We start from the raw sequence: 57671 nt of genomic DNA on the forward strand, positions 1-57671 counted from the left end.
TACCATGTTAACAGTGGCAAGCTTAACCAGTTTTTCATCTTCCTTACTTGCAGTTGAGGCGGTTCATTTTACTCAAGATGAAATAGATGCAAAAGAAACGGCATTGACAGACTTTCCTTTAATGCGAGCGGTTAAATCATCAATAGCTACTCGTGATAATCGTATTGTTGAGAGAGTAACGGCAGGAAATGTGAATAATCCTGCTAATGTCAAACGACTAGAATCGATTGTCAGTGAGGTACAATTTGAGTTTCTCTTTCCCGTAAGAGCCGATGAATATACCTACCAAGGTTTACTTAGAGCGGCGGCTAAATTTCCAGCTTTATGTGGTGACTATGATGAAGGAGATGCTGATGCCATCTGCCGGCAATCACTGGCAACCATGTTTGCGCATTTCGCGCAAGAAACAGGAGCCCATGATAAGTGGTTACCTGAGCCGCAATGGCGGCAGGGTTTGTATTGGGTTCGAGAGATGGGATGGGATGAAACTAAGCAAGGGGGGTACAACACTGAGTGTGATCCAGATAGTTGGCAGGGTGAAGTATGGCCCTGTGGTAAATTTGCCAATGGTGAATATAAGAGCTATTTCGGACGTGGTGCTAAACAGCTTTCTTATAATTACAACTACGGTCCCTTTTCTTATGCCATGTTTGGTGATGTGAGTCTTCTTTTGGACAATCCTGAAAGGGTTGCTGATACTTGGCTTAACCTCGCCAGTGCGGTGTTCTTTTTCACTTATCCTCAGCCGCCTAAACCGTCTATGTTGCATGTGATAGATGGTACTTGGCAACCTAATACACACGACCTTCAAAGCGGCTTAACTGCCGGATTTGGTATGACTACCCATGTTATTAATGGGGGAATTGAGTGCGGTGGAGGCAGTGAAAAACAGCAATCGATAAACCGAATAGAGTACTATCAGGCTCAAGCTCAGTATCTAGGAGTGGAAGTTAAAGACAGTGAAGTGCTTGGTTGTAAAGACATGAAACCGTTTGATGTTAAAGGTGCTGGAGCGATGATGATCTATTGGGAGCTGGATTGGTCTTATATCCCAGGTAATCCTAATGGTGGTAAAAGTTATGCCTGTAAGCTGGTGGGGTACCAGACTCGATACAGCGCATTTAAGCCTGGGGACTATCTGAACTGCTTAATGCACTTTTTTCCTGAAGTGGTTATTGATGACGACAGTGGGCCAACAGATCCTAACAATCAGGCTCCAACGGCTAAGATTTCAGGTGTTGTTGTAGGTGAGGGGGGCTCTGTGGTTGTATTGGATGCTTCTTCATCAAACGATCCTGAAGGTAAGCCATTAAATTATCTTTGGCGTTTACCCGTAGGTGCGCGCAGTGATAGTACAGATAATGTTGACATTACAGTCACCTTGCCAAATCTGAGTGAGGCAAAAGTCTTAAGCTTTAGTGTGACGGTGACAGATGAAGGTGGCTTAACGGATACCGTTCATCATGCTATTAGGGTTCATGGTGGCGATATTCCTGATAACCCTCCGGCTTATCAAGTTGGTTATGCTTACATTTCTGGTGATAAAGTCAGTCATGCTGGTGGTATTTATGAGTGTAAACCTTTCCCATACACCGCTTGGTGTGCTGGGGCTGCATGGGCTTATGAACCGGGTGTGGGGACATCTTGGCAAGATGCTTGGATAGCCCATAAATAGTTTGTTTAGGAGAACATGAAAACGCGCACAGCAGGCGCGTTTTTATTTTGAGGCTTAATCGATACTGAGCAGTTCTACATCAAAAATCAATACTGAGCCGCCGACAATTTTACCTGTACTGCTGCTTCCATAAGCTAACGTACTTGGAATATAGAAACGTGTCTTTTGGCCAACGACCATTAACTGTACTCCTTCTGTCCAACCTTTAATGACTCGATTTAACGGGAAAGCAATAGGTTCTCCCCGTTCAACAGAGCTATCAAATACAGTGCCGTCGATCAGGGTTCCATGATAATGAACGGTAACAGTATCAGTGGCTTTAGGGTGTATTGTTCCTTCGCCATGAGTTAATACCTTATATTGAAGCCCAGATAGTGTTTCAATAACACCCTCACTATGTTTATTCTCAGCCAAGAAAATAGCACCTAGTTTACTGTTTTCCTTAGCAGCTTTTTGATTGTTCATCGAAGTGAAAAAATAAAAGATAACACCAGCGATAAGGACAACGGCTAATAGCATTTTCATTATGTATATTCGTTTTAGGGAAAGTCGAGTGCTATGATATCGAATCCCTTAACGGGGGTAAATATGCTTATTTAACAAATATAGCATGGCCTTTGTTCAGCTTAGTGCTGACGTATTTGTAAGTTGATAGTTAGCGTTACATTAAACGGCTCTGTAATAACCAAGATTGACCGATTGTTGAAATTAACCAGATAAGTATTGTGCAATTTGCGAGTATCATCATCCAAAGGGTTAACCTAAAAGAGTGTTTTTGGGATTTATGCCTTAACCATTTTTGTGCAAGTAATGCCCCTGGCCATCCTCCCATGAAAGACAGTAGTTGTAGCGTGTTTTCACTCGTGCGCCATTCACCTTTACGTGCTGAGGATTTGTCTATAGCGTAGGCAATAAAGGTGATGCAGCTCATCAGCAGATAAATCCATATGAGGGTTTGAGGTAATAACTGTTGCCAAACACAGGTTCCTAAAAAACCAGCTAGACAGCATATAAGTAATAGGCTCAATTGTTCGTGTAATCTACTCTTCTTTTGCTGAATCATGTTATCTAACTGATAATATTAGTGTGATTTTGCTATCATAATTTTTTTTATCATCGATTGGAAGTGGTCACTAAACACGCGGGTACTTAGCTTCAATAAGTCGGTGATATTATATTTTTTTAGGTTTTTCTGAGATCCATAATTTTATTTCGCCTTTAACCACAACCACTCCATCAGTATCATAAGCGGTAACGGGGACCATGAGATCGCCAGGTACCCATTGCTCAGGGTTGACTTGGGCGACACAGCGTATATCGCTATTTGCTTTGGCGGTATAATCTAGACTCATGCCTTTTGGTATCCACCTTAAGTGATGGGGTATCGAAGCTTCGGCCATCACGCCCATCGCCATTTCGAGTCCATTGCATATGGCAATGACGTGTACGGTTTTAATATGATTATGTACAGCAGGGCGTTTTTTTATTAAACACTCGCAGCGATGAGGCCTAAGTTCAGTGATTAAAGGTTTAATGGTGCTGAAATAGGGCGCCATACGCGCCAATATAATTGAAAAGAGTTTATTGCCGCAAGGAAAACGGGTGAGCTTGTTATACAGTGACATTACTTTGGTTTTTGTATGTGTTGTCATCGCAATGCTGCCTAAATATGATTGGTCTGGTCGGATGAGTTAGGGTATAGCAAGAACAAGTAATTAACAATATCTCTTTTTCTCTCGGTTTAACGCCATTTATTAAGGATATTCATTAAGTATGTTGAAAATGAAGTAAACTTCATTTTCCTTTGGCTATCTTTAAACCGTATAATACCCCCTTTATATTTGTCTATATTAGAGGATGAAAATTGAATTTCCTGTTTACCTATTTAAAGGGCATGGCGATGGGGGCTGCCGATGTGGTTCCTGGTGTCTCAGGGGGGACGATAGCGTTTATTACTGGTATTTTAGACACGCTATTGGAGAGCATTCGTCGAATTAATCCTACATTAATTTCAGTCATAAGAAAGCAGGGAATTAAGCAGGCTTTTGAGTATATCAATGGCTCTTTTCTTATGTGTGTTTTCGGCGGAATATTAACCAGTATTTTTTCTTTATCAAAGCTGATCACTTACCTTTTAGCGACTCATCCAATCCCAGTGTGGTCATTTTTCTTCGGACTGATTGTTATCTCAGTGGTCCATATGTTGAAGCAAGTAAAGGGCTTTTCATGTGTTCGACTACTGTTATTTACGCTGGGTGTAGCTTTTGCTTGGGGGATCACTATGTTGAATCCTATCGCACTTGAGATGACGTACCTTAATGTTTTTATTGGCGGTAGTATCGCGATTTGCGCCATGCTGTTACCCGGTATATCAGGCAGTTTTATTTTGTTGTTATTGGGCTTGTATCCTTCTATATTGGCGGCGGCTAAGAATTTTGATATCACTGTATTAGCGATTTTCGCATCTGGTTGTATCTTTGGTTTATTGACATTTAGTCATTTACTCTCTGCTTTGTTACGTAAGTTTCACGATGCCACGCTTATCTTTTTGACTGGGCTAATGTTAGGAACATTAGGTAAAATCTGGCCATGGAAAGAAGTGCTGACTTGGCGGATGAATTCAGCGGGTGAACAGGTCCCTTTGCTGGAGAAAAATCTCTCACCCATGCAGTTTGAACAAGTTACCGGGCAAACGGCTAATATTGCTTGGGCTATAGCGGCATTTGTTTGTGGCATTGTGTTGGTGTGGGCAATGGAGAAATTTGCTGCACGCAGTAATCCGGTTAGCGATAACTTACTAAAAGAAGAAAAGAGTAAACAAAAATGAATTTGAGTCATGTACTACTGATCACCGCACTATTAGGTATTTCTGCTTGTGCAACGTCTGTTTACGACACGATAGAGATGAATGTTGAACAGGATACATCAACAGAGGTATTGGATAATACAACAGATCCTATGGTTGAACATAATGAGCGGCTTATTAAGGAAGGTCGTGAAGATATGTGGCAAAAAAATATTTAGAGAGTAAATATATCGCTGATTTTAGCGCTTAGTTTTAATCGGCTACTATGATGTATTCGTTCAATGATTTTTCTTTTTTGTTTGTAACATATTGTATAATAATATAAATTTTGGTATTCAATCAGAGTGGAGAATGGTAATGTTTAATTAAATTTCACCACATGAATTTAAAATAAAAAGGGTATTAAAGTGATTACTATTTTTATCGGTGGACACGGCCGTCAATCTCCTTTTGAGTATAAGCATTTACCTTTAAATGTATCTATAAAATGGTATGGTGAAATCGGTAAATCGGTATCTAAAATGTATGCCAAACAAGTCTTAAATGGCAGCTTAAATGAAATAGCTGAAACGAAATATGGCGGCATGTATGTAGAACATTATTTATGTGAAACACTCGATCTTGAAGCCAATTCACGTTTACAGGCATTTCAATTAGGACCATGGAATTCAAATACTTATATGATACAACCCAAACCTCCTTCCTGTATTAAACTTTCAGATTTTATCATATATGCTCAAAAAAGGTGGCCAAGTGAACAGTTAGATATAAGGTGGGCTGTATGCAGAACATCAACTTCTGGAGGTGCTTCTCTTACTCATGATTTTCAATCTAATGTTGGTGAGGTTTTTAAAATAAGTGATGGTAAACGTGCAGCCTCTCCAATAAATTCATTAACGTCAAATGTAAATAATGGAACGGTTTGGTTAACTCAATGGAAAAGCAGATTGGTCAAGGACTACTTTTCACCAATCCCCAGCTCTAGTTTTTGATCATTAACATGCTGGAAGGTTTTATGGGAAGAACAAGCATGATTTTTAACTAATTTATGCTCCATTCTTCCGCTATTAGTATATCAGCTGGCTTGCCTGCTATTGTCCACCTGTTTTTTATCGTAATACTCGAAAGGGAATGCATTACGAATTCTCTGAGTTACCTGTTCATTGACGTTAGAAGAGACATGTAGTCTTACTGTTCCCGATTTTTCACATGTTATTGTCCCGGTCAATTTTTCGGCTTTAGCGATGGTACGACACTCTTTTTGAAATTTATCAGGGAGCTTACCTTTGTGGGATGCTAGGCGGCCATCTTTGAAATGCATTTCGAAAATAGTGAGCCCTTTTTTACCACTAAATATCATTTTATAAACGATAAAAATGACAAAAATAATAAAAATGGCTTTCAGCACTGTCGGTGTCATACAGGTGTCCTTTTTGACGGAACATAAGATTAAGATACGCTCAGAATAGGCATTATCATACAAGATAAGAGGCTGCCACATCATATTTCGTTAAGCTCTATTTATACTTTATTGAAAATGGTTTTACTCAATATTATTAACATACTCGTTTATCTATTTCATTGATATCAAATATTGTTACCACTGAGATCCAGAATTTACCATTCATCGCATGTTTGTCCTGCTAAATACCCGATAATAAAGCGTTGTGTTAATTCTATAGAGAGTGTGCAGAATAAGCTGCACACCTGGGATTATGTCATTGTCGGCATTACAAATTCGGCTTTAGTTTGATTTGATTTTGGCCAGCGAGCGGTAATGGCTTTGCGTTTAGTGTAGAAACGTACGCCATCTGGCCCGTGCATATGTAGTGGACCAAAGAGTGAACGTTTCCAGCCACCGAAGCTGTGAAAAGCCATCGGCACTGGAATAGGCACGTTGACTCCAACCATCCCCACCTGAACATGATGACAAAAGTGTCGTGCAGCCTCACCACTTTGAGTAAAAATAGCAGTACCGTTACCAAACTGATGATCGTTAATAAGATTGAGCGCCTCGGTATAATCGTTAACACGGACAATGGCAAGAACAGGCCCGAAGATCTCTTCTTTATAGATCGTCATCTCTGGTGTGACATTATCAAATAAGCAACCACCGAGAAAGTACCCTTGCTGGTGATCCTCGACACTTAATTGGCGACCATCGATGAGCAAATCCGCACCTTCGGTAACCCCTTTCTCGATATACCCCCTGACTTTTTCAAGATGCTGTGCTGAGATAAGTGGCCCCATGTCCATGTCGGTAAACAAGCCATTTCCAACCCGTAAGGACTGAATTTGCGGTAACAGTTTTTCGACTAGAAGGTCGCCAGAGCCACCGACGGCTAATACCACCGAAATGGCCATGCAGCGCTCACCTGCGGAGCCAAATGCAGCGCCCATTAACGCGCTTACAGCTTGGTCGATATCGGCATCGGGCATCAGTAGCATGTGATTTTTAGCGCCTCCTAAAGCCTGAACTCGTTTGCCATGTTTCGAGGCCGTTTCATAAATGTACTCTGCAATAGGTGTTGAGCCGACAAAGCTTATGGCTTGCACATCTTTGTGAGTTAATAAGGTATCAACCGCTTCTTTATCACCGTTGATGACATTAAACACACCCTCAGGCAGACCTGCTTCAGTCAGTAGCTCTGCCAAACGCATGACAGAACTTGGATCTTTTTCTGAAGGCTTCATAATAAATGTGTTACCCGCTGCAATCGCAATAGGGAACATCCACATAGGCACCATGACAGGAAAGTTAAACGGCGCAATACCTGCGACCACGCCTAAGGATTGATTAACGCACCAAGCATCCACGCCGCCGCCAACTTGCTCAGTATGTTCACCTTTTAAGAGGTGTGGGATACCACAGGCAAACTCGACCACTTCAAGGCCTCGTATGATCTCACCTTTAGCGTCATCGAGCACCTTGCCATGTTCACCGGTGATGAGTTTTGCTAGCTCATCCATATTCTGTTCAACTAATGCCTTAAACTTAAATAACACCCGTGAGCGATTGAGTGGTGAAATTTGTGACCAGCTAACATGAGCTTTTTTGGCAAGTTCGATAGCATCGATGACTTCAGCCGCAGAGGCTAAAGATACATTGGCCTTTTGTTCGCCAGTCGCGGGGTCAAAAACAAGGCTAACGCGTTTGCTGGCATGGGTATAAGAGCCATTGATGTAGTGGTTTATCTGTTGCATATCCTATGTTCCTATAATAAAAATACATGTTATTTACTGATGTTTATTCGGTAGCTCTGATAGCATCACTTAAGGTATTGACTATTTGATCTATCTCTTGTTTATTGATAATAAGTGGCGGGGAGATAGCGATAATATCTGCCGTGGCTCGCACTAATGTTCCTTTGGCAAAGCAGTCTGCAAAAATACTAAATCCTCGTTTACCGATCCCTTCAGCACTGGGAGAAAATTGAATCCCAGCCACTAATCCTATATTGCGTATATCGATGATATTGGGTAGGTCTTTAAGGCTATGAACCGCCTCTTCGAAATAACTTTCTAACTCTTTACTGCGATCAAACAATTGCTCATTTTCATAAATATCTAAGGTAGCGATCGCAGCAGCTGCGGCGACAGGGTGCCCTGAGTAGGTGTACCCATGAAAGAGCTCAATCCCATCGGGGCCTTGCATGCAAGCATCGTATATTTGGTCATGAATCAGCACGGCTCCCATAGGAACTGCGCCGTTGTTTAGCGCTTTTGCCGCAGTGATCATATCTGGCGTTACGTTCCAGCGTTGGCTGGCAAAGGTATCACCAACTCGGCCAAAACCTGTGATCACTTCATCAAAAATAAGTAAGATCCCATGTTTTTTGGTGATCGCACGTAGACGTTGGAGATAACCCTCCGGAGGTAAAATAACGCCAGCAGAACCAGACATTGGTTCCACAATCACAGCGGCAATATTTTCAGAACCATGCAGTGCAATGAGTTGTTCAAGCACATCGGCTTTTTCTGCCCCGTGTTTAGGTATGCCGTGAGAGAAGGCATTTTCTTGCAGATCTAATGTGTGAGGCAGATGGTCGACACCTGGTAGTAGTTGCTGGCTGAATGTTTTACGATTATTCCCAATCCCACCGACAGATATTCCCCCGAAACCGACACCATGATAACCCAGTTCACGTCCGATAAACCGAGTACGGCTTGGTTCGCCATTTGCTCTGTGGTAATTGATTGCTATTTTAAGGGCGCTGTCGACAGATTCTGATCCTGAATTAGTAAAAAAAACCTTATTTAACTCTTTAGGAGCGATATTTGCTAAGCGTTCTGCAAGTTCGAAGGCGAGCGGGTGGCCCATTTGAAAAGAGGGAGCATAATCCAATTTTTGGAGCTGACGGTTAACGGCTTCGGAAATTTCTTTGCGTCCATGACCAGCATTGCAGCACCAAAGGCCTGCAGTACCATCAAGCACTGAATTGCCAGAAGCATCTTTGTAATACATACCTTTTGCTTCGGTGAGCATTCTTGGATTTGCTTTGAACTGCCTATTGGCGGTAAAAGGCATCCAATAGTTTTCAAGAGAGGGAGCGTTGTGACGGGAATGGCTCTGAATATCAGTCATATTATCTATCCTGAGTTTGTGTGATTATTGTTATTATGAACGATTGATATTTTTTATGTTATGTCAAATATAACGAACAAAAAAGTATTTTTTACATTTATATTTTACAAAAAAATATTTTTGTAAAATATATTAGGCATCCGATCTATTGTAGAGCGGATCTTGGAGTCTGTTTAAGGTTACTTATTGCACGAGTCAATAAGTGAAGAGTGTGTCGCTATGACATGTCATTATTCACTTGCTAAGGGTTTTTTATGAGTACACCGACTAATTGTCAGCAATGGCAGCATTTGGCCGAAACTATCATCACTGAAGGACGAATAAGGACTGAAGCATTTATCGAAGGTGAGTACCGAACAGCAGTATCGGGTGAGCGATTTGATTGCATTAGCCCAATCGATGGCCGAATCTTATGTCGGGTTGCCAGTTGTGATGTTGCAGATGCCAATATTGCTGTAAGCAGTGCGCGGGCAGCTTTCAATTCAGGTGTTTGGTCGGAACTGCCACCGGTTAAACGTAAACAAATCATGCTTCGTTTTGCTGATCTGCTTGAAGCGAATAGTGATGAACTGGCACTGCTTGAAACCTTAGATATGGGCAAGCCGATACGTTATTCATGCACTGTAGATGTCAAAGGTGCGGCCAGTGCACTTCGTTGGTCTGGTGAAGCGATTGATAAAATATATGATGAAATTGCCCCCACCGCTCATAATGAAATCGGTATGATAACCCGTGAGCCTGTTGGTGTTGTTGCCGCTATTGTGCCTTGGAATTTTCCTATTTTGATGGCATGTTGGAAGTTGGGGCCAGCATTAGCCACGGGTAACAGTGTGGTATTAAAGCCTTCTGAAAAATCACCGTTAACGGCGATTAGAATGGCGCAAATCGCCATTAAAGCGGGTATACCAAGCGGAGTCCTTAATGTACTTCCGGGGTTAGGTGATAAAGTGGGCAAGGCGCTTGCCTTGCATATGGATGTTGATACATTGGTATTTACTGGTTCGACTAAGGTCGCCAAACAGTTGATGATCTATGCGGGTGAATCGAATATGAAGCGTATTTGGTTAGAAGCTGGTGGTAAGAGTCCTAATATTGTTTTTAATGATGCGCCAGATCTTCAAAAAGCTGCCGAAGCCGCCGCCGCTGCTATTGCTTTTAATCAGGGGGAGGTGTGCACCGCAGGATCGCGTCTACTGGTGGAAGCTGAGGTTAAAGATGAGTTGCTGCGACTCATCATTAAAGAGATGGAGTTCTGGCAGCCTGGTCATCCACTCGATCCGGCCACAACCTGCGGTGCTGTGGTAGATAAACAGCAATTGGATACAGTGCTTAGCTATATCAGAGCTGGTGTTGCTGAAGGCGCAGAGCTGGTTATTGGTGGTGATCAGATCATGGCAGAAAGTGGCGGAATGTACATAGAACCTACGATTTTTTCAAATGTTAACAATAAGATGGTTATAGCTAAAGAGGAGATCTTTGGTCCAGTATTATCGGTTATTACTTTTGATGGTATGGATGAAGCGATCAGCATTGCTAATGATAGTATTTACGGGCTCGCTGCTGGAGTGTGGACAGCTAACCTCAGTAAGGCGCATAAAATGGCTAAGGCGTTGAGAAGTGGTATGGTGTGGATCAACCATTACGATGGTGGCGATATGACCGCCCCCTTCGGTGGTTATAAGCAATCAGGTAATGGTCGTGATAAGTCACTACATGCCTTTGATAAATACACAGAAATTAAAGCAACTTGGATAGCCTTAGATTAACGGTTAAGTCTACAATTAAGATAATTAACAGCTGAAGCTTATCTCGTATACCATAAGCTTCTGAATTGAATTTACTATTATCGCTGCCAATAATGGCTATCTTTTTCTAATCTGGGCTAGGTAAATAACTTTTTTGCTAAAGTTATTTACCTATTGATGCTTCTATAAATTGTGAAGGTCAATCCAAAGTGCTACTCTTCATTTCCATTAAATAGCTTCATATAATCCCAATGATATGGTTTGGGAGTGTCTACCAAGAGCCTTAAATTCTTGATTATGAAGTCTGTAACTTTATATGCACTACTCTAGTATTAAGCCTATATCGGCTGTTCATACTGGTATTCAATAAAGGTAGAGACTCATGAATTATCACGCATTGCCAAAAATCGATCTACATTGCCATTTAGATGGTAGTGTTCGCCCAAAGACCATGATCGAGTTGGCTAACCTACAAGATGTCACAATTCCAAGTCAGGATATTAATGAAATAAGTGCATTAATGACGGCTCCAGAGACCTGTCAAAACCTTGAAGAGTACTTGATGTGCTTCGATCTTCCTTTGTCAGTCATGCAAACGGAAGCGGGGATAGAGCGTATCTCGTTCGAACTATTTGAAGACGCCGCTAAAGAAAATGTTAAGTATTTTGAAGTACGTTTTGGCCCTCAGTTACATCAACAGCAGGGGTTAAGCTTAGACCAGATCATTGGCAGTGCTGTGAAAGGTATGCAGCGAGCCCAAGTTCAATATGGAATTAAGGGGAACTATATCCTCTCAATTTTAAGAACCATGGATAAAAGCAATATTCATGATGTGATTGATGTCGGTGCTGCTTATTTGAATAAAGGGGTCGTCGCTTTCGATTTAGCCGGTGCAGAGCTTGCTGGTTTTTGCAATGAGTTTATTCCCTATGTGGATCATGCCATCGAAAAAGGTTATCGGATCACCATTCATGCTGGAGAGCAAGGGATTGGACAAAACGTATTCGATGCGGTGACTTTGCTTAATGCAGAGCGTATTGGCCATGGCATTGATATTAAAGGTCATCAAAAGGCTTACGATGTAGTCAAAATGCGCTCGGTAGCACTGGAGAGCTGCCCAAGTAGCAATATTCAAACTAAAGCGGTCGACACCTTAAGTCAGCACCCGATTAAAGAATTCTATAAAGACGGTGTGTTGATCACGATCAATACCGACAATCGCACCGTATCTAATACAACGATGGTAAACGAAATACGTAAGGTGATGGAAGAGTTTCATCTCACTCGTGAAGATTATTTCGCGATTTACAAAGTGAGTGTTGCGCAGTCATTCGCATCAGATCAAGTTAAACAAGAGCTACTGAAGTTTATTGAGTAAAGCTGCGAATCATTAACTGTTATATGTTGTTACCCCCAAGTTATCTGAACGTGTTCATGCCAGATAGCAGGGGAGGTAAAGCTGTGAAAAATTGTACATAATCTGCCAAATGGCAGAACTAAGCTGGAGTCATGCAATAAGTCGAATATTGCTGAGATCTAGCCAGGACTCTGCATATTGAAGTGGTTTTGATATAAATAATCGGATTAGAACTCAAGAGAAATTATTTGATGGCTATATTTATGAAAAATTTATGATTTAGACGTTAATTTAATCCTTGTTTCGACCATCACGTTGAAATTATTTAAGAGTGGAAGTAAACTTTTTGTATGAATTAATATTTAAATTAGTTGTTTTTTGGATGTATTTCTTGAATCCAGAAGTAACTAAAATATTATACGGAGATAACTATGAATAAGGAAAATATAACCCCGCATGAAAATTAAGAGAAAAGTGTTTTTAAATCCAATTTGAATGAGAGGAGGCTAGTGTTAAAAGCCCCTGTATGGATAGCCACAATACTGTTGTATTTCCCAAGTTTATCACAGTTTAATCGTAATGATGTGATTTATGCATTTGACTTGTTTGAAAATGGTATAGCAAGCATTGAATTGGCACAAGTATCGATAGCAGGTGAAGTGATGGAGCGTGCACGGCATTTTTATAGTAATTACGCCAATGTTAATGGAGCCATTGTTGGCTTAGTTATTACGAGTTTTATTGAGTGGGTACAGGTACAATTTCCTGATATTAAGCAGTTGAAATTTGCGCATGTTGGGGCTGGTGCTATTGCGCTATGGACCGTCAATAATATAATGAATGAATATGACCGAAGGCTCCATGAACTGCGTGCTAAAGAACCTAGCCTATCTGAAAAAAGCGAATGTAATTAATATGATAAAAACCAAAAAAACACAACGTGAAAATTTAAGTAATAGTTAATATAAACATGAATTTATAGATTTTTCATGATGTGTTTTCCTATTTTGTTTGTGTTTATTTAACTGCGTTAGTGATGTATTCCAGTCGACTTATTATTACCCTTTTTAGTTCAAATTACTTCTTTATTACTTAATTAATACCTTTGTCATTAGGGTGAATTTTTGATGCCTCGAAGTTGTATTTATACCGCAATACTGTTGCGGTAGTGTTGTGTTTATGTTTAAATTCGCATGTTTTTTTTGTTGGCTAGTTTGTTGAGATTTGCGTGGGTTGTTTTTTTAGTCATTTTATTTTTCTGTTAGGTAGGTATTGATTATTTTATTTTTTATAACGTGTTTTTTGATTCTATTTACTAAAACCACGTTTTGGGTTTTAAGTGACTTTTGAAATAGATTATTTTTAGCAAATTTAAAGTTAAATATATATACGATCATGAGTGCATTTTTTATTGATGATTAATAATGATTTATAGAGGATTATATAATGTCTGGAAATATAGATAAAAACAATAAAACATCGAAGTGTTACGTATCAGACAATCAAATTTTTAAACTTCATCTTGCTCAAGAAGACATATATTATGATCAACTGCTAAATGAAGGTAACCCTAAAAATAATCTTGGGGGCTACACGACTATGCAAAATGTTGATCTTGCAATATTACAGCAAGTATGGGAATTACTTTATTTTCACTTGGATGCATTACACTTCACGATGACTACTAGTGAAGGTGGAACCCCCTTACAATTTATTCAATATGATAAAATACCAAGTGTGGTCGAATGTCATGATTTTTCAGTGTTAGCAGATGCAGAAAAAAAAGCATTAGATTGGATGCAAGATCAAATTGATAGTTTTGTGGGGTGTTTTAGTACTCATCTTAGTCGTATGGCCTTACTTAAAATTACCCCAAATTCATATTATGTGTTTTTTAAGTCTCATCATATCGCGATTGATGGTATAGGAATTTACCGACTATATGGATATATCCATCGCTTGTATCAAAATATTGTGCAAACTACAGCAACTGATTGGTTATTAGATATTCCTCAATTTAAAGACGTAATATTGCAATCTCATGAGTACCTAAATTCGGTAAAATACAATAAAGACAAAGTATATTGGCAACAATTTTTAAATAAGCAGCAAGTATCCCTTCTTCCTATTCGCTATTCATTACCTAAAAATGCTAACTGTACACGTATACTATCTGTTGAGCTAAGTGAACAATTACATCACTTCTGCAAAAATAATAAGTTGAATTTACTTGCCGTTTTTTCAAGTGCGGTGAGTCTGATTATTTCGAATATAGTTGGAAGTAATGAGGTTGTACTTAATACGCCTATACATGGTCGTAGAGGAAAGCAAGGAATGCACGTGGTGGGTATGCATGTTAATACCTGTTTATTCTCATCGGCTGTTCAGAGAGACATGAGTGTTGTTGAACAAATAAAAACAATAATGTCGTCGATCAAAAAGAGTTATGCTCATTGTCGCTTTCCTCGTTCCCATGTCAAACGTCTCGCAAGTCGTAGTAACATCTTATTACCTGACATTACCGTTTCCTATGATCTATTTAAACATGATTTGTTTAAAGATGAGCTGCTTAAACATGATTTACTTGAAAAACGGTTATATGAGAGTTTTCAAGTCGAGACGACTTTTGATGATAATCCTTTGTTGCTACGCTTAAAGGATTATGAAAGTAATCCATCCTTAGAAATTACAGCATCTTATGGACTGCAATATTTTAACCATTCAGAGATAACGCTCTTGCTTGAGCGACTTGAATATGTGCTGATGAGTTTTATTGAATCACCTACAACACACATTAGACAAATATCACAATTATTACCTCATGAGTGCAATACATTACTCTATGGCTTCAACGACAAGGATGCGCCATACCCACAAGATAAAACCTTGCATCAATTGTTTGCTGAGCAAGTGGCGAAAACCCCAAATAACATCGCTTTGGTATTTGAAGACACGCAGCTCACCTATAACGAACTCAATGACAAATCCAACCAGTTAGCGCACATTATCCGTCAAGAATACCTTGCTACCTGTGGCCATGAGCTAAAGGCTGACACACTTATTCCGCTGTATTTAGACCGCAGTCTTGAGATGGTGATAAGTATCTTAGCGGTACTCAAAGCGGGCGGTGCGTATGTGCCGATTTCCCCCGAGTATCCGGCAGAACGAACCCAGTTCATCTTAACTGATACGGCTGCCAAACTGGTGGTGACCCAGTCACAGTATCTTGGCAAGCTAAGCACACTAAGTGATGAGATAGGCCACCCTATTAGTTTACTGGCAGCAGACATATTATCGGTTGATATTGGTGTGCAGGTCATGATTCCTCCTGCGATGAGCAGCGTTAATGATTTAGCCTATGTGATTTACACCTCAGGCACCACAGGAAAACCGAAAGGAGTAATGGTAGAACATGGCAATGGGGTGCACCTTGTCGAGGCCTTAACCCAGCGCTTCAATGTGCAGGAGAGAGAAAAGGTATTACTGTTTTCATCTTATGTGTTTGATGTGTCGATATTTGAAATATTTGCAGGATTAAGTCAAGGCCTGACGGGGTACATGTGCAGTGAAAGCGAGCGAGATGTAGTGAGTGTGAGTGACATGCTGGCCAATGAGAGCATTGATATTACCTTGTTACCGCCAGTGATATTATCTCAGCTAACCCCAAGTGACTTTCCTGCACTGAAAACGGTGGTATCAGGTGGTGACTCACCTTCTTTGGGTTTATTGAACTCATTTAGTGAACATTGTCAGATATTTAATGCGTATGGCCCGACTGAAATTACCGTGTGTGCCACGGCCAACGAATATCTTGTAGGCGACAGCGCCAACAATATTGGCCGTGGTGTCAATAATACTAAGCTGTACGTTCTCGATGAATATTTGCAGCTAACGCCCTTGGGCGCCAGTGGTGAATTATACATCGGTGGTGCAGGTGTTGCCCGCGGTTACCTTAATCGTCCTGAGTTAACCCAAGCGTGTTTCATTGATAACCCGTTTGCGACAGAAGCTGACATAGCAAAAGGCTACACCCGTTTATACAAAACCGGGGATTTAGTGCGTTACTTACCTAATGGAAACGCTGATGGAAATACTGATGGCAATTTAGAATATTTAGGCCGTAATGACAGTCAGGTTAAAATTCGTGGTTACCGGATTGAATTGGGCGAAATAGAAACCGCACTATCAAGTCTTGATAGTGTCAAACAAGCGGTGGTGATAGACCGAGAGCGCGAGGGTAATAAATACTTAGCGGCGTATATTATTTCAAACGAATCACCTCTAGATGGGAAGAGCATAGAGACAGACAGCTTAATTGCATCTCTAACACAGGCCTTACCTGAATACATGGTGCCAGCGACCTTCACTGAAATTGATGCCATTCCGTTAACCATTAACGGCAAGTTAGACAGGCGTGCCTTGCCAGAGCCTGCGTGGGTGAGTGTTGATAACTACACTGCACCGCGTAATAACCTTGAGACTCAGCTGTGCCAGATTTGGCAGTCGGTATTGGGCCTTGAGCAGGTCGGCATACACGATAACTTTTTCCGCAGTGGCGGGGATTCAATTACCGCGATTAAATTGGTGGCCGCCATTCGTCGAGAGTTGAATGTTGATTTAGCCTTGAGTGCATTGTTTGAACAAAAGACCATCGCGGGTATCTCTTTGACGCTGAACGAGCAAATGTTGAATCAGGACGCTAGGGTGGTAATCCCTCATCTTAATTTGGGTGATAAGGCTCGCTACCCGGTGTCCTTTGCGCAAGCGCGTATGCTGTTTATCGAGCAATTTGAGCAAGGCAGCAGTGCTTATCACATTCCTTACTTGGCTCAGCTTGATGATAACGTGAATGTGTATTTACTGGAAAAAGCGATTAATGTGGTGAGTGGCCGTCATGCTGTGATGAATAGCGTGTATGGTTATAGTGAGTATGGTTATAGTGAGAATAACTATGATGATAGACATGTTGATAAGCATGGCTTTGATGAGTCAGGTATGGCTTATCAACAGGCATTAGACAGTCATTTAGCCTTTCGCTCACAGACTTGCCATGATGAGGTTGAATTGCTGGCTTTGGTTAAAGCTGATATCGCCCATCCTTTTGATTTGCAACACGAGCCCAGTTTGCGGCTTAACCATTACCAACTTGCTCAAAGCCAAAGCCAAAGCACAGAGCAAGGTCAATACATCTTACTCATGTGGCACCACATAGCGATGGATGGCTGGTCAACAGACATCTTTATCCGTGAGCTGGGTGAAGTGTATCAAGCATTAAAGGCGTCACGCGAAATAGACTTACTGGCATTGGACATTAATTACGGTGACTATGCGGTGTGGCAACGAGACTACTTGCAAGGTGAGGTGGGCACACAGCAGCTTGATTATTGGCGACAGACATTGTCAGGTTATGAGAACTTGGCATTGCCAACCGATAAGCCAAGGCCCGCGCAAATCGATTATCGCGGTCAAGACAGTGATTTTATCGTAGACACAGCATTGTCAGCTGAGCTTAGGGCATTAGCTAAGCAGCAAGAAACCACCCTGTACACAGTATTATTAAGTGCGTTTTACGTGAGTTTGGCCAAATTGACCGGACAAGAGGACATTATTGTTGGCTCGCCGTCAGATAATCGTCATCACGCCCAGACACAAAGCTTAATCGGCATGTTTGTTAACTCACTGGCACTGAGGACGCAAGTGTCAGGTGACAGCGACATCGCTGAATTTATCCAAACAGTGCATAAGGTGGTATCACAGGCTAAGTCGAATCAAGATATCCCGTTTGAGCAATTGGTGGATGGATTGGATGTCGAGCGTGATAGCTCACGTCACCCCATTTTCCAAGTGATGTTCAGCGTGCAGGACTTTGGTACAGACTTTGGCTCAGACTCTAGTCCAGACTCGGGTATGGGTGAAATGAGCGCGTGTCAGTTGCCGTTTAGCCCAGTCGTTTTAGAAGAGGCAGAAGAAGCACTGTACAGCCCTGCCAAGTTTGATTTGAGCTTGTTCCTTGCCAACAGCGAAGAAAATATCAGTGGTCAACTCAATTATGCCGTGGGTTTATTTGATGAAACCACCATTAGCCGTATATCAGCAATCTATACCCGGGTATTAACTGCCTTTGTTGCAGAGCCTACTCAAAAACTGGCAAATATCGATGTGCTTTCCACGCAAGAACGTAATACCTTACTCTATGATTTCAACGACACGGATGCGCCATACCCGCAAGATAAAACCTTGCATCAATTGTTTGCTGAGCAAGTGGCTAAAACCCCAGACAATATCGCTTTGGTGTTTGAAGACACGCAGCTCACCTATAACGAACTCAATGACAAATCCAACCAGCTTGCGCACATTATCCGTCAAGAATACCTTGCTACCTGTGGCCATGAGCTAAAGGCTGACACACTTATTCCGCTGTATTTAGACCGCAGTTTAGAGATGGTGATTAGCATCTTAGCGGTACTCAAAGCGGGCGGGGCCTATGTGCCGATTTCGCCTGAGTATCCGGCAGAGCGCACCGAGTTTATCTTAAGCGATACCGCCGCCAAACTAGTGGTGACCCAGTCTCAACACCTTGAAGCGCTAACAGCACTTAGTGACGATAAAACACATCAAATTAGCTTATTAGCGGCAAACATATTATCTACCTATGTTGATATGCCAACAGAGTCACCAAGCCCTATCAGCACCGCCACAGATTTAGCCTATGTGATTTACACCTCGGGTACCACGGGTCAACCTAAAGGGGTAATGATTGAGCACAAAAGTAGTGCCAGTCGAAATCAATATATGTCTTCTCGCGGGGAAACGGCTAAAAACACGTATTTGTTTAAAACCAGCTATGTATTTGATGTGTCTGTATCCGATTTGTTTAGCCACTTAAATGTGGGGGCTAAAATAGTGATGGCTCAGTCAAGTTTCGACATGGATGAAATCATGCATTTACTTGAATTTCATGATATCAATGCTTGCCATTTTGTTCCTTCTCAATTTTCAGCATTATTAGCATCGACTACCTTGCCTTGTGACTTCGAGCATATTTACTTCAGTGGTGAAAATCTAACACAAGAGCAGCTGGTTCATTTTGATTTTAATCTGACGAAAGTCATTAATTATTATGGGCCAACAGAAACGGGTGAAGCGACAAGTTATATGGTCAATTCGCTTAATGCTGCCAGTACCATTGGTCGTCCTTTCAATGATGTAAAAGTCTATGTGCTGCAAGGAATGGCATTAGCCCCTTTAGGGGCAATAGGTGAATTGTACATCGGTGGTGCAGGTGTTGCCCGCGGTTACCTTAATCGTCCTGAGTTAACCCAAGCGTGTTTCATTGATAACCCGTTTGCGACAGAAGCTGACATAGCAAAAGGCTACACCCGTTTATACAAAACCGGGGATTTAGTGCGTTACTTACCTAATGGAAACGCTGATGGAAATACTGATGGCAATTTAGAATATTTAGGCCGTAATGACAGTCAGGTTAAAATTCGTGGTTACCGGATTGAATTGGGCGAAATAGAAACCGCACTATCAAGTCTTGATAGTGTCAAACAAGCGGTGGTGATAGACCGAGAGCGCGAGGGTAATAAATACTTAGCGGCGTATATTATTTCAAACGAATCACCTCTAGATGGGAAGAGCATAGAGACAGACAGCTTAATTGCATCTCTAACACAGGCCTTACCTGAATACATGGTGCCAGCGACCTTCACTGAAATTGATGCCATTCCGTTAACCATTAACGGCAAGTTAGACAGGCGTGCCTTGCCAGAGCCTGCGTGGGTGAGTGTTGATAACTACACTGCACCGCGTAATAACCTTGAGACTCAGCTGTGCCAGATTTGGCAGTCGGTGTTGGGCCTTGAGCAGGTCGGCATACACGATAACTTTTTCCGCAGTGGCGGGGATTCAATTACCGCGATTAAATTGGTGGCCGCCATTCGTCGAGAGTTGAATGTTGATTTAGCCTTGAGTGCATTGTTTGAACAAAAGACCATCGCGGGTATCTCTTTGACGCTGAACGAGCAAATGTTGAATCAGGACGCTAGGGTGGTAATCCCTCATCTTAATTTGGGTGATAAGGCTCGCTACCCGGTGTCCTTTGCGCAAGCGCGTATGCTGTTTATCGAGCAATTTGAGCAAGGCAGCAGTGCTTATCATATGCCTTACTTGGCTCAGCTTGATGATAACGTGAATGTGTATTTACTGGAAAAAGCGATTAATGTGGTGAGTGGCCGTCATGCTGTGATGAATAGCGTGTATGGTTATAGTGAGTATGACCATGATGAGGCAGGTACGGCTTATCAGCAGGCATTAGACAGTCATTTAGCCTTTCGCTCACAGACTTGCCATGATGAGGCTGAATTACTGGCTTTGGTTAAAGCTGATATCGCTCACCCTTTTGATTTACAACACGAGCCAAGTTTGCGGCTTAACCATTATCAACTTGCTCAAAGCGAAAGCCAAGAGCAAGGTCAATACATCTTACTCATGTGGCACCACATTGCGATGGATGGCTGGTCAACAGACATCTTTATCCGTGAGCTGGGTGAAGTGTATCAAGCATTAAAGGCGTCACGTGAAATAGACTTACCGGCATTGGACATTAATTACGGTGACTATGCTGCGTGGCAACGTGACTACTTGCAAGGTGAGGTGGGCACACAGCAGCTTGATTATTGGCGACAGACATTGTCAGGTTATGAGACCTTGGCATTGCCAACCGATAAGCCAAGACCCGAGCAAGTCGATTATCGCGGTCAAGACAGTGCTTTTGTATTAGATACTCAATTGTCAACTGAACTCAGGGCGTTAGCTAAGCAGCAAGAAACCACCCTGTACACAGTATTATTAAGTGCGTTTTACGTGAGTTTGGCCAAATTGACCGGACAAGAGGACATTATTGTTGGCTCGCCTTCGGATAATCGTCATCACGCTCAGACACAAAGCTTAATCGGCATGTTTGTTAACTCACTGGCACTGAGGGCGCAAGTGTCAGGTGATAGCGACATTGCTGAATTTATCCAAACAGTGCATAAGGTGGTATCACAAGCTAAGTCGAATCAAGATATCCCGTTTGAGCAATTGGTGGATGGATTGGATGTCGAGCGTGATAGCTCGCGGCACCCCATTTTCCAAGTGATGTTCAGTGTGCAGGACTTTGGTGCAGGCTTTGGCTCAGACGCTAGTCCAGACTCGGGTATGGGTGAAATGAGCGCGTGTCAGTTGCCGTTTAGCCCAGTCGTTTTAGAAGAGGCAGAAGAAGCACTGTACAGCCCTGCCAAGTTTGATTTGAGCTTGTTCCTTGCCAACAGCGAAGAGAATATCAGTGGTCAACTCAATTATGCCGTGGGTTTATTTGATGAAACGACCATCACCCGTATATCAGCAATGTATACCCGAGTATTAACCGCTTTTGTTGCAGAGCCTGCTCAAAAACTGGCAAATATCGATGTGCTTTCCGCGCAAGAACGCAATACATTACTCTATGATTTCAACTACACGGATGCGCTGTACCCGCAAGATAAAACCTTGCATCAATTGTTTACTGAGCAAGTGGCGAAAACCCCAGACAATATCGCTTTGGTATTTGAAGACACGCAGCTCACCTATAACGAACTCAATGACAAATCCAACCAGTTAGCCCATGCTATTCGTCAAGAATACCTTGATACCTGTGGCCATGAGCTTATGGCTGACACACTCATTCCGCTGTATTTAGACCGCAGTCTGGAGATGGTGATAAGTATCTTAGCGGTACTCAAAGCGGGCGGGGCCTATGTGCCGATTTCCCCCGAGTATCCGGCAGAACGAACCCAGTTTATTTTAACCGATACGGCTGCCAAACTGGTGGTGACCCAGTCGCAGCATCTTGAAGCGCTAACAGCACTTAGTGACGATAAAACACATCAAATTAGCTTATTAGCGGCAAACATATTATCTACCTATGTTGATATGCCAAAAGAGTCACCAAGCCCTATCAGCACCGCCACTGATTTAGCCTATGTGATTTACACCTCAGGCACCACAGGAAAACCGAAAGGAGTAATGGTAGAACATGGCAATGGGGTGCACCTTGTCGAGGCCTTAACCCAGCGCTTCAATGTGCAGGAGAGAGAAAAGGTATTACTGTTTTCATCTTATGTGTTTGATGTGTCGATATTTGAAATATTTGCAGGATTAAGTCAAGGCCTGACGGGTTACATGTGCAGTGAAAGCGAGCGAGATGTAGTGAGTGTGAGTGATATGCTGGCCAATGAAAGCATTGATATTACCTTGTTACCGCCAGTGATATTATCTCAGCTAACCCCAAGTGACTTTCCTGCACTGAAAACGGTGGTATCAGGTGGTGACTCACCTTCTTTGGGTTTATTGAACTCATTTAGTGAACATTGTCAGATATTTAATGCGTATGGCCCGACTGAAATTACCGTGTGTGCCACGGCCAACGAATATCTTGTAGGCGACAGTGCCAACAATATTGGCCGTGGTGTTAATAATACTAAGCTGTACGTTCTCGATGAATATTTGCAGCTAACGCCCTTGGGCGCCAGTGGTGAATTATACATCGGTGGTGCGGGTGTGGCGCGCGGTTACCTTAATCGTCCTGAGTTAACCCAAGCGTGTTTCATTGATAACCCGTTTGCGACAGAAGCTGACATAGCAAAAGGCTACACCCGTTTATACAAAACCGGGGATTTAGTGCGTTACTTGCCTAATGGAAGCGCTGATGGAAATGCTAATACTAATGGAAATGCTGCTGGCAATTTAGAATATTTAGGCCGTAATGACAGCCAGGTTAAAATTCGTGGTTACCGGATTGAATTGGGCGAAATCGAAACGGCGTTATCCCTTATCGATAGTGTAAAGCAAGCGGTGGTGATAGACCGAGAGCGTGAGGGCAATAAATACTTAGCGGCGTATATTATTTCTAATGAACAGGTCTTAAATGAGCAGGCTCAGGATAGTCACGCCCTAGATACAGACAGCTTAATTGCCTCTTTGACGCAGGCCTTACCTGAATACATGGTGCCATCAACGTTCACCGTTATCGATGCCATCCCGTTAACCATTAACGGCAAGCTAGACAGGCGTGCCTTGCCAGAGCCTGCGTGGGTGAGTGTTGATAACTACACTGCACCGCGCAGCGCACTTGAGACTCAGCTGTGTGAGATTTGGCAGTCGGTGTTGGGCCTTGAGCAGGTGGGGATACACGATAACTTTTTCCGCAGTGGCGGTGATTCAATTATCAGTATTCAGCTGGTATCGAAATTACGTCAAGTGGGCTTTACTTTGCAGGTCAAAACGATTTTCGATGCACCGACCGTGGCGCAACTTACCAGCATGCTTGAAAAAGAAACTTCATCAGTTGACATCATCGCTGAGCAGGGGCGTCTGGAAGGTGAGTTTGCTTTACTGCCGATACAAGATTGGTTCTTTAATAAGGCGTGGGCGAGTGCGCATCACTGGAACCAAGCTTTTATGGTGCAGTTGCCAAGCGGTATTGACTTGCCAGCCATCGAGCTTGCGCTTGAGCGTTTAGCTGAGCGGCACGATATGCTCCGCGCTCGTTTTACTTTGTCAGAGCCGTTATCGACAGAGCAATTTTCATCAGAGCAGGCTTATTCAATCAAAAGGTATGGTCAGCGTTACGATGAACTCAGCACAATGTCACCTTTGGTGAGCTGTGATGTGAGTGCCCTGTCTGATGTTGAATTGCAGCAGCAATTAACCACGTGGCAGAGCCACTTTTCGCTTGATGTTGGCCCCTTATGGCAAGCTGCACATTTGAGCGGCTATATAGACGGTCGTTCGCGGATATTCTTTGCGTTTCATCACGTAATTATTGATGCGGTGTCATGGCGAATTATTGCTGAGGATATGCAATTGTTATTAACTGGGCAGAGCTTGCCAGCGAAAACCAGTAGCTATCGTCAGTGGGTGGCAGCGGTAGGTGATTATGCACAGCAGTCGGTCGATGAATGTGCATATTGGGAACAGGTAACCGCCGAGCTGAAGCCATTAATTGCACATGAAGCCAAACATCAACAAGTGATGATGTTATCAAATAAGCTAACTGACACCTTATTGCATGAGGCCAATGGCGGATATCACACCGACATTAATGATTTATTACTCAGTGCATTAGCCATCGCATTACAAGACACCTTGGGCGAGCCCGTTAATCATATTGTGTTAGAAGGTCATGGGCGAGAGTTCATTGATGACAGCTTGGATGTGTCACAGACGGTAGGTTGGTTTACCAGCATGTATCCGGTGAAATTAACCGCTGATGAGGATATTGCGGTTAATATTATTCAAACCAAAGAAATGCTCAGGGCGATGCCACACAAGGGCATTGGTTATGGCGCTTTGCGTCAGGCAGGAAAGCTCACTGGCCCACTGCCTAAGGTGAGTTTTAACTACCTCGGGCAATTGGGTGGAAAACGTGAAGGCGAAAATGAACGTGATTGGAGTCTCGTCACGGGTGATGCTGGGGTGCAAATGGCCTTGGATAATGAGGACGATTTAGCGCTCAATATTAACGGAGCTGTGCAGCAAGGGATGTTGTGTTTCAGTGTGGTATCACGCTTATTCTCTGTGCAAACAACCGCTTTTGTTGCCGCTTTTGAGGCAGGGCTTGGGGCGGTCATTAACACGGCTCAATGTCAAGCTCAAGCGGGTGGACTTAAAACGCCGAGTGATTATGGCGTTGAAAAGTTATCATTAACCACCTTGTCTCGATTACAACGTCAGCACGATATTGAAGCTATCTATCCTGCTACTAGTCTACAGCAAGGGTTTATTTACCATCATGTTAGTCAGCCTCAAGATGATGCTTACCGAGTGCAACTCTTGCTTGATTATCATCAAGAGATAAACCTTGAGGTATACCAGCAAGCCTGGCGTTTGGCGTCATTACGTTACCCTATTTTGCGCACCGCGTTTGATTGGCAAGAAGAAATGCTGCAAGTGGTAACGCGCGGAGCCAGTATTGATGAGTCTAATTTTCATTTTCATGATATTAGCCATTTATCAGAAAAAGAACGTGAGCTGGCTATTACGGATATTCAGCAGCAAGACCGTTTACTTGGGTTTGATTTAACCCAGCCAGGCTTAATCCGCTTGACCTTAATTAAGCAGGCTGACAACTTAACCACGGTACTAAAAAGTGAGCACCACAGTATTGCTGACGGTTGGAGCTTACCCGTGTTAATGCAGGCCGTGCACGGCAACTACGACCAACTTATGGCCGGTGAGACGCCCATTCTCGAGGTTGATAAGGCGTACTTGGCCACGCAACAATACTATCTCGATACCAAAGCTGAAACAGATACTTATTGGTCAGACATAAAAGACACCTATCAGGGCACGACTGATTTATCCAATTTGTTAAGTCAAAAAGTGGATTTGGCGCAAGTTAAGGCTATTGAAAAGCCAGCGGAGCAAGTGCTCACTATACAAGGTCAAGCGTACGAGAAATTAAAAAGCATGTGCAAAACCCAAGGAGTCACCTTGAATGTGGCGTTGCAGTTTGCTTGGCATAAATTATTGCAAACCTACAGTGGTGATAGCCAAACGATAGTGGGCACCACGGTCTCGGGCCGAGATGTACCGGTTGAGGGCATTGAGTCGAGTGTGGGTTTGTACATTAACACCTTGCCCTTGATGGTTAACTGGGAGCAAGCGGCATTAACGGTTGCTGAAGTGTTACAGGCCATTCAGCGTGATATTGCGGCATTAAACAGCCACAGCGCAGTATCACTGGCGAGCCTGCAACAAGACGGTGAGCGCTTATTTCACAGCTTGTTTGTGTTTGAAAACTACCCTATGGAAGCGATTAACGAACAGAGGAACGGCGTTGTAAGTGGCTTGGTATTTCGTCAGTCGGTAGAAAAGCTTGATTATCCCTTGTCGGTGACGGCATTTGAGCATGAGCAAAGTGTGGTGGTTAAATTAGGCTTCAGTGAGGCTTGGTTGAGTTTGCAAGATGTCACTCGTTTGCTCAATCAACTTGAAAGCATATTAGCTTCAATTGCCGCAGAGCCGGAGCAGTTATGTCGGTCCTTGTCTGTTATCAGTGAAGAGGAGCGCAATATTTTACTCTATAGCTTCAACGACACGGATGCGCCATACCCACAAGATAAAACCTTGCATCAATTGTTTGCTGATCAAGTGGCGAAAACCCCAAATAACATCGCTTTGGTGTTTGAAGACACGCAGCTCACTTATAACGAACTCAATGACAAATCCAACCAGTTAGCGCACATTATCCGTCAAGAATACCTTGCTATCTGTGGCCATGAGCTAAAGGCTGACACACTTATTCCGCTGTATTTAGACCGCAGTCTTGAGATGGTGATAAGTATCTTAGCGGTACTCAAAGCGGGCGGTGCGTATGTGCCGATTTCACCTGAGTATCCGGCTGAACGAACCCAGTTCATCTTAACTGATACGGCTGCCAAACTGGTGGTGACCCAGTCACAGTATCTTGGCAAGCTAAGCACACTAAGTGATGAGATAGGCCACCCTATTAGTTTACTGGCAGCAGACATATTATCGGTTGATATTGGTGTGCAGGTCATGATTCCTCCTGCGATGAGCAGCGTTAATGATTTAGCCTATGTGATTTACACCTCAGGCACCACAGGAAAACCGAAAGGAGTAATGGTAGAACATGGCAATGGGGTGCACCTTGTCGAGGCCTTAACCCAGCGCTTCAATGTGCAGGAGAGAGAAAAGGTATTACTGTTTTCATCTTATGTGTTTGATGTGTCGATATTTGAAATATTTGCAGGATTAAGTCAAGGCCTGACGGGGTACATGTGCAGTGAAAGCGAGCGAGATGTAGTGAGTGTGAGTGACATGCTGGCCAATGAGAGCATTGATATTACCTTGTTACCGCCAGTGATATTATCTCAGCTAACCCCAAGTGACTTTCCTGCACTGAAAACGGTGGTATCAGGTGGTGACTCACCTTCTTTGGGTTTATTGAACTCATTTAGTGAACATTGTCAGATATTTAATGCGTATGGCCCGACTGAAATTACCGTGTGTGCCACGGCCAACGAATATCTTGTAGGCGACAGCGCCAACAATATTGGCCGTGGTGTCAATAATACTAAGCTGTACGTTCTCGATGAATATTTGCAGCTAACGCCCTTGGGCGCCAGTGGTGAATTATACATCGGTGGTGCAGGTGTTGCCCGCGGTTACCTTAATCGTCCTGAGTTAACCCAAGCGTGTTTCATTGATAACCCGTTTGCGACAGAAGCTGACATAGCAAAAGGCTACACCCGTTTATACAAAACCGGGGATTTAGTGCGTTACTTACCTAATGGAAACGCTGATGGAAATACTGATGGCAATTTAGAATATTTAGGCCGTAATGACAGTCAGGTTAAAATTCGTGGTTACCGGATTGAATTGGGCGAAATAGAAACCGCACTATCAAGTCTTGATAGTGTCAAACAAGCGGTGGTGATAGACCGAGAGCGCGAGGGTAATAAATACTTAGCGGCGTATATTATTTCAAACGAATCACCTCTAGATGGGAAGAGCATAGAGACAGACAGCTTAATTGCATCTCTAACACAGGCCTTACCTGAATACATGGTGCCAGCGACCTTCACTGAAATTGATGCCATTCCGTTAACCATTAACGGCAAGTTAGACAGGCGTGCCTTGCCAGAGCCTGCGTGGGTGAGTGTTGATAACTACACTGCACCGCGCAATAACCTTGAGACTCAGCTGTGCCAGATTTGGCAGTCGGTGTTGGGCCTTGAGCAGGTGGGGATACACGATAACTTTTTCCGTAGTGGCGGTGATTCGATTTCGGCGATTAAGTTGACTGCAATGATCCGAGCTCAGTTAAGTATCGATATACCACTTAGTATATTTTTTAGTCATGCGACTATTTCTTCTTTATGTGAATGGTTTTATAACGATAGATATCAAGATCATTTACTGCAACATTTAACCCCTGAGTCTAGTGCATTGAATAAGTTGTTTATGATCCATGGTGCAGGCTCTGGCAGTGAAGTCTATGTACCGCTAGCATTAGCGTTGGCTGATAAATTTAATTGTATCGGTATCGATAATTATAACCATAGCTCGACAGTTAACATATCGTCTTTACAGCAAATGGCGGCAATGTATGTTGACCTGATACTTGCTCATACTTCAATTTCTGAATCAATTCATCTTTTAGGGTGGTCGTTAGGCGGTCAATTAGCCTTGGAAATGGCCTATCTACTGGAGTCTCGTGGTGCGAAAGATATTAAGGTGTTCTTACTTGATTCAGTCATGAACTCTGAGTCTATTAATAGGTTAAGGCGGCAACAGGATATACCATCATCCCAGCTAAAAATAAGAGCTAGGTTGCATGAGTCAGGTAACATTGATTTAAATTATATTGAAACAATACTGCAAGCTTATCCGTTTGAAGTCGAGATGGCTCAGTGCGAACAAAGTGGTAAGTTACACTATGCAGAGGTGACTCTGTTTAAGGCCGGTTTAGTCGATGATAGCATTGAGAACGATGATGATATTCCATATCAATTGAGCCAGCTAACTTCTCAATTACCAGATAACAACGTGACTCAGTGGGCAGACAAACCGATTTCGGTGATATTAATTAGTGACAAAAACCATATAAATATCATTGAATCTATTGAGAAGATAAGAGCGGAGATATTGAAGGATAAGGTATTAGATGCAGCTGTTGAATTGATCTAGCTATTTTTTAATACACTGGATAGTCGATAAAGTGGATCATGATGGCAGATAAACTGTGAGGGTACCTGTCATCAGCGATAAATGTACCTTGCTAAAAGGGTGAGTCATTGTGCTACTTACTAGTAAATAGCGCTTAATTGTTTCTCATTATGACTCACTGAACGTTCATTCACGGGTGACTTGGTTTGTATTTAATGATTTTATAGAGTCTGAAAGTAAGTGTTCTCTAGAGTATGTAAGGCATTCAGCATAACAAAAACTAGCAAAATCCATGCATTGAAAATGCTAAAATCAGCTAGTATTTAAGCAAGCTCTAGGCTGTTTTTCTGTTTACTCGCTAAAAATGATGACTTGATAGTTTCACTCACTTTAATACCAGTAAAACAAATGACGAGTCTGAATGGGGATGAAAATGTCAACTGAACATGATTTGTTAGCCAGCCTTTTAAATAAATTAAAAAATGATGAGTTAGTATTACCGACTTTACCTGAAGTTGCGATGAGAATTCAGGAAGTGGTCTCTCAGCCTGATTCAAGTCCTAAGCAGGTTGCTGAAATTATTGGGCAAGATGCAGCTATTTCTGCGCGTATGATAAAGGTTGCTAATAGTGCTTTATATCGTCGAGGTGCTAAAGCTGAAAATGTAAACGGCGCCGTTAGCAGAATTGGGTTAACTCAGATAAAAACGATTGCAACTTCTGCGGCAATGGAACAGTTATTTATCTCAACCAATGAGATGGTTTGGGAGATTATGGATGAGGTGTGGGCTTGTTCTGTTGACGTGACTTCATCGGCTTGTGCTATGTTGACAATCTACAATCAAACTCATCAAGATAGTGGTCTTAGCTTAGATACTCTGACATTAGCAGGTTTGGTACACAACATAGGTTCACTACCAGTGCTTAAGGAAGCTGAAGCACATCCAGAGATGTTTAATGGCATAGAGCAATTAAGGGATCTCGTTCGAAAAATGCAGGGGCCGATAGGTCGTGCTGTGTTGAAAAGCTGGGCATTTGCACCTGAAGTCACAGAGGTTGTTGAGCGATGGTCAGATCTTTCTTACCTTCCTGATAATGTTGGGTATTTGGATTTTATCAGAGTGGCAGCTTTCTATACGGGTGAGCTTAAAGCCGGAGTTGAGATTGAACAGAGGTTAGACTTTTTTGCAAAACGTGGACTACCTGCTTCTGTTGAAAACCTTACTAGTGATGAGTTTTTAGAAATATATCAATCGATTAAATCAAGTTATGAATAAGTCATAGTGTGAGATGATATTACCGTGAATGTGGTTTTTAGGGTCTTCAATGTAGAGTAAATCGTTTCTCGACATACTCATTCTGAATGTCGAGTTGGTATACTGGTGCATATTCACAGTTTTAAAGGACGATAGCTGAATCGAAAGACTGACTGAGTTGGGCAAGTAATTTTGGTGTCATCGGGATTAGCTGGCGGGCTTTATTCATGCATACCATCTCTATATTTGCTGTCACGGCAGGTTTGCTAGTATTGGGGCGCCATATGGTTTGTTTCCAAATGGTTCTGTATTTACTTTCGAAGCAAAATTGGGTGCGAACATCGATAATATCAGCAAATTCTACACCATCATGGCAAAGCATATCACTGCGATAAACGGCGAATCCTAGCGCTTCATTTAACCACAGAGAAGAGAGTACATCTGCACCTATCACATGCTCTCTTGCACGTTCAAAATACTTAAGAAAGTTTGGATGATAAACAACACCTGAAAAATCAGTATCTTCATAATAGATCTGAACGGGGAAGTGGTAAGTTTTACTGTAATTCATCTCTTTCTTGGTTTGCATGGTGTCATCGATCCTAGGAAATGGAGGCTAGTCTAGCATATTGATGATAAAGAGAGGTTATACCTGTTATATATTTAAATATTTTCCACATTATTGTTTAGTCACAATTTCACTATGGTGTTATTTGCTACGATTGAGCTTTGCTCGTGGGCCGCAGTATTGGCATTTATGCTACACTAAAGTCTTGATATTTACCATTTGCTTGCGAGAGCAGTTAGGACTATGGATCCAGATGTAATCTTTACTTTAGTGCAAAATGCTGCGCTGCTTTTAGCGATGGTATTTGTCTATGATGCCGTACCCAAAAAGCAGAAAAGTCAGTACTTTTTTGTTTGGCAGTGCTCCGTTGGTGTCATTATTGCTGGTATTACCATGACGACCATGATGACGCCTTGGGAATATGCCGAAGGCGTATATTTTGATGCCCGCTCTGTCATATTGGGTATTTCGGGACTTTTTTTTGGTGGATTACCAACCTTAGTTGCTGTTGTTATTACTTCATTTTTTCGGTTTTATCAAGCAGGAACGGGCATTCTAGCCGGAGTCGGTGTCATTATCACATCCGGACTCTTAGGCAGTCTATTGCGTTATTATCACTATCGTTCAATAGCCAGTATCTCTAATTTACAGCTCTATTCCTTTGGTTTCGTTCTCCAATTAATCGCTCTTTTTTGGCTTTTTGTTTTGCCATTCGACATGGCGTTAAACATATTAACTGTTATCGCTATCCCTACTTTAATTATCTACCCAGCTGTTTTTCTATTACTTAGCTCATTATTGTCTAGGCGTTTGGAAGGCAAAATAAATGCCAAAATTCAACTGGAAGATGATCTTATTTTTCGATCACAATTTAATATCGGTAACATAGGTATCGCGATTTCTTCAGTGGATCAACACTGGATTAAGGTGAACCCTAGGGTGTGCCAGATGTTGAAATACAGTGAAAAAGAGCTATTGGCTAAAAAATGGGGAGATATTACCTATTTTGAAGATATTCAAACTGATTTCACACATTTTGAACGTATGTTAAAGGGGGAAATTGATGAATATGAAATGGATAAACGATTTGTGGCTAAAGATAACTCAATTGTTTATACCCATTTAACGGTAGCTTGCCAGAGAGTGAATAACGAGGTGCAGTTGATTATCTGTGGATTGTTAGACATTACTTCGCAAAAGTTGGCTGAGGCAGCAATGTGCGCAAGCCAAGAACAGCTAGCTTTGGTACTTGATAGTAGTGAATTGGGAATATGGGATTGGGACATCAAATCGAATAAAGTGGAGAGAAATGTTCGTTGTGCTAGTTTGCTAGGGTGCAGTGTCGATAGGTTAAACAGCGATGAAAGAATGTGGATTAATGCCATCCATATGTCAGATAGGGTTGATGTATTGCATTCGATTGATACACACCTTAAGGGTGAGACATCTCAACATAGTATTGAGTATCGTTTAAATCGTTTTTCTGGTGAAACAATCTGGATCCAAGATTGTGGTAAGGTTGTGAGTAAAGATTTAAAGGGCAACCCTACAAGGATGTGTGGTACACATATGGATATCACCGCCAGAAAAAGAGGCGAAGAGTCGCTCAAGTTGGCCGCCTCTGTGTATAATAATTCCAGTGAAGCGATGAGTGTTCAAGATAACCATGGGAACATTATTACCGTTAATGCCGCATTTACTGAAATAACGGGTTATCAAGAAAGTGAGGTGATCCATCAAAATATCAGCATGCTTCAATGCAGTCGTTCTATCAAAAAAACCTTTGTGCAGATGGGTAGTACGATTGAGGAAACGGGTCGTTGGAGCGGTGAAATCTGGTTAAAACACAAGTCTGGCTCTGAATATATTGTTTCGTTAACTATGAATACCATTCTTGATAATAGAGGATGTGTGTATCGGCGTGTGGCACTTTTTTCTAATATTACCGAGAAAAAACAGGCTGAACATATTATTTGGAAACAAGCCAACTACGATCCCCTAACCAATTTACCGAATCGGCGAATGCTACTTGAATATTTAGGCACTGAGCTACTTAAATCAGATCGCAGTCATCATCATTTTGCTTTGATGTTTTTAGACTTAGATTTATTTAAAGAGGTGAATGATGCACTCGGTCACGATATGGGGGATCTTTTGTTGATTGAAACGTCTAAGCGATTAAAAGGTTGCATTCGTGAATCTGATGTCGTGGCCAGATTAGGAGGAGATGAGTTCACGATTGTGCTGTCTTCGATTGCCGATCACAAAGGAGTAGAGAAAGTGGCTGGAAATATACTTTCGAGACTCTCTGAGCCATTTAGTTTAGAAAATGAAACGGTTTACATTAGTGCGAGCATCGGGATCACGCTTTATCCAGACGATGCTCAAACGATTGATAGTTTACTTAAGAATGCCGATCAAGCTATGTATGCGGCCAAGGAGCAAGGAAGAAATCGATTTCACTATTTTACCCCCTCGATGCAAGAATATGCGAAGCATCGCATGCTGCTTATTCGTGATCTTCGTAGTGCGATAACCAATCAAGAATTCGAAATTTATTTTCAACCTATTGTTGATATGTCGACAATGCAGGTACTTAAAGCTGAGGCACTTATACGTTGGCATCATCCTGAAAGAGGTGTCATCTCTCCCAGTGAGTTTATTCCGGTTGCTGAAGATACAGGTTTAATAACCGCAATAGGTAACTGGGTATTTGAGCAAGCCGCTAAACAGTGTGCGTATTGGCGTACTCAATTTGGTGTTGAAATACAGATAAGCATTAATAAATCTCCTGTGCAGTTTCGTGATGAAGGAGAAAATTTTGAATCTTGGATCACACAGCTGAAAGAATTAACACTTGATTGTAATAGTATCTGCATTGAGATAACGGAAGGTTTATTGCTTGATGGCAATACGGGAGTCAGTGAAAAATTATTGGCATACCGTGATGCAGGTATTCAGGTTTCATTGGATGACTTTGGTACTGGGTACTCTTCTTTGTCTTACCTTAAAAAATATGACATTGATTACCTTAAAATTGATCAATCATTTACCCAAAATTTGGAATCAGATAAAGATGATCACACCTTATGTGAAGCCATTATTGTGATGGCGCATAAACTCGGGATGAAAGTCATTGCTGAGGGAGTCGAGACACAATATCAATTTGATACATTGTTTGCTGCTGGGTGTGATTATGGCCAAGGGTACCTTTTTTCAAAACCACTTCCGGCCGAGGACTTTGAAAAAAAGTATATTATCACGCTCCCTGACTTGAATAACGAAAAGGCATCTTCATAGCTAGTACGCTTTGTTTTTGATAGACTCCGCTTCATTTATTTTTCCAGATGAGATTTCCATGACATTCGATACACTTGGTTTAACTGCTTCAATTATAAAAGCCATGGAGGTATGTGATTATCGGCAGTTAACTGAGGTGCAATTGGCTGTGATCCCCGTAGCCTTAGTAGGCAGTGATCTTATGGCTTGTGCTGAAACCGGAACAGGTAAAACGGCGGCATTTGCTTTACCATTATTGGAAAAATTATTGGCTGAATCGTTAAATGTGAATTCATTACGCGGCTTGATATTGACGCCTACACGTGAACTTGCCATTCAAGTTGCTGATAGCATTTCGCGCTATAGTCAGTTTACTTCATTAAAAACATTGGCGGTTTATGGCGGCGCTAATATGAATCCACAGCGTAAAGCATTAAACGCAGGTGTGGATATATTAGTGGCCACGCCAGGGCGCTTGTTCGATTTTATCGGTCAACATGGTTTAGATCTTTCTGGTGTGACCAGCTTAGTGATCGATGAAGCCGACAGAATGCTTGATATGGGGTTTGTGCGTGATATTGAACGTGTCAAAGCACTCGTTGCTCGTCAACATGTGACCCACTTTTTTTCGGCAACATACAGTGATGATGTCAAAAACTTAGCTTTGAGGATGTTATCAGATCCTCAGTGGATCAATGTGACCACAAGTAAGTCGGCATCGAGCGTAGAACAACAGATTTATTTAGTCGATAAGCGCCGGAAAACCGAGTTATTATCAGAGCTTGTGGGGCGTAATAACTGGCAGCAGGTTTTAGTGTTTGCAAGTTCAAAAGAGAGCGCTGAACATATTCATAAAGAGTTAATACTCGATGGGCTCAAAAGCGCCGTGTTTCATGGGGATAAAACTCAAGGTGCACGAAATAAAGCACTAGAAGACTTTAAAAGTGGCGGGTTACGTGTATTGGTGGCCACCGATGTGGCTGCTAGAGGATTAGATATTCAAGCATTACCTTTGGTGGTTAATATAGAGCTACCGTTTGATGCTCAAGATTACATTCACCGTATAGGCCGCACAGGCCGTGCAGGACTGACAGGTCATGCAATCTCGTTTGTTTGTCCATCCGATGAAAAAATGCTTGATGAAATCGAAGGGTTAATTGAACGTAAACTGCCCCGAATTGTTGTTCCCGGTTACGAAGAAGGTGCACCACTTCCAGCTCGTTATCGTGACAACTCAGCAGTCGTATCGACCAAAAAGCGCGTACAAAGACGTAAAGGCAAGCCTGAGGGTCATAAAAACCAAGGGGGTCGAGGTAAAAACTCGGGTTCAGATAAGACAAGTTATGCAAGTCGCAGAAATAAGTCTTAGCATACATGCTGATATCTTTTTCCTGTGTTAGTGTTCTGGTTTATTATTGCCCCTTTATCATTTTTGCAGGCTAAAAGGTAATCAAACCGAATAAGGTTTTTGCTTTAGAAAAGCTTAATGTGGAAGGCTTTCGTATCGTCTATAAAGTCATGCCTATCCCATCTTTTTCTTCTTGTTCATCAACTCGCACTCTTTAATCGTAAATAGGGCTAGCGGCTTGACCACCAAGGATGGTGGAAATTCAGATATTGCAGGAGCAACATATCAGTCATTCAGACTAATCCTCGCGGATAAGCCCTTGCCATTAGCTAATAGTTAACGTTTAATAACAGCATGTTATTGAACGGTGATCTTCCTATAGGGGACTTTCACCTCATTAGTTCATGCCCATGCTGGGCGTACACAAGCGCAAGCACGCGGAACAATTTTTCGTGGCTTCGCCACTACAAATCGTCCGGTGTTGCGGGCGTTATATTTTAAGGAGAGTTCAGTGGATATGTCTGATAAAGAATCTAAAGGCGTTATGAATATTGGTGATATTGACTGGGAAGAAGGCACACCAGGTAAATTAAAAAATGTTTCTATCGCTGAAATTGAAGCTAAATTAAGCCTTGTCATAGATGAACTCATTGGAAAAGGCGCTGATACAGTTGCTAACATTGATACTATTGATTTTTCTGGTGGAGTAAATTCTTCAGTAAAACTTAATATTACTTTTTCTAAAAAAATGGGTTCTTTATTTTAAATTAAAATATAACAAGGCGCTCAAAAAAGATAGGACACAAAAAAGATAGGACAGGCATATCTTTAGTCTGCTGGGTATTGTTGATGAAAGCAAAGTTTGGTCTCTACCATTCATGATTAACCCTATGAGGGTCAAGAGGACGGAGCAAATCTGGTTCTACAAAGAATCTAAGATACTTTTTCTAATCTGAATCGCCCTAATTAGAACCTAAGAACTAAATTATTTCTGTCCAAAAGCGTGTTAGTAACCAAGAATCAAAATCGAAGAAACAAGGCTTTGCTTTTAACAAAGGTGTAGATACGGCTGCGAGTTTCGGTTTCAAGGATGAAACCGTAAAGCGGCCATGGATGGCTTCACAGCGTCTCGCAGAAGTGTCTACACATAGGCCCACGGCAGGTGATTAATAAAATTTGAAACTTTGGTCATCAATAAGCCTATCAAACACCAAACCTGCCTAATGAACCCAATAAAAAAGATATGTAACACTTGTTAGCCGACAAGTTAACCAATTTTTGTCCAAAACCTTGCTAGTGGCGGCGAGGAGTTATTCATTCTATGGCTGAAAATGTTAGGTTATCTCGTGAGATTACACATTTTATTCGGCGAGTATCTTTCAAATAGTTAAAGGTATTTTTAAATAGTGAAATCTAGAGTTTTATCAGTTTTCTCACCCATCAATGAAAGTTTTCGCGCGCGGCATCAATTTTGGGAGGGACGATTTAAATCGCAAGCTTTACTTGATGATGTAGCCGTACTGCCTTCTAGTTATCAAGAAGACATACGCTACGTAATGTAATGGTCTAATGAAACTGAGAGAGTGGCAGCCACAGTTAAAGCGAAAATTAGTCGGATTTATAAATTATTTTGGTTTGCCAGATAACAGTCGAAGCTTGAGCTATGTATACTGTTATGTTCTGCATAACTTGTATAAATGGCTGAACAGACGCAGTGGTCGTCGAAGTTACAACTGGTGTAATTTCAAGAAGATGTTAGAGTATTTTAGAATTGAGAGCCCAAAGGTCAGCAAGCGTTTGGTGTTGATTGATTGGTACTAGGGTCGTGTTTTACACGAGTGAATAGAGAACTGAAGAGCCGGATGGGGTAGTTCCGCACGTCCGGATCTGTAGGGACGGTTCAGTAATGACCCGCTCTACCACGATTATTTCAAGGAAGATTCGGCATTGAATTTACTAAAGTTAAACGATTTTCTTCACCCAAGACCTTCTCCTAAAGGGATTGACGTTCTATGCAAGTTACAACATTTTGCAATAATCACGTACGCTGTAAATCCTTCTAGATTTGATGGACTTTTTCCTGAACGTTTTAAATTAGATACCTTACAAATAGATGGAGAAGAAAAAGCCTTAATCTCAGTCGTTCCGTTTATCGATGTTGATTTTACATCAGCAGTCTTTCCATTTCCTAAGTTCACTATGGGTCAAACTAATTACAGAATTTATATTATCGATAAAGAAACTAACGAACGGTGTGTTTGGTTTCTGGGTACGACTTTAGATTCTTGGACCGTTGCTGTCCCTAGGCTTTGTTGGAACTTACCTTGGTATAGTGGTGAAGTTAAATTTGATTGTGAATTTGATGAATCACAACAAACATATAGTAAATATAAAATGACGACAGAAGCCACTTGGGCTCCTGCTAAAGTTGAATTAACACAAACCAAAGATTCACAAATTGAATTGTCAGGCTTCCCTAATACAGAAACAGGATTAGTATATTTAACTCATCCTTTAGCTGGTTTTTATCATCGTCGCGATGGTAAATTGGGTACATATAGGGTGTGGCACAAGCAATTAGAAGTATCTTCTGCAAACCTCGAATTTGCTAGTTTTGATTTATTATCTCGCTTAGGTTTAGTCACTCAAGAAGAGCAACAAGTTCCGCATAGCGTACTAATTGAACCAATTAATGAATTTACTATTTATTTACCACCAAAAGTGGTTATATCGAAATATAAAAAATAAGGATAGGCTGCGGGCAGCCGCGTCATTATTCCAAGTGTTGAACAAGCTCGAGCATGACTCTTCTACACAAATCTGTACCACAATGAACGTGTTACAAATCGATGTTCAGAGCAGGTAGCTCAATTAATTTGCAAATTAATTGAGTTATTTTAGTTCAGGAGATCTGAACTGATTTAAATTGGCTTCTAATGCAATATCGGTTTTCAATTGTACCAATTTATAGCTAATTTTAGCCATCTGCTTTCCTATTTAGAGCTTTTTTGCTTGTTTAGCACCAACTTGATCAAGAGAAGCGTAAATATTTGACAAAGAACGGAATATTTTAAGTAATTCACTGGCTGACTTTGGACCTATGCCAGGTACGCCTGGAATTTTATTGCCACTATCACCCGCCAAAGCTAAATAATCGATAAATTGAGACCGCTCAATCCCTAGCCCTTGTTCTCTTTGTTCAATGGTGATGTAGGTTTTATTAAAATGATCCCAACGTTCAATATTGGGGTGAGTTAATTGTGTAAAGCCTTTATCGGTGGAAACAATAATGGCTTTATCTTGATTTTTAACCAGTTTAGTGGCCAGTGTCGCAATAACATCATCGGCTTCAGACTCAGCATTTATCGAATTTATGTTACGTTCGCTTAAATAAACCTGCAATGCCGGCAGTGTGTTAGCTAACAAATCCATAGACAGCCATTGTTAATTGCACTTCCTGTCGCTGTGACTAAAATTTAATCATGGTGATGTCATTGGAGTGAGTTATGCCTCAGCCTAGAAGAACGCTAATCAGTATCGAAGACACGCCTTATTATCATTGTTGTAGCCGTGTCGTGCGCCGCGCATATCTCTGTGGTGACGATAAGTACACAGGGAAAAACTATGACCATCGACGTGGTTGGGTTGAGGCGCAAGTGCTTAAATTATCTGACGTTTTTGCGATTGATGTGGCTGCCTATGCGGTGATGAGTAATCATTTGCATATTGTGTTATATATCGATTTAGATAAAGCCAATGTCTGGTCAGATAGGGAGGTGGTAGAACAATGGCATCAATGCTTTAACGGCACAGCACTCACACAAAAATTTGCTCGAGGTGAAGTGATTGATGAGCACCAAGTGAGTCAGTTAAAACATCTTATTGCGACTTACCGCTCACGGCTGAGTGATATTAGCTGGTTTATGCGATGTCTTAATGAGCCGATTGCTAGGCAAGCCAACTTTGAAGATAACTGCACGGGTCATTTCTGGGAAGGACGGTTTAAATCTCAAGCGCTTTTGGATGAAGCGGCAGTGCTGGCTTGTATGGCCTACGTTGAACTTAATCCGATTCGGGCTAAGATGGCCAATACGCCAGAGAATTCAGACTACACCAGCCTTCAATTGCGAGTCAACGCAGCAATTAATGGAAAGCAACCCGCCAGATTACTGCCCTTTATTGGGGATGAACGACTGAATCAACCCAAAGGCATAAACTTCGCGCTGAAAGACTATCTTGAATTAATTGATGAAACAGGTCGTATTATTCGAGATGATAAACGCGGGGCAATCTCAGCCAATGCAGATAAGATATTAACGAGGTTAAACATTCCTGCTGAAAATTGGCTCAAAATCACCACAGAGTTTGGGCACCTATTTCATGGGCCAGTAGGGACACTGCAAGAGCTAAGTCGCTACTGTGAACACTTAAATAAAAGACGACGGCATTTTTCCACGAGTTGCGAGTATCTTAAAGTAGGCTAGCCGCTGGATTCAAGTAATAAGAGCAACAGAACTCTAATATACCTGTAATAGCATCTTCCTCAGTTTATCAACAGAGCAGATATTCCTTGCCTGAAAATCAACTTTTTACGACAAAAAAACTCATTTTGTTAAGAGTACTCGGTTATATGAGCTTAACACTCCTTCCTTTCATGAGTTGATAGTTGCAAAACATAGAGCGTTCGCTAGAATATAGGTATGTTATTGATTAACAATGGCTGGCTATGATTTGCTCTATGATTTGCTACTAATATACCTGTAATAGCATCTTCCTCAGTTTATCAACAGAGCAGATATTCCTTGCCTGAAAATCAACTTTTTACGACAAAAAACCTCATTTTGTTAAGAGTACTCGGTTATATGAGCTTAACACTCCTTCCTTTCATGAGTTGATAGTTGCAAAACATAGAGCGTTCGCTAGAATATAGGTATGTTATTGATTAACAATGGCTGGCTATGATTTGCTAAAACAAAAAACGTCGATGTTTAATGGCCAATTCGGCATCCCAGCCTCTCGTTCGGAGAGTATAACTTCGCGATACCTCACCCTATTTTGGAAGCTCACAGCCGTATCTACACCCGTTATTTCAAGCAAACATGTCTTTTTTATTTGGCTTTGTTGGTGATTTATCTAGCAGGCGATTTATCTAGCAGGCTGTCTCAAGACAGCCCATAAGACTGATGGGCATATTCTAACCACAAGGATATGTTAAAAACATTATGGGTGTCCACTTAGTGCAATTGCAGCGACTAAGTGATGAAGACAGTAAATATATCTTAAAATCAATAGTTTAAATATTATCTTGCTCGGGTGTATTGTAGGTTGTAAATGGTAAATTTATCTTATTTTAACTATGGGTGATTAGATGGACGCTCCCTAATTCGGCGTCAATGCGCCAAACTGATGTTTCACCATTCAGTTACATTAAGGAGCGTCCACTATGAAAGTTACCACTATTGCTATCGATCTTGCAAAGAATGTCTTCCAAGTACTTGGTATGGATGAGCATGCAAAGTCAGTCTTCAATAAACGGCTTAATCGAGCCCAACTGGCTGAGTTCATGCTGCAGCAACCCGCTTGCGATGTCATATTTGAAGCGTGCTATTCAGCTCATTATTGGGGGCGGAAATTCCTTGCCATGGGGCACAACGTTAAATTAATACCAGCACAACATGTGACCCCATTTGTTCGAGGTAATAAGAACGATAAAAACGATGTATTAGCTATTTTTGAAGCGAGTTTCAGACCTCACATCCGTTTTGTACCTGTGAAAACGGAGGAACAGCAAGAAGTATTAATGCTTCACCGGATCAGAGAGCGCCTTGTTAAACAAAAAAACGGCCTGTACTAACCAAGTTCGAGGTGTATTTGTTGATTTTGGCCTCAGTTTTCCTCAAGGCTACAGCGCATTTGAAAGAGCCATGTGGGAAATTATGAGTGATGAGCATCAGCGACCAATGATAAAATTAATGGCCAATGACTTTTGGGATGAATATCAAACGCTCAACCAGCGCCTTGATCGAATTAACTCATTGATAAAGCAAATTGTTAAGCGAGATCCTAATGGGAGAATTTTATTAACAATCCCTGGTGTTGGGCCAATCATCGCTTCGGCATTTGCAGCCTCAATTGGTGGTGGCCAAGCCTTTAACAGCCCAAAAGAGCTCGCAGTGTGGCTAGGGTTAACCCCGAAACAATTTGCTTCAGGTAATAAGAGTGTCAACGGTAAGATCAGCAAGAGAGGTAATTGCTATTTACGTAAACAATTGATCCATGGAGCAAGGACAGTCGTCAGTCATGCGAGTAAAAAACAAGATGATTTAAACATGTGGATAAATCAGCTGAGGGGTCGAAAAAGCATATGCTGTACCGTTGTGGCAACAGCACATCGTTTGGCAAGACTGATATGGATTTTACTTCAAAAACAGAGCCCATATGAGGCTCAATATGGTGGCTATCATGGCACATGTTAAAAGTGTTGTAGCTATCTTGCCAAGCTCGGTCAGGCCAAGGGTTTTTAGCCCGTCTGGGTGATAAGAGCGGCAAGGTAGCACATTAAAAACTAATCAAGGTTGTGGTAAACGATGAAGTAATGGCTCAGTCCAACCAATGTCAGCCAGAACAGGCCAAGGATATGCAGTAAACATAATCCGTATGGGTGTTTAAATTTTAACAGGCGCAAGGGTACGGATTTCATTTGGGGCGCATTTCCTTTTAAAAAAGACTTGTTAAGCCCGTATATATGGCAGTACAACCGCTTTTAGCGGAAAAGAGTCACATCAAATGACAACGAGATTAGTAGCAGGAAAGTAGATAACTGAGGTTAAAAATACCTTGGTTAGGCAGGTATTAGCTTGACTAACCGGGAGCGTCCATATATGGCTAGTTAACTTTCTGTTTTTATAGTACGTTCTAATCAACAATTTCATAATGAGAATAAAAATGATTAGAATATACAATGAAACTGATATTAGTACTGTCTTAGATATATGGCTTCAAGGATCAATCAAGGCACATAGCTTTGTAGCACCCGAATTCTGGGAGTCACAAGTTGAAAACATGAGAAATATATATATTCCAGCATCACAGACTTTCGTATTTGAATCAGATTCAAAAATCATTGGTTTCTACTCTTTATTTGAGGATACTTTAGCCGCTATTTTTGTATCTCCTGAATTCCAAGGGAAAGGAACAGGTAAGCAACTAATTATTCATGCAAAAAATCAATGTACAGAATTAGAATTAAATGTTTACAAAGAAAATGAAGCGAGTGTTCAATTCTACTTATCTCAAGGTTTCAATATCGTAAGTGAGCAAACAGATGAACATACAGGTCATCAAGAGTACTCGATGCAACAAAAATCATAGCCAGGGATATTTTTGCGTATGCTCCCCAAATTTATACATGAATCATTTGTTGCTCCAATATCTCTAGATACTGAACATTTTCATTTAAAAGTTCTTGAAGACTCACTTGCAACATTAGATTTTGAAGCTGTGATGTCTAGCCAAAAAAGACTCCAAGGGATTTTTGGCTTAGGCTCAGAGTGGCCTAAAATAAACATGTCGTTAGAAGAAAATATTGAAAGCCTCAAAATTCACAAAAAAGAATTTGAATCCAAAGAGGCGTTTGCTTATTCAGTCTTTAATCATAATAAAACTAAATGCCTTGGCTCTGTTTATATAGATCCTAGTCAATCCCCAAATTACGATTGTGAGGTATATTTATGGGTTAGAGATGATAGTTTGGCCTTAGATGAAAAGCTTTATAATGCAGTTATTAAATGGCTATCTAACGATTGGCCTTTTTCTAAAATAGCATTTCCAGGACGATGTATTTCGTGGTTAGAATGGGGTAAACAGTTAAAAGTCGTCTCATAAAAAATAAGGATAGGCTGCGGGCAGCCGAGTCATTATTCCAAGTGTTGAACAAGCTCGAGCATGACTCTTCTACACAAATCTGTACCACAATGAACGTGTTACAAATCGATGTTCAGAGCAGGTAGCTCAATTAATTTGCAAATTAATTGAGTTATTTTAGTTCAGGAGATCTGAACTGATTTAAATTGGCTTCTAATGCAATATCGGTTTTCAATTGTACCAATTTATAGCTAATTTTAGCCATCTGCTTTCCTATTTCGAGCTTTTTTGCTTGTTTAGCACCAACTTGATCAAGAGAAGCGTAAATATTTGACAAAGAACGGAATATTTTAAGTAATTCACTGGCTGACTTTGGACCTATGCCAGGTACGCCTGGAATTTTATTGCCACTATCACCCGCCAAAGCTAAATAATCGATAAATTGAGACCGCTCAATCCCTAGCCCTTGTTCTCTTTGTTCAATGGTGATGTAGGTTTTATTAAAATGATCCCAACGTTCAATATTGGGGTGAGTTAATTGTGTAAAGCCTTTATCGGTGGAAACAATAATGGCTTTATCTTGATTTTTAACCAGTTTAGTGGCCAGTGTCGCAATAACATCATCGGCTTCAGACTCAGCATTTATCGAATTTATGTTACGTTCGCTTAAATAAACCTGCAATGCCGGCAGTGTGTTAGCTAAGGCCTCTGGCATAGGCTTTCTGCCCTTTTTGTAATCATCATAAAGGGATTTTCGCCATGAGGGGGCATTGCCATCCCATACTATCGCGACATGAGTCGGTTGATGATATTTAAGTAATTTATTACAGGCTGAGCCAATGCGAATATCTAGGCCATTAATATCATTTTCATTAGGTTGTGCAGCGTGAATACGACGCACCAAATTTAGACCATCAATGATTAAAAAAGTGTTCATGAGTTGCCACGGGACTTATTTTTATAGGATTATGAGTACAAAACTTATTTTTACTTGGCTAAAGGATACCGAGTATTAGCCTATTATGCAGGTTAATACTCGGTATATGCCGCTTATTACGTATTTATTTTATAACAAGGGAGATATTTACTGCCTGGTAGCTTCATTCTTTGCTGTTTAACAAAGGCCTTCAGGAGCTTATCCATTAGTGCCATCAAGGTGGGATCGCCTTTTAGTTGGAAAGGACCATTCTTAACCACACTTTTAATGGTTTCCATTTTTACATTACCGGCGACAATACCTGAGAAAGCTCTTCTGAGATTGGCTGCTAGTTCTGCTTTATTGGATTGAAAATGTAAGTCGAGGTTACCCATCATTTCGTGTGTTGGATCAAAAGGAAGCTGAAATTCAGGTTCAATTTTTAATGACCAATTGTACTGGTAAGAGTCGCCTAATGCTTTTCGGTGATCTTTAACAACATCCATGCCATGGCTCATCACTCGAGCGACACGAACTGGATCGTCGATGATAATTTCATACTTACTTTGAGCTTCTTTGCCTAAAGTTGCGGCGATAAATTCATCGATGCGCAAAAAGTAATCAGCGCTTTCTTTTGGGCCTGTGAGCACCAGTGGAAATGGCATATCCTGATTTTCTTCGTTAAGCAGTATACCTAATAAATAGAGCAGTTCTTCAGCTGTGCCAGCACCGCCAGGGAAAATCACAATACCGTGACCAAGTCGGACAAAAGCTTCTAACCGTTTTTCTATATCGGGTAGGATCACTAATTCATTAACAATTTGATTGGGGGGCTCAGCGGCAATTATACTTGGCTCTGTGAGCCCAATATAACGTGCTTTAACGATACGCTGTTTAGCATGGCCTATGGCCGCGCCCTTCATTGGGCCTTCCATTGCACCTGGCCCACAGCCGGTACAAATGTTCATTTCGCGTAATCCCAGTTCGTAACCCACATTTTGAGTATATTGGAACTCGATATCATTGATACTATGTCCCCCCCAGCAGACGACAATACTGGGTTCTTCTAAGGGAATAACGTGTCCATTTCTTAGAATATCGAACACAACATTGGTGATATGACTCGGATTGGTTAAATTGATATGACTGAGATTGTCGTAGCGATCACTAAGATAAACAATATCACGTAATACAGCGAATAAGTGCTCTTGAATACCCGCTATTATTTTGCCATCGACAAAGGCTGCTTCAGGTGGATTAATTAGCTCGATTTTTATACCGCGTTCACGACGAAGTATATTGATATTAAAATCACTGAACTGGTGAAACAGACCTTCTGCATTATCACTATGTAGACCTGAGGCGAGCACAGCGAGTGAGCAGCTGCGATAAAGTTGATAAAGCTCACTTTTTGAGTTTTGTTTGAGGCGATCGACTTCCAGTTGGGAAAGTTGATCCATGCTACCTCGAGGACTGACCTTTACTATCATAACAACTCCTTAGCTCTGATGGGAGTTCAAGGGTGTGCTGCAAAAGCACCTTTATTAAGGTGCTAAGCCTACTCCTATTAATGCTAAATAACGGTAGACTTACACGTCAATGGTGACCCAGTTTTTGCTTTTATGTTTAGCTCTGTAGAGTGCTGTATTTACTTGATCAAAGGTATCATTGATCAGCTTATGTACTAAAATTTGTGCAGTACTTATAGATACTGTAACCATAATTTACTGATTTTTAAACTTTAAATGAATACTTTTTATTCTTTTGGTTTAATTAGTTTGATTTTTGTTCATTTCGGGTGACATTTTTATCCAGTATAAACAGAAATTTTTTGGCAATACTGATGTTATACTCGCGAAATAAAATGTTTGAAATAGATAACAATAATAACAGAAGGATGTAAAGAGTGAAGCCGATTATGACATTGATGTTAGTGAGCGAGCTATTTTTTTCAATACCAGTTCAAGCTGAGGTTAATTATCGCGTTGATTTAACCCAGTCTCAGCACCATCTAGCACATGTAGAAGTCGATTTTCCTCGTTCTGATAGTCAAGAGCTTACAGTACATCTCCCTGTGTGGAGAACAGGAAAGTATCAAGTATTACCGCTGGCTGATTCAATCAGAATGTTTAGCGCTAAAGATGATATGGGAGCTGAGTTGCCTGTATCACGTATTGCGAGTGGAGAATGGTTGGTTTCTCTTAGTCAACCTACAGCTGTCTCAATTAGCTATCAGCTTTATGCTAATAAACTGGGACAACGAGTGGGTCATGTCGATGCCAGTCATGCTTTTCTCGATGCCAGTGGCGCATTTGTTTACAGCCCTGAATTTAGAGATGAGCCTATTCGTGTGTCGATGAATGTTCCGTCCAACTGGAAGAGTTATTCAGGCATGTCTGCTGGTGCTCAGGTGAATTCTTTTATTGCCACTAATTATGATGTCTTGGTCGACTCCCCGATTGAAACTGGGATTAATCAACATAGGGTATTTTCAGCCGATGGCCGTGACTATGAATTAGTCGTCTGGGGAGAGGGGAATTATGATATCGAGCAAATGGTTATCGATCTAACGAAATTAAGTGGTGAGGCTGGAGTCATATGGGACGATTATCCGTTTGAACGTTATGTTTATATGGTGCAGGCCACTAGCGGGGAAAGTGGTGCCACAGAACATCTAAATTCGACCATCATTCAAAGACCTAGATTTAGTTATCGTGAACGTGATGATTACTTGGAGTTTATTAAAACAGCATCCCATGAATTTATTCATACTTGGAATGTCAAAGCGTATCGGCCTCAGGATTTGGTACCTTACGATTACCAGCAAGAAAATATTAGTGAACTATTATGGATTGCAGAAGGCTCGACCAGTTATTTTGAGAGTCAATTATTACTGCGGGCGGGCGTGATAACGATCAAAGAATTTCTCGCTGATCTGGCTAAGCGTATCGAAAGAAATGAGTCTACTCCTGGTCGAAAAGTACAATCAGTTGCCGAAGCCAGTGTCAACCAGTGGGCGAGCACTGGTGGTGATTATGCCATCAATCACAGTGCGAATATTTATTTTGAAGGTTTTCTGGTGTCATTAGCATTAGATTTTTCCTTGCTAGACAATACTGATTTAAAGTATTCCTATCGTGATGTGCACAAAAGGCTGTATCGCGAGCACAAGCTTCCTCTTGGGTATGGTGTTGTCGATGTACTCAATATTCTTAAACATATTAGTGGTAAAGATTATAGTGCTTGGTGGCAGAGTCATGTGAATAGCCCTTTGACGATCGATTTTTCTGACTTATTAGCACTATCAGGCTTGAAGATGAATAATGACGAGGGAGCCAAAGTCACGGCTTATTCTGGTATGGATGCCAGTAACACATCTCTTAAATTAAAGCATGTGTTAAAAAATGGACCCGCTTGGAATGCTGGTATTGTACAAGGTGATGACATCGTTGCAATTAATAGTCTTAAAGTATCAGCAGGAGAGCTAAAGTCACGCATTAACGATTTCAAACCAGGTGCCAAAATTGAAGTAACGCTGTTTAGTAATGATAAGCTTAGAACGGTGATTTTAACTTTAGGTGAGCAACCGTTGGATAAACTTCAACTGATCAGTGTGAAGCATCCGAGCCGCCGTCAGAAAGCATTTTTTAAAGCCTGGTTAGGTATCGATTGGCCCTTCGATAAGAAGGGAAATATTAAAGATGAAGATTAATTGTTAAAAGAGAGCGTTATGATTTTTTGGACATCAATAGCAGAGACAAAGTAAATTTCTTACCGTCTTTGGGAAATTGACATAAGTGTTCCAGACACAAAGTAAATTTCTTACCGTCCTTGGGAAATTGACATAAGTGTTCCAGACACAAAAAAGGTGCTAATTAGCACCTTTTTTATGGGTATTTAAAGGGTATCTTCTACACCACCTAACACCTCTACCAATGAATTAATTAAGGCGATAATTTCACTGCCCATAAGGACAAAATCGGCGTCTAAACGTGCCATAGGGTCTTCGGTGCCAATTTCGTCATTGCCAGCTCTGAATTCTTCAGAGAATTTGAGGCGTTTAATGCCTGCATCAGATTGCATCAAAAATGCGATTGATTGACCGAAATGTAGCGCCAGTTTATGTACCTGTTTACCCACTTCGATATGAGCGAGTACTTCATCTTCGGTGAGATCTTGTTGCTTAAAGCGAACAATTCCTCCTTCATCAGAGTCGGTTTTAAATTCAGCCTCATCCTGCATAATAAAAGGTGTTGGTGTGCAGTTTCCTTTCACCCATTCCGTGAGTTGAGTTTCGATAGGGGCTTTAAAGCTTAACGGAATAATGGGCAGTGAGCCTAAGGCTTTTCTTAACAAAGCTAAGAGTTCTTCCGATTTAGCGGCGCTTGAGCTATCGACTAAAATCATTTCAATTTCAGGGATGATAAGAGCATGGATTTGGCTACGTCTGGTGAAAGCACGAGGAAGTAAGGTCATGATGATTTCTTCTTTCATCGCATCCTTTTCTTTTTTAGCCAATTTACGATCTTCTTCAGCTTCAATTTGGGTTATTTTTTCTTCGAGAGCTTCTTTTATCACTTGGCTTGGAAGGATTTTTTCTTCTTTTGTGGCACAGATAAGGTGACGATCACTTGCACTGTGTACTAAAGAAAGGCCTTTTTTTCCCAGTGCGTTAGAGAAACCAAATTTGCTAATGTCTTGGCTTGAACATGGAGAGAAGGTGAAGTCCTCCAATGATTTTTCAAGCGCTTCTGCATCAACAGAGAAAGGTTTATTGAAACGGTAAACAGTCAGGTTTTTAAACCACATAATGAGCGCCCAAGTAAAATTAAAGGCGCAGTGTAAGGCATTGCCGAGTTCGGGTAAACCGCAAAACCTGTAAACATGGCTATCGAATTTTGAGTAGCGTTCATATTTAACAAAAGTGTCATAAAAACATTATCCTATCTTTATTTATTAGTTTTAAAGGCATGTAGGTGGAAAATCACATTATCTTGACTATGTTTTATTTGCACTGAACGATAATTGAAATAAAAATGTAACACAAGTATAGCAAACTCGTTGATATTACAACCTATAACCAAAGACGAATGTATACGTCGAAAGGATAAAATGATGAACAATTTTTATAAAACAGTACTCGCTTCTTCTCTTACGCTCGCGACATTGGCTTCAGCCAATGCTGCAGAACCTATCACGGTTTACGGCAAGTTGAATGTCACAGCTCAATCTAATGATGTCCAGAATGAGTCGGAAACAACTATTCAGAGTAATGCTTCACGTTTAGGTGTGAAAGGTGCATTTGAACTAAGCAGTGCATTAGAAGCTTTTTATACAATTGAATATGAAGTCGATACGGGCAATGATAGCAAGGACAATTTTAAAGCCCGTAATCAATTTGTGGGGTTAAGAGGTGGTTTTGGTGCCATATCTGTGGGTCGTAATGATACGATGCTTAAGCAGTCTCAAGGTAAAATCGATCTATTTAATGATCTTTCTGGAGATTTAAAAAACTTGTTTAAGGGAGAGAATCGTCTGGCACAAACTGCAACATATCTTTCTCCGTCATTTAGTGGTTTTAAGTTGGGTGCAACTTATGCAGCCAGTGGCGATGGCGATCAGTTTGAGCAAGATGGATACAGTTTAGCGGCGATGTACGGTGATGCTAAATTGAAAAAATCCCCTATTTATGTGGCGGTTGCTTATGATTCAGATGTTAAGGGCTACGAAGTTGTACGTGCAACGCTACAAGGTAAAATCGCAGGTTTAATGATAGGCGGTATGTATCAGCAAGAAGAGAAGGTATATGCAATGACTGGAACTACTGTTAATCCTTTTGATGGCGACAGTTATACCGGTTATCTATTCAATGCGGCTTATACGATTAATGCTGTTGTACTTAAAGCACAATATCAAGACATGGAAGACAAGGGGGACTCTTGGTCTGTCGGTGGTGATTATAAGCTAGGTAAACCGACTAAATTGTTTGCTTTTTATACCAGCCGTTCGTACGAAAGTAGCGATGATGACGATAATTTCTTTGGCTTAGGTATCGAGCACAAGTTTTAATCTAGCTTAGCATAATAAAAAAACGTGTTAAATGCCGATCAGTTGAGCTGATTGGCATTTTTATTTAAAGGCTGGCTTTGTGAGCCTTAAATTATGACAAGTTTTCGTTATTTATGACAATATAGTATTGTTGGTCATAATTTTGTAATAAAACTGACCAATAATAGACGTGTGAACATTCATCGGATAGAAGATCTTATATGACTGCTAGGATATTAATTGTTGAAGATGAGTTAGCGATTAGAGAAATGCTAACTTTTGTATTGGAACAGCATGGTTTTGTTACCACCACAGCTGAAGATTTTGATTCTGCATTAGACATGATTTCGGAGCCGTATCCCGATCTTATTTTACTTGATTGGATGTTTCCCGGTGGTAGCGGTATTCAGTTAGCTAAACGTTTACGTCAAGATGAATTTACTCGTCAAATTCCGATCATTATGTTGACAGCTCGAGGTGAAGAGGAAGATAAGTTACGGGGTCTCGAAGTGGGGGCTGATGATTATATGACGAAACCTTTTTCGCCTAAAGAGTTAGTGGCAAGAATTAAAGCGGTCATACGCCGCAGTTCTCCCACGAGTTTAGAAGAGCCTATTGATGTGCAGGGGCTCATGTTAGATCCTATTAGTCACAGAGTGACTGTGGGTGATCATGTTTTGGATATGGGACCGACAGAATTCAGATTACTGCACTTTTTTATGACACACCCAGAACGCGTTTATAGCCGTGAGCAATTACTTGATAACGTATGGGGGATGAATGTTTATGTTGAAGATCGTACGGTTGATGTGCATATTAGGCGATTAAGGAAGGCGATTGAGGTCTCAAGCCATGATCGTTTAATTCAAACGGTAAGAGGATCGGGTTACCGTTTTTCAACTCGACTATAACTGCATGATTTGATTGTTTATACTTTGTGAGTTCGGGGTGTAAGTTAGTTGGGGTATTTTGTGCTTCATTATTTTCTTTAATAGTCTGGATAGTATTTATATGTTCGCGTCATATTCAGGTTATCGGCTTATCTCTCGCTTAATAACCTACTTAGTTATCTGTTTTATTTTAGGGATATTTATTGGAGAGGTTGTTTGGGTGTTACTCATTAGTACTGTGATCCTCCTATTTTGGCATTATCGCCAGCTTTCTAGGCTTAATTTTTGGCTGTGGCGAGATAGACGTCTTACTCCACCTAATGGACAAGGCAGTTGGGAGGGCGTATTTAATGGTATTTATCGCCTTCAAGGGAAAAATCGTAAGCGAGTGTCACAATTGGCTTTTCTTCTTAGCCGCTTTCGACAAGGTGCAGAAGCTCTCCCTGATGCTGCTGTTGTATTAGATGCAGAATACAATATTGTTTGGTGTAATAAACTGGCTCAGCTGTTACTGGGTCTGGTTTGGCCATTAGACAGCGGGCAGAGAATTGATAATCTATTACGTCATCCAGACTTCTCTCATTATTTAAAAAAAGGGACCTATCATGAGCCATTAGAACTCGCTTCTGCGTATTCAGAAAGGCGAATTCTTGAGGTGCGGATCATGGGTTATGGTACCGGTCAGTTTTTATTAATCGCGCGCGATATTACACGAGTAAGACAACTAGAAAGTATGCGTAAAGATTTTGTCGCTAATGTGTCGCATGAGCTTAAGACTCCCCTGACGGTGTTGCAAGGGTATCTTGAGATGATGCAAGACATGGCAGAGCCTGATTCTCCTAATACTAAGGCGATAGAGCAGATGCAGCAGCAGACAGACAGAATGCGATCTATGGTTGAACAGCTTTTGGTATTGTCTCGAATAGAGGCTGCTAGAGAAATTAATCTTGAGATTACGGTTAATATGGCGCATATGATGGATGTGCTAAGAGAAGAGGCCAAAGCATTGTCGATGGGAGAGCATGTACTCAGTTTCCACTGTGATGATAACTGTCATCTTTATGGCAATGAACTTGAACTGCGCAGTGCTTGTTCAAACCTGATATCCAATGCTATTCGTTATACTCAAGCAGCAGGTAAGATTGAGGTGAGTTGGAGAAAAACTGTGTCTGGAGCTGTTTTTAGTGTCACCGATACCGGAGAAGGTATCGCATTGCAACATATCGGTAGATTAACTGAGCGCTTCTATCGTGTGGACACTGCTAGAACTCGCCAAAAAGGTGGAACAGGGCTGGGTTTAGCGATAACGAAGCATGCACTTAGCCATCATCAGAGTGAGTTAATGATCACCAGTGAACTGGGTAAGGGAAGTACGTTTAGTTTTCTTATCCCTAACGCGTTAATTGAACATAAAGTCCATTAGTCATGTCAGCCACTAAATACCAAGCCTGCTTATTTATTCGTTTCTTTAACTTGGGTTTGTCATCGTAACGTCATATGAAAGTCATAGAATTGTCATGCTGGCAACTGATACTTGCTGCAACTTAATTGTTCATTAATTTAATCAGCAAGCACGTCTCAATACTGGAGCAAAGAATGAAACTGAAGCAACTTGTCGGTGCGATGAGCTTAATTGTCGCGAGTGCATTTTCCGCAGCCTCTATGGCTGCAATCGATTCATCACTGCCTGTTTATGAAAAAACCAGTGGAGTATCGGGCAACCTATCATCGGTAGGCTCAGATACTCTGGCTAATATGATGACACTTTGGGCCGAAGAATTCAGAGAGATGTACCCTAATGTGAATATTCAGATCCAAGCTGCGGGTTCATCTACGGCACCACCAGCACTGACTGAAGGGACTTCTCAATTCGGTCCAATGAGCCGTAAAATGAAGCCTAATGAAATGGAAGCTTTTGAAAAGCACTATGGCTACCAACCAACAATGATTCGTGTTGCTATCGACGCGCTTGCTGTATTTGTGCATAAAGATAATCCTATTGAAGGGTTAAGCATAGAGCAGATTGATGCCATTTTTTCTGCGACACACAAGTGTGGCGGTAATGATGTTACACGTTGGGGAGATGTTGGGTTACAAGGTGGATGGTCAGCCAAAGATGTACAACTTTATGGTCGTAATTCAGTTTCTGGAACCTATGGCTATTTTAAGAAAAAAGCCCTCTGTAAAGGTGATTTTAAGACGAATGTAAATGAACAACCAGGTTCTGCATCAGTTGTTCAGTCAGTGTCTCAATCGTTAAATGCTATCGGTTATTCAGGTATTGGTTACAAGACTGCTGGTGTTAAAGCGGTTGCTATTTCTAAAAAAGGCACTAAGTACATCGAAGCGAGTGCTGAAAATGCTGCGAGTGGTACTTATCCATTATCTCGTTATCTGTATGTGTATGTGAACAAGCATCCTAATAAAGATCTTGCTCCAATGGATCGTGAGTTTCTGAAGTTTGTCTTATCTAAACAAGGTCAGCAAATTGTTGAGAAGGATGGTTATGTGCCACTTCCACGTAGTGTGACCGCGAAAGATTTAGTTAAAGTCGGTATCCGTCTTTAAGCGAGTTGTGTGTCTTAAAAGCTCCATTTTGATCATGCCAGTAAGTTAAGCTTACTGGCATTTTTTGTTTGCCCAGCGAAGCTGGCAAACCCAGCAGGTTGAAAGAAACCTGTATCACCCTGACTAAGGGGAAGATAATCCGAATGGCAAGGGCGTTGCTGGCTAACGGCAGGGTCTGAAGGAAGCCATAGGAAGTGAGGTGTACACAACTAACCGTAACCTGTTTCGGCACTATTGGTGGGTGAGCGTGCAAAATAGCGCGAAGCCCAATACTTAGTCAGACTAATAGTGTGTTTGAGGGTGGAATACCTTATAGGGAGCCAGTGCAGTAACTGGGGAAGCCTGGCATCAGTTCCAGTGATAAGGGCTGGAGGCATTATCCCAAGAGGTGACTCAAGGGAAATGTTGGTGTGAGGTGGCAGATGAATCCGTAGTAGTGAGTAAGGCTCGGCCTGTGAAGCCCAGTAATGGTGTGGAGGATAAAACCAAGCTGACCATCAGCATCAAGTCTGGTGGAGTATTAAGTTGCCAAAAGCGCTTAATATTGCGAAGGGAGGAAGCGTGCTTTAAGTCTGTAATGAGCAGATGTTTTTTTTTCAGAGGTACACAAGTCGATTCGCTATCGAAGTCTTTTTGAACTGGTCACCTTAGGAGTAAGGCTCTGGCTTAAGAAACTGTACAAGGGAGTAGTTTTGTCACTGTTTAGTAGATTGCCATTGCGCTAGAACGCTAAGCAACAAAGTGAAATAGACCGACTTTGAGGAAGTCATATCCGTCCCCATACAGCACACATGTGAGGAATATGCGAGTTTATCAAAGTTTATACGGGCAACTTCTGAGTAAAGAGAAGCTGTATAAAGGATTTAGAAGAGTGTGGAAAGCCAAAGGCGCGGCCGGCATAGACAGGCAGAGCCTAAGCGACTTCGCCTCAAATCTGAGTGATAACCTCGATCAACTTCTTCATGAACTCAGCACTAAGCAATATCAAGCTCAGCCAGTCAGGCGGGTTGAGATCCCCAAAGAGGATGGCGGCGTGAGATTGCTTGGTATTCCAACTATTAGGGATAGAGTCGTTCAACAACCCCTAAACGATCTACTTAGCCCCCATCTTTGAAGAGCAATTTCACCCGTCAAGCTACGGCTATAGGCCAAGGCGAAGTTGTCACGATGCGATCAACAAAGCGACATTGTTTATGCGTCGGTACGAGCTTAAACATGTAGTGGATATGGACTTGTCAAAGTGTTTCGATAAATTAGACCACGGGCTAATCTTATCAAGCATCGAAAAGCGAGTTAGTGATGGTAGCGTGCTAAAGCTGCTCGTTCAGTTTTTTGAAAAGTGGTGTGATGGTAGATGGGCACAAGCAAGCGACAGAAGTAGGGAGTCCGCAAGGTGGTGTAATAAGCCCACTGATAGCGAATATCTATCTGGATGCGTTTGATCAAGAGATGAAAAAACGGGGTCACAGAATAGTGCGCTACGCAGACGATATCTTGATTTTATGTCGCAGCCGAGCAGGGGCAGAAAACGCACTCAAGCAGGCGAAGAAGATACTGGAAGTCGAGTTAAAGCTTGAGGTAAACTCGCGTAAAACCCACATAGCAGACAGCAATGAAGGTGTGAAGTTTTTAGGAGTGGAGATAGGTAGTCGATACACACGTATCGAGCCGAAGAAACTAGCAGGGTTTAAATCGAAGCTAAAACAGATGACAAAGCGCAATGGTGGTAAGCCATTAAGCGAAGTGATCAAAGCGGTGAATCCTATTTTAAGAGGGTTCAGTCAGTATTTTCGGATAGCGAATGCGAATAGGGAGTTCGAGAAAATAGCAAGCTGGCTAAGGCGTAGGTTGAGGAGCGTCCAACTGAAGCTGTGGAAAACGCCACAGCGACTTCACAGACGGTTGAAGCAGATGGGGTATAAGCCCCCGTTTAAATCAATCAAGATGAACAGTTGGCGTAACTCACTGATTCCGTTAGCAAACTATGCGCTGCCCAATAAATGGTTTGATAGCTCAGGGTTAGTGAATCTTGGACATGTAAAAACGGGATATGTGTTCAGCGCAAAGCTGAGTTAAGTATGCAGGAGCCGTATACGAGGTCCGTACGTACGGTTCTGTGAGAGGGATGAGGCGGTAACGCCTCACCCTACTCGATATGTCTATGAGAGGACCTTAAAAAAGAGTGAGTTTTCCGAGGTTCTAAAATCATGTCATAGAAGAATGTAAGTTGACGCACTATTGCAGTTGGGCCGAACAAGGCAAGCCGACTATACCGCTTAATAAATCACTAAATGATTAGTATTATCCCATTTGGGGCTTTTTCAATAGATAAAAAAAAGCGACCTAATTAGGTCGCCACATGTTCCAAATTTGGAATAGTTTGATAGTCGCGCTAGAAACTATCTAATTTAAGGGAGAACGATGAACAGTAAAAATAAGCTTAAATTTAGTACTCATCAATTAAATTTAAACAAAAAACCAGTTCATATAATCAGAGTCAAGTTTGATTAAAAAGTTCAAATTATTTTTCTAAATGTTTATATTTAGCGTACATAAACCTGTTGTTGACACCATTCTTATCATGGTTCTAATTGACTATTAGTGTTTGCTTGGGGCTTGGTAGTATTGTGGCATTATCCTGACTGTTTTTATCTTATTGCCCCCTACTTCTACGATTTCGATAGGGTAGCCGGCTATACGCATACTCGTATTGATGCAAGGGATCTCTTCGAGATACTCTATTATCAGGCCATTGATGGTTTTTGGACCGTTGATAGGAAAGTGCCACTGCATTTCTTTGTTAAGTTCTCGAATGTTAATGGCGGCTTCAATAAGGTAGCTACCATCTTGTTGTTTATTGATTTCCTCACTCGTTGCAGGCTCTGGTGAGGTGGTGAAATCGCCGACGATTTCTTCAAGAATATCTTCTAATGTTACTAAGCCTTGAATATCACCATATTCATCAACCACAAGACCTGTACGCTCTTTGTTTTGTTGAAAGTTACTTAGCTGTACGTTAAGTGGTGTGCCTTCAGGAATAAAATAGAGTTCTTTTACAGCACGCAGCAGTGAAGATTTACTGAACTGGTTCTTAGATTGCAGGCGAAGAGCATCTCGTAAATGTACGAATCCTACGGCGTCATCAATGGTTTCTCTATAGAGTAAGACTCGAGTGTGAGGACTTTGGATCACTTGTTTCGTAATGCTCTTAAAGTCGTCATTAATGTTGATGGCAAATAGTTCTGAACGTGGGATCATAATATCTTCAACAGTGACTTTTTCCAGATCCATGATAGACAATAACATTTCTTGGTGACGTCTTGGAATGAGTGCTCCGGCTTCATGCACGACTGTCCTTAACTCTTCTTGACTTAATGCATCGGAAGATTGGACTGAACGAATTCCAATAATGAACAATACGCCTGATGTGATGAAGTTAACGGCTTTTACTAATGGAGACAAGATCACCAGTAACCATTTAAGGATTAAACTGGAAGGAAAGGCGACACGTTCAGGATGTAGTGCGGCGATGGTTTTTGGAGTGACCTCGGAAAAAACAAGCACAATTAAGGTTAATGCCCCTGTCGCGATGGCGACTCCCACGTCACCAAACAAGCGTATTCCTATAATGGTTGCTATGGCTGAAGCCAGTATATTCACGAGGTTATTACCGATAAGAATCAGTCCTATCAGCCTATCAGGGCGTTCAAGCATCTTGATCGCGCGTTGAGCGCCTTTATTTCCGCTGGATGCCAAGTGTTTTAGTCGATAGCGATTTAGTGACATCATAGCAGTTTCAGATCCTGAAAAATAAGCTGAAATGATGAGTAAAACAAAAAGTATGATCAGAAGTACACTGGTTGATATGGCGTCCAAAAAGGAGCTCCATTAGTTTAGTCGTAAATTACGCTGAACGGTGAAATAAGTTTTAGACACTAGTAATTACAGCGATTTGGTTACAGTGTCAAGTCAGTCCTTTATATCTTGTCTGTTAAAATAGGATGAATACAGGACTTAACATGGCCAGTAAATTCAATTTTATACTGAAT

The 57671-nt window shown here is 41.4% G+C and carries 38 protein-coding genes, 2 pseudogenes and 1 riboswitch (1 of these 41 only partly in view); of the genes and pseudogenes, 27 read left to right on the forward strand and 13 right to left on the reverse strand.

The window, feature by feature from the left end:
- Window positions 1–1675 carry the 3' portion of a chitinase gene (locus HQQ94_RS07345; protein WP_173293802.1) on the forward strand. Its footprint begins 17 nt before the window's first position, so 1675 of the gene's 1692 nt are visible here — the last part of the coding sequence; its start codon lies beyond the left edge, outside the window; its stop codon occupies window positions 1673–1675.
- A gap of 54 nt (window positions 1676–1729) precedes the next feature.
- On the opposite strand, the gene HQQ94_RS07350 is transcribed toward HQQ94_RS07345, so the two are convergent.
- The 3 genes from HQQ94_RS07350 to HQQ94_RS07360 form a co-directional block, all read right to left on the reverse strand.
- On the reverse strand, window positions 1730–2200 hold the full coding sequence (locus tag HQQ94_RS07350) for an FKBP-type peptidyl-prolyl cis-trans isomerase (RefSeq protein WP_173293803.1): 471 nt from the start codon (window positions 2198–2200) through the stop codon (window positions 1730–1732).
- Window positions 2201–2336: 136 nt separating this feature from the next.
- The gene (locus HQQ94_RS07355; RefSeq protein ID WP_254304017.1) at window positions 2337–2606 is read right to left on the reverse strand and encodes a DUF1294 domain-containing protein; all 270 of its coding nucleotides are present in this window, start codon (window positions 2604–2606) and stop codon (window positions 2337–2339) included.
- A gap of 241 nt (window positions 2607–2847) precedes the next feature.
- The gene (locus tag HQQ94_RS07360) at window positions 2848–3327 is read right to left on the reverse strand and encodes a hotdog fold domain-containing protein (RefSeq protein WP_173293805.1); all 480 of its coding nucleotides are present in this window, start codon (window positions 3325–3327) and stop codon (window positions 2848–2850) included.
- Window positions 3328–3539: 212 nt separating this feature from the next.
- Between HQQ94_RS07360 and HQQ94_RS07365 the strand changes: the two genes are divergently transcribed.
- The 3 genes from HQQ94_RS07365 (at window position 3540) to HQQ94_RS07375 (ending at window position 5473) form a co-directional block, all read left to right on the forward strand.
- Entirely contained in the window at window positions 3540–4502 is a 963-nt protein-coding gene (locus tag HQQ94_RS07365) for a DUF368 domain-containing protein (RefSeq protein ID WP_173293806.1), read from the forward strand.
- The gene (locus tag HQQ94_RS07370; protein WP_173293807.1) at window positions 4499–4699 is read left to right on the forward strand and encodes a hypothetical protein; all 201 of its coding nucleotides are present in this window, start codon (window positions 4499–4501) and stop codon (window positions 4697–4699) included. The genes HQQ94_RS07365 and HQQ94_RS07370 overlap by 4 nt, the downstream gene beginning before the upstream one ends.
- Window positions 4700–4888: 189 nt before the next feature.
- Entirely contained in the window at window positions 4889–5473 is a 585-nt protein-coding gene (locus HQQ94_RS07375) for a putative adhesin (RefSeq protein WP_173293808.1), read from the forward strand.
- A gap of 83 nt (window positions 5474–5556) precedes the next feature.
- On the opposite strand, the gene HQQ94_RS07380 is transcribed toward HQQ94_RS07375, so the two are convergent.
- From HQQ94_RS07380 to HQQ94_RS07390, 3 genes are all read right to left on the reverse strand, one after another.
- A complete protein-coding gene (locus HQQ94_RS07380) occupies window positions 5557–5901 on the reverse strand; it encodes a DUF3634 family protein (RefSeq protein ID WP_173293809.1) in 345 nt (114 codons plus the stop codon).
- A 293-nt stretch (window positions 5902–6194) separates the two neighbouring features.
- A complete protein-coding gene (locus HQQ94_RS07385; RefSeq protein ID WP_173293810.1) occupies window positions 6195–7685 on the reverse strand; it encodes a CoA-acylating methylmalonate-semialdehyde dehydrogenase in 1491 nt (496 codons plus the stop codon).
- Between the two features lie 43 nt (window positions 7686–7728).
- Window positions 7729–9066 carry an aspartate aminotransferase family protein gene (locus tag HQQ94_RS07390; protein ID WP_173293811.1) on the reverse strand — a complete coding sequence of 446 codons (1338 nt, stop codon included), beginning with the start codon at window positions 9064–9066 and terminating at the stop codon, window positions 7729–7731.
- A gap of 254 nt (window positions 9067–9320) precedes the next feature.
- On the opposite strand from HQQ94_RS07390, the gene HQQ94_RS07395 reads away from it, so the two are divergent.
- From HQQ94_RS07395 to HQQ94_RS07415, 5 genes are all read left to right on the forward strand, one after another.
- Window positions 9321–10832, forward strand: a complete 1512-nt coding sequence (locus HQQ94_RS07395) for an aldehyde dehydrogenase (protein WP_173293812.1) — start codon at window positions 9321–9323, stop codon at window positions 10830–10832.
- Between the two features lie 197 nt (window positions 10833–11029).
- Window positions 11030–11129, forward strand: a riboswitch (purine riboswitch).
- A 64-nt stretch (window positions 11130–11193) separates the two neighbouring features.
- Window positions 11194–12189 (forward strand): adenosine deaminase, encoded by a 996-nt coding sequence (gene add / locus HQQ94_RS07400; protein WP_173293813.1) that lies wholly within the window; start codon window positions 11194–11196, stop codon window positions 12187–12189.
- Window positions 12190–12677: 488 nt separating this feature from the next.
- Window positions 12678–13082 (forward strand): hypothetical protein, encoded by a 405-nt coding sequence (locus HQQ94_RS07405; protein ID WP_173293814.1) that lies wholly within the window; start codon window positions 12678–12680, stop codon window positions 13080–13082.
- Between the two features lie 532 nt (window positions 13083–13614).
- The gene (locus HQQ94_RS07410; protein WP_173293815.1) at window positions 13615–28908 is read left to right on the forward strand and encodes a non-ribosomal peptide synthetase; all 15294 of its coding nucleotides are present in this window, start codon (window positions 13615–13617) and stop codon (window positions 28906–28908) included.
- A 412-nt stretch (window positions 28909–29320) separates the two neighbouring features.
- A complete protein-coding gene (locus HQQ94_RS07415) occupies window positions 29321–30163 on the forward strand; it encodes an HDOD domain-containing protein (protein ID WP_173293816.1) in 843 nt (280 codons plus the stop codon).
- A gap of 121 nt (window positions 30164–30284) precedes the next feature.
- On the opposite strand, the gene HQQ94_RS07420 is transcribed toward HQQ94_RS07415, so the two are convergent.
- Window positions 30285–30731 carry a thioesterase family protein gene (locus HQQ94_RS07420; protein WP_173293817.1) on the reverse strand — a complete coding sequence of 149 codons (447 nt, stop codon included), beginning with the start codon at window positions 30729–30731 and terminating at the stop codon, window positions 30285–30287.
- A gap of 222 nt (window positions 30732–30953) precedes the next feature.
- On the opposite strand from HQQ94_RS07420, the gene HQQ94_RS07425 reads away from it, so the two are divergent.
- From HQQ94_RS07425 to HQQ94_RS07450, 6 genes are all read left to right on the forward strand, one after another.
- Window positions 30954–34010, forward strand: a complete 3057-nt coding sequence (locus tag HQQ94_RS07425) for an EAL domain-containing protein (protein WP_173293818.1) — start codon at window positions 30954–30956, stop codon at window positions 34008–34010.
- 58 nt (window positions 34011–34068) lie between these two features.
- Window positions 34069–35358: a DEAD/DEAH box helicase gene (locus tag HQQ94_RS07430; RefSeq protein WP_173293819.1), complete on the forward strand. Its 1290-nt coding sequence runs from the start codon at window positions 34069–34071 to the stop codon at window positions 35356–35358.
- Between the two features lie 496 nt (window positions 35359–35854).
- Window positions 35855–36103, forward strand: a complete 249-nt coding sequence (locus tag HQQ94_RS07435) for a hypothetical protein (RefSeq protein ID WP_173293820.1) — start codon at window positions 35855–35857, stop codon at window positions 36101–36103.
- A gap of 640 nt (window positions 36104–36743) precedes the next feature.
- Window positions 36744–36899, forward strand: a complete 156-nt coding sequence (locus HQQ94_RS07440) for a hypothetical protein (protein ID WP_173293821.1) — start codon at window positions 36744–36746, stop codon at window positions 36897–36899.
- Window positions 36900–36906: 7 nt separating this feature from the next.
- Entirely contained in the window at window positions 36907–37158 is a 252-nt protein-coding gene (locus HQQ94_RS07445; RefSeq protein WP_173293822.1) for a group II intron maturase-specific domain-containing protein, read from the forward strand.
- 126 nt (window positions 37159–37284) lie between these two features.
- Window positions 37285–38085: a DUF2071 domain-containing protein gene (locus tag HQQ94_RS07450; RefSeq protein ID WP_173293823.1), complete on the forward strand. Its 801-nt coding sequence runs from the start codon at window positions 37285–37287 to the stop codon at window positions 38083–38085.
- A gap of 144 nt (window positions 38086–38229) precedes the next feature.
- Here HQQ94_RS07450 and HQQ94_RS07455 read toward each other — a convergent pair.
- A pseudogene (locus tag HQQ94_RS07455) lies at window positions 38230–38760 on the reverse strand (5'-3' exonuclease H3TH domain-containing protein); the annotation flags it as partial.
- A gap of 83 nt (window positions 38761–38843) precedes the next feature.
- Between HQQ94_RS07455 and HQQ94_RS07460 the strand changes: the two are divergent.
- The 4 genes and pseudogenes from HQQ94_RS07460 (at window position 38844) to HQQ94_RS07475 (ending at window position 43221) form a co-directional block, all read left to right on the forward strand.
- The gene (locus tag HQQ94_RS07460; protein WP_173293824.1) at window positions 38844–39821 is read left to right on the forward strand and encodes a transposase; all 978 of its coding nucleotides are present in this window, start codon (window positions 38844–38846) and stop codon (window positions 39819–39821) included.
- A gap of 959 nt (window positions 39822–40780) precedes the next feature.
- Window positions 40781–41813, forward strand: a pseudogene (locus HQQ94_RS07465) (IS110 family transposase).
- Window positions 41814–42282: 469 nt separating this feature from the next.
- Complete coding sequence (locus HQQ94_RS07470; protein WP_173293825.1) at window positions 42283–42708, forward strand: N-acetyltransferase; 426 nt, start codon at window positions 42283–42285, stop codon at window positions 42706–42708.
- 18 nt (window positions 42709–42726) lie between these two features.
- On the forward strand, window positions 42727–43221 hold the full coding sequence (locus HQQ94_RS07475) for a hypothetical protein (RefSeq protein WP_173293826.1): 495 nt from the start codon (window positions 42727–42729) through the stop codon (window positions 43219–43221).
- Between the two features lie 151 nt (window positions 43222–43372).
- On the opposite strand, the gene xni is transcribed toward HQQ94_RS07475, so the two are convergent.
- Both xni and ppnN read right to left on the reverse strand, forming a co-directional pair.
- Entirely contained in the window at window positions 43373–44137 is a 765-nt protein-coding gene (gene xni, locus HQQ94_RS07480; RefSeq protein ID WP_173293827.1) for a flap endonuclease Xni, read from the reverse strand.
- Between the two features lie 116 nt (window positions 44138–44253).
- Window positions 44254–45606: a nucleotide 5'-monophosphate nucleosidase PpnN gene (gene ppnN, locus HQQ94_RS07485; RefSeq protein WP_173293828.1), complete on the reverse strand. Its 1353-nt coding sequence runs from the start codon at window positions 45604–45606 to the stop codon at window positions 44254–44256.
- Window positions 45607–46022: 416 nt separating this feature from the next.
- Here ppnN and HQQ94_RS07490 point away from each other — a divergent pair, with 416 nt between their 5' ends.
- Complete coding sequence (locus HQQ94_RS07490) at window positions 46023–47828, forward strand: M61 family metallopeptidase (RefSeq protein WP_375335693.1); 1806 nt, start codon at window positions 46023–46025, stop codon at window positions 47826–47828.
- 185 nt (window positions 47829–48013) lie between these two features.
- Here HQQ94_RS07490 and rdgC read toward each other — a convergent pair whose 3' ends face one another.
- Entirely contained in the window at window positions 48014–48925 is a 912-nt protein-coding gene (gene rdgC / locus HQQ94_RS07495) for a recombination-associated protein RdgC (RefSeq protein WP_173293829.1), read from the reverse strand.
- 303 nt (window positions 48926–49228) lie between these two features.
- On the opposite strand from rdgC, the gene HQQ94_RS07500 reads away from it, so the two are divergent.
- From HQQ94_RS07500 to HQQ94_RS07515, 4 genes are all read left to right on the forward strand, one after another.
- Entirely contained in the window at window positions 49229–50185 is a 957-nt protein-coding gene (locus tag HQQ94_RS07500) for a porin (RefSeq protein ID WP_173293830.1), read from the forward strand.
- 200 nt (window positions 50186–50385) lie between these two features.
- Complete coding sequence (gene phoB / locus HQQ94_RS07505) at window positions 50386–51075, forward strand: phosphate regulon transcriptional regulator PhoB (RefSeq protein ID WP_173293831.1); 690 nt, start codon at window positions 50386–50388, stop codon at window positions 51073–51075.
- Between the two features lie 100 nt (window positions 51076–51175).
- Entirely contained in the window at window positions 51176–52477 is a 1302-nt protein-coding gene (gene phoR, locus HQQ94_RS07510; protein ID WP_173293832.1) for a phosphate regulon sensor histidine kinase PhoR, read from the forward strand.
- Window positions 52478–52650: 173 nt separating this feature from the next.
- Window positions 52651–53622: a PstS family phosphate ABC transporter substrate-binding protein gene (locus tag HQQ94_RS07515; RefSeq protein WP_173293833.1), complete on the forward strand. Its 972-nt coding sequence runs from the start codon at window positions 52651–52653 to the stop codon at window positions 53620–53622.
- A 32-nt stretch (window positions 53623–53654) separates the two neighbouring features.
- Here HQQ94_RS07515 and HQQ94_RS07520 read toward each other — a convergent pair whose 3' ends face one another.
- Window positions 53655–53831 (reverse strand): hypothetical protein, encoded by a 177-nt coding sequence (locus HQQ94_RS07520; protein WP_173293834.1) that lies wholly within the window; start codon window positions 53829–53831, stop codon window positions 53655–53657.
- 593 nt (window positions 53832–54424) lie between these two features.
- Between HQQ94_RS07520 and HQQ94_RS22500 the strand changes: the two genes are divergently transcribed.
- From HQQ94_RS22500 to HQQ94_RS22505, 3 genes are read left to right on the forward strand one after another with little or no spacing between them, the layout of a single operon-like run.
- Window positions 54425–54736, forward strand: coding sequence for a hypothetical protein (locus tag HQQ94_RS22500; RefSeq protein WP_254304018.1), 312 nt, complete (start codon window positions 54425–54427; stop codon window positions 54734–54736).
- Window positions 54729–55064 carry a reverse transcriptase domain-containing protein gene (locus HQQ94_RS23065; RefSeq protein WP_375335714.1) on the forward strand — a complete coding sequence of 112 codons (336 nt, stop codon included), beginning with the start codon at window positions 54729–54731 and terminating at the stop codon, window positions 55062–55064. The genes HQQ94_RS22500 and HQQ94_RS23065 overlap by 8 nt, the downstream gene beginning before the upstream one ends.
- Window positions 54970–55698 carry a reverse transcriptase domain-containing protein gene (locus HQQ94_RS22505; RefSeq protein ID WP_254304009.1) on the forward strand — a complete coding sequence of 243 codons (729 nt, stop codon included), beginning with the start codon at window positions 54970–54972 and terminating at the stop codon, window positions 55696–55698. The genes HQQ94_RS23065 and HQQ94_RS22505 overlap by 95 nt, the downstream gene beginning before the upstream one ends.
- A 522-nt stretch (window positions 55699–56220) precedes the next feature.
- Here the strand turns inward: HQQ94_RS22505 and HQQ94_RS07530 are convergent.
- Complete coding sequence (locus tag HQQ94_RS07530; protein WP_173293835.1) at window positions 56221–57498, reverse strand: HlyC/CorC family transporter; 1278 nt, start codon at window positions 57496–57498, stop codon at window positions 56221–56223.
- Between the last annotated feature and the right edge of the window lie 173 nt (window positions 57499–57671).

This window comes from Shewanella sp. VB17 (assembly GCF_013248905.1).
In the GTDB taxonomy this organism is placed as follows: Bacteria; Pseudomonadota; Gammaproteobacteria; order Enterobacterales; family Shewanellaceae; genus Shewanella.

Coding starts and splice junctions, on each gene's coding strand:
- HQQ94_RS07350 (WP_173293803.1), bottom strand. CDS start 2,200: ATGAAAATGCTATTAGCCGTTGTCCTTATCGCTGGTGTTATCTTTTAT.
- HQQ94_RS07355 (WP_254304017.1), bottom strand. CDS start 2,606: ATGAGCTGCATCACCTTTATTGCCTACGCTATAGACAAATCCTCAGCA.
- HQQ94_RS07360 (WP_173293805.1), bottom strand. CDS start 3,327: ATGACAACACATACAAAAACCAAAGTAATGTCACTGTATAACAAGCTC.
- HQQ94_RS07370 (WP_173293807.1), top strand. CDS start 4,499: ATGAATTTGAGTCATGTACTACTGATCACCGCACTATTAGGTATTTCT.
- HQQ94_RS07380 (WP_173293809.1), bottom strand. CDS start 5,901: ATGACACCGACAGTGCTGAAAGCCATTTTTATTATTTTTGTCATTTTT.
- HQQ94_RS07385 (WP_173293810.1), bottom strand. CDS start 7,685: ATGCAACAGATAAACCACTACATCAATGGCTCTTATACCCATGCCAGC.
- HQQ94_RS07390 (WP_173293811.1), bottom strand. CDS start 9,066: ATGACTGATATTCAGAGCCATTCCCGTCACAACGCTCCCTCTCTTGAA.
- HQQ94_RS07395 (WP_173293812.1), top strand. CDS start 9,321: ATGAGTACACCGACTAATTGTCAGCAATGGCAGCATTTGGCCGAAACT.
- add (WP_173293813.1), top strand. CDS start 11,194: ATGAATTATCACGCATTGCCAAAAATCGATCTACATTGCCATTTAGAT.
- HQQ94_RS07410 (WP_173293815.1), top strand. CDS start 13,615: ATGTCTGGAAATATAGATAAAAACAATAAAACATCGAAGTGTTACGTA.
- HQQ94_RS07415 (WP_173293816.1), top strand. CDS start 29,321: ATGTCAACTGAACATGATTTGTTAGCCAGCCTTTTAAATAAATTAAAA.
- HQQ94_RS07420 (WP_173293817.1), bottom strand. CDS start 30,731: ATGCAAACCAAGAAAGAGATGAATTACAGTAAAACTTACCACTTCCCC.
- HQQ94_RS07425 (WP_173293818.1), top strand. CDS start 30,954: ATGGATCCAGATGTAATCTTTACTTTAGTGCAAAATGCTGCGCTGCTT.
- HQQ94_RS07430 (WP_173293819.1), top strand. CDS start 34,069: ATGACATTCGATACACTTGGTTTAACTGCTTCAATTATAAAAGCCATG.
- HQQ94_RS07435 (WP_173293820.1), top strand. CDS start 35,855: ATGTCTGATAAAGAATCTAAAGGCGTTATGAATATTGGTGATATTGAC.
- HQQ94_RS07445 (WP_173293822.1), top strand. CDS start 36,907: ATGAAACTGAGAGAGTGGCAGCCACAGTTAAAGCGAAAATTAGTCGGA.
- HQQ94_RS07460 (WP_173293824.1), top strand. CDS start 38,844: ATGCCTCAGCCTAGAAGAACGCTAATCAGTATCGAAGACACGCCTTAT.
- HQQ94_RS07470 (WP_173293825.1), top strand. CDS start 42,283: ATGATTAGAATATACAATGAAACTGATATTAGTACTGTCTTAGATATA.
- HQQ94_RS07475 (WP_173293826.1), top strand. CDS start 42,727: ATGCTCCCCAAATTTATACATGAATCATTTGTTGCTCCAATATCTCTA.
- xni (WP_173293827.1), bottom strand. CDS start 44,137: ATGAACACTTTTTTAATCATTGATGGTCTAAATTTGGTGCGTCGTATT.
- ppnN (WP_173293828.1), bottom strand. CDS start 45,606: ATGATAGTAAAGGTCAGTCCTCGAGGTAGCATGGATCAACTTTCCCAA.
- rdgC (WP_173293829.1), bottom strand. CDS start 48,925: ATGTGGTTTAAAAACCTGACTGTTTACCGTTTCAATAAACCTTTCTCT.
- HQQ94_RS07500 (WP_173293830.1), top strand. CDS start 49,229: ATGATGAACAATTTTTATAAAACAGTACTCGCTTCTTCTCTTACGCTC.
- phoB (WP_173293831.1), top strand. CDS start 50,386: ATGACTGCTAGGATATTAATTGTTGAAGATGAGTTAGCGATTAGAGAA.
- phoR (WP_173293832.1), top strand. CDS start 51,176: ATGTTCGCGTCATATTCAGGTTATCGGCTTATCTCTCGCTTAATAACC.
- HQQ94_RS07515 (WP_173293833.1), top strand. CDS start 52,651: ATGAAACTGAAGCAACTTGTCGGTGCGATGAGCTTAATTGTCGCGAGT.
- HQQ94_RS22500 (WP_254304018.1), top strand. CDS start 54,425: ATGCGAGTTTATCAAAGTTTATACGGGCAACTTCTGAGTAAAGAGAAG.
- HQQ94_RS22505 (WP_254304009.1), top strand. CDS start 54,970: ATGGTAGATGGGCACAAGCAAGCGACAGAAGTAGGGAGTCCGCAAGGT.